Source organism: Anaerobiospirillum sp. NML120448 (assembly GCF_023050945.1).
In the GTDB taxonomy this organism is placed as follows: domain Bacteria; phylum Pseudomonadota; class Gammaproteobacteria; order Enterobacterales; family Succinivibrionaceae; genus Anaerobiospirillum.
On the sequence record NZ_JALKIM010000017.1, the window covers coordinates 1 to 57671 of the forward strand.

General features: G+C 39.5%; 36 protein-coding genes and 1 pseudogene (1 of these 37 running past the window's edge). 24 read left to right on the plus strand and 13 right to left on the minus strand.

Translation table 11 applies throughout. The features are described 5' to 3' along the window. The first annotated feature begins 208 nt into the window (after positions 1–208). Both MXE38_RS04730 and MXE38_RS04735 read left to right on the plus strand, forming a co-directional pair. On the plus strand, positions 209–694 hold the full coding sequence (locus tag MXE38_RS04730; protein ID WP_246912652.1) for a hypothetical protein: 486 nt from the start codon (positions 209–211) through the stop codon (positions 692–694). A 4-nt stretch (positions 695–698) separates the two neighbouring features. After that, positions 699–1103, plus strand: coding sequence for a hypothetical protein (locus MXE38_RS04735; RefSeq protein ID WP_246912666.1), 405 nt, complete (start codon positions 699–701; stop codon positions 1101–1103). A 69-nt stretch (positions 1104–1172) separates the two neighbouring features. Here MXE38_RS04735 and MXE38_RS04740 read toward each other — a convergent pair whose 3' ends face one another. Continuing rightward, positions 1173–1736, minus strand: a complete 564-nt coding sequence (locus MXE38_RS04740) for a hypothetical protein (RefSeq protein ID WP_246912669.1) — start codon at positions 1734–1736, stop codon at positions 1173–1175. A gap of 155 nt (positions 1737–1891) precedes the next feature. Beyond that, positions 1892–2638, minus strand: a complete 747-nt coding sequence (locus MXE38_RS04745; protein WP_246912675.1) for a NirD/YgiW/YdeI family stress tolerance protein — start codon at positions 2636–2638, stop codon at positions 1892–1894. A 421-nt stretch (positions 2639–3059) separates the two neighbouring features. Here MXE38_RS04745 and miaB point away from each other — a divergent pair, with 421 nt between their 5' ends. The 4 genes and pseudogenes from miaB to MXE38_RS04765 all read left to right on the plus strand — a co-directional run bounded on the left by miaB (position 3060) and on the right by MXE38_RS04765 (position 7828). Then, positions 3060–4445 (plus strand): tRNA (N6-isopentenyl adenosine(37)-C2)-methylthiotransferase MiaB, encoded by a 1386-nt coding sequence (gene miaB, locus MXE38_RS04750; protein WP_246912677.1) that lies wholly within the window; start codon positions 3060–3062, stop codon positions 4443–4445. A gap of 197 nt (positions 4446–4642) precedes the next feature. Further along, positions 4643–5800: pseudogene (locus MXE38_RS04755) on the plus strand (PhoH family protein); the annotation flags it as partial. Between the two features lie 496 nt (positions 5801–6296). Continuing rightward, complete coding sequence (gene ybeY, locus MXE38_RS04760; RefSeq protein ID WP_246912686.1) at positions 6297–6836, plus strand: rRNA maturation RNase YbeY; 540 nt, start codon at positions 6297–6299, stop codon at positions 6834–6836. Positions 6837–7021: 185 nt separating this feature from the next. Continuing rightward, positions 7022–7828: a transporter associated domain-containing protein gene (locus tag MXE38_RS04765; RefSeq protein WP_246912689.1), complete on the plus strand. Its 807-nt coding sequence runs from the start codon at positions 7022–7024 to the stop codon at positions 7826–7828. A gap of 101 nt (positions 7829–7929) precedes the next feature. Here the strand turns inward: MXE38_RS04765 and MXE38_RS04770 are convergent, their stop codons facing one another. After that, complete coding sequence (locus MXE38_RS04770; RefSeq protein WP_246912691.1) at positions 7930–8472, minus strand: DUF4156 domain-containing protein; 543 nt, start codon at positions 8470–8472, stop codon at positions 7930–7932. Positions 8473–8487: 15 nt separating this feature from the next. Beyond that, a complete protein-coding gene (locus MXE38_RS04775) occupies positions 8488–10410 on the minus strand; it encodes a hypothetical protein (protein WP_246912699.1) in 1923 nt (640 codons plus the stop codon). Between the two features lie 220 nt (positions 10411–10630). On the opposite strand from MXE38_RS04775, the gene lnt reads away from it, so the two are divergent. Together lnt and MXE38_RS04785 are read left to right on the plus strand one after the other, a co-directional pair. Beyond that, a complete protein-coding gene (gene lnt, locus MXE38_RS04780; protein WP_246912709.1) occupies positions 10631–12400 on the plus strand; it encodes an apolipoprotein N-acyltransferase in 1770 nt (589 codons plus the stop codon). A 181-nt stretch (positions 12401–12581) separates the two neighbouring features. Next, positions 12582–13115 (plus strand): hypothetical protein, encoded by a 534-nt coding sequence (locus MXE38_RS04785; protein ID WP_246912710.1) that lies wholly within the window; start codon positions 12582–12584, stop codon positions 13113–13115. Positions 13116–13545: 430 nt separating this feature from the next. Here MXE38_RS04785 and MXE38_RS04790 read toward each other — a convergent pair whose 3' ends face one another. Next, entirely contained in the window at positions 13546–15159 is a 1614-nt protein-coding gene (locus MXE38_RS04790) for a hypothetical protein (protein ID WP_246912711.1), read from the minus strand. Positions 15160–15584: 425 nt separating this feature from the next. Between MXE38_RS04790 and MXE38_RS04795 the strand changes: the two genes are divergently transcribed. Together MXE38_RS04795 and MXE38_RS04800 are read left to right on the plus strand one after the other, a co-directional pair. Further along, positions 15585–21593 (plus strand): flagellar hook-length control protein FliK, encoded by a 6009-nt coding sequence (locus tag MXE38_RS04795; RefSeq protein WP_246912713.1) that lies wholly within the window; start codon positions 15585–15587, stop codon positions 21591–21593. Between the two features lie 27 nt (positions 21594–21620). Then, positions 21621–21959 (plus strand): EscU/YscU/HrcU family type III secretion system export apparatus switch protein, encoded by a 339-nt coding sequence (locus MXE38_RS04800; RefSeq protein ID WP_246912715.1) that lies wholly within the window; start codon positions 21621–21623, stop codon positions 21957–21959. Between the two features lie 73 nt (positions 21960–22032). On the opposite strand, the gene mrcB is transcribed toward MXE38_RS04800, so the two are convergent. Next, on the minus strand, positions 22033–25488 hold the full coding sequence (mrcB, locus tag MXE38_RS04805; RefSeq protein WP_246912717.1) for a penicillin-binding protein 1B: 3456 nt from the start codon (positions 25486–25488) through the stop codon (positions 22033–22035). A 1480-nt stretch (positions 25489–26968) separates the two neighbouring features. Between mrcB and MXE38_RS04810 the strand changes: the two genes are divergently transcribed. The 11 genes from MXE38_RS04810 (at position 26969) to ychF (ending at position 44696) form a co-directional block, all read left to right on the plus strand. Continuing rightward, entirely contained in the window at positions 26969–31318 is a 4350-nt protein-coding gene (locus MXE38_RS04810) for an AAA domain-containing protein (protein ID WP_246912719.1), read from the plus strand. A 9-nt stretch (positions 31319–31327) separates the two neighbouring features. After that, on the plus strand, positions 31328–33685 hold the full coding sequence (locus MXE38_RS04815; RefSeq protein WP_246912720.1) for a PIN domain-containing protein: 2358 nt from the start codon (positions 31328–31330) through the stop codon (positions 33683–33685). Positions 33686–33782: 97 nt separating this feature from the next. Continuing rightward, complete coding sequence (locus tag MXE38_RS04820; RefSeq protein WP_246912729.1) at positions 33783–34757, plus strand: hypothetical protein; 975 nt, start codon at positions 33783–33785, stop codon at positions 34755–34757. A 60-nt stretch (positions 34758–34817) separates the two neighbouring features. Beyond that, positions 34818–36665: an AAA family ATPase gene (locus tag MXE38_RS04825; RefSeq protein ID WP_246912739.1), complete on the plus strand. Its 1848-nt coding sequence runs from the start codon at positions 34818–34820 to the stop codon at positions 36663–36665. A 9-nt stretch (positions 36666–36674) separates the two neighbouring features. Continuing rightward, positions 36675–37274, plus strand: coding sequence for a 4Fe-4S single cluster domain-containing protein (locus MXE38_RS04830; RefSeq protein WP_246912742.1), 600 nt, complete (start codon positions 36675–36677; stop codon positions 37272–37274). Between the two features lie 689 nt (positions 37275–37963). After that, positions 37964–38419 carry an RNA polymerase-binding protein DksA gene (gene dksA / locus MXE38_RS04835; RefSeq protein ID WP_246912746.1) on the plus strand — a complete coding sequence of 152 codons (456 nt, stop codon included), beginning with the start codon at positions 37964–37966 and terminating at the stop codon, positions 38417–38419. 494 nt (positions 38420–38913) lie between these two features. Then, complete coding sequence (gluQRS, locus tag MXE38_RS04840) at positions 38914–40254, plus strand: tRNA glutamyl-Q(34) synthetase GluQRS (RefSeq protein WP_246912748.1); 1341 nt, start codon at positions 38914–38916, stop codon at positions 40252–40254. A 529-nt stretch (positions 40255–40783) separates the two neighbouring features. Continuing rightward, complete coding sequence (gene pcnB / locus MXE38_RS04845; RefSeq protein ID WP_246912750.1) at positions 40784–42307, plus strand: polynucleotide adenylyltransferase PcnB; 1524 nt, start codon at positions 40784–40786, stop codon at positions 42305–42307. A gap of 104 nt (positions 42308–42411) precedes the next feature. After that, complete coding sequence (gene folK / locus MXE38_RS04850) at positions 42412–42921, plus strand: 2-amino-4-hydroxy-6-hydroxymethyldihydropteridine diphosphokinase (RefSeq protein WP_246912752.1); 510 nt, start codon at positions 42412–42414, stop codon at positions 42919–42921. A 28-nt stretch (positions 42922–42949) separates the two neighbouring features. Continuing rightward, positions 42950–43549, plus strand: coding sequence for an aminoacyl-tRNA hydrolase (gene pth, locus MXE38_RS04855; protein WP_246912753.1), 600 nt, complete (start codon positions 42950–42952; stop codon positions 43547–43549). A 52-nt stretch (positions 43550–43601) separates the two neighbouring features. Continuing rightward, a complete protein-coding gene (gene ychF / locus MXE38_RS04860; RefSeq protein ID WP_246912756.1) occupies positions 43602–44696 on the plus strand; it encodes a redox-regulated ATPase YchF in 1095 nt (364 codons plus the stop codon). A gap of 57 nt (positions 44697–44753) precedes the next feature. Here ychF and MXE38_RS04865 read toward each other — a convergent pair whose 3' ends face one another. From MXE38_RS04865 to MXE38_RS04885, 5 genes are all read right to left on the minus strand, one after another. Continuing rightward, on the minus strand, positions 44754–45422 hold the full coding sequence (locus tag MXE38_RS04865) for a GNAT family N-acetyltransferase (RefSeq protein ID WP_246912758.1): 669 nt from the start codon (positions 45420–45422) through the stop codon (positions 44754–44756). Between the two features lie 106 nt (positions 45423–45528). Beyond that, entirely contained in the window at positions 45529–46437 is a 909-nt protein-coding gene (locus MXE38_RS04870) for a universal stress protein (RefSeq protein ID WP_246912761.1), read from the minus strand. A gap of 439 nt (positions 46438–46876) precedes the next feature. Beyond that, the gene (locus tag MXE38_RS04875) at positions 46877–48130 is read right to left on the minus strand and encodes a glutamate-5-semialdehyde dehydrogenase (RefSeq protein ID WP_246912774.1); all 1254 of its coding nucleotides are present in this window, start codon (positions 48128–48130) and stop codon (positions 46877–46879) included. A gap of 66 nt (positions 48131–48196) precedes the next feature. Further along, a complete protein-coding gene (gene proB / locus MXE38_RS04880) occupies positions 48197–49336 on the minus strand; it encodes a glutamate 5-kinase (RefSeq protein ID WP_246912775.1) in 1140 nt (379 codons plus the stop codon). 583 nt (positions 49337–49919) lie between these two features. Next, entirely contained in the window at positions 49920–51206 is a 1287-nt protein-coding gene (locus tag MXE38_RS04885; protein WP_246912762.1) for an alpha/beta hydrolase, read from the minus strand. Positions 51207–51769: 563 nt separating this feature from the next. Between MXE38_RS04885 and MXE38_RS04890 the strand changes: the two genes are divergently transcribed. Continuing rightward, entirely contained in the window at positions 51770–53026 is a 1257-nt protein-coding gene (locus MXE38_RS04890) for a hypothetical protein (protein WP_246912765.1), read from the plus strand. A 91-nt stretch (positions 53027–53117) separates the two neighbouring features. On the opposite strand, the gene MXE38_RS04895 is transcribed toward MXE38_RS04890, so the two are convergent. Next, positions 53118–54764, minus strand: coding sequence for an FAD-dependent oxidoreductase (locus tag MXE38_RS04895; RefSeq protein ID WP_246912767.1), 1647 nt, complete (start codon positions 54762–54764; stop codon positions 53118–53120). A gap of 344 nt (positions 54765–55108) precedes the next feature. Beyond that, positions 55109–55672 carry an alkyl hydroperoxide reductase subunit C gene (gene ahpC / locus MXE38_RS04900; RefSeq protein ID WP_246912769.1) on the minus strand — a complete coding sequence of 188 codons (564 nt, stop codon included), beginning with the start codon at positions 55670–55672 and terminating at the stop codon, positions 55109–55111. A gap of 632 nt (positions 55673–56304) precedes the next feature. Between ahpC and MXE38_RS04905 the strand changes: the two genes are divergently transcribed. After that, positions 56305–57093, plus strand: a complete 789-nt coding sequence (locus MXE38_RS04905; protein WP_246912770.1) for a ZIP family metal transporter — start codon at positions 56305–56307, stop codon at positions 57091–57093. A 60-nt stretch (positions 57094–57153) separates the two neighbouring features. Further along, positions 57154–57671 carry the 5' end (the start) of a murein biosynthesis integral membrane protein MurJ gene (murJ, locus tag MXE38_RS04910; RefSeq protein ID WP_246912772.1) on the plus strand. Its footprint extends 1051 nt past the window's final position, so only the first 518 of its 1569 coding nucleotides appear in the window; its start codon is at positions 57154–57156; its stop codon lies beyond the right edge, outside the window.

The window sequence follows — 57671 nt, forward strand, 5'->3', positions numbered from 1 at the left end:
TTATCCTTGGGGAATGTGTGTATTTAAGATAATACTAATATAGTATAGTATTATACCCCAAGGTTTTCAAGAAAAATCCCCTCCGTCCAGCCGATATATATCACGTTTTTGATTTATAGAAGTGCCCTTATGATAAAAGGCTCTTAGCAACATAAGGTAATAAGAATTTTGTCTTTGGCTCATTTTTCAATAATGTATGGTGCGTTTTATGGCGATACTACCTAGTGCTCGACCATTTTTACAAAAATTTTCTTTATCCAGCAGTTTAGTAATAGCAGGCTTACTGTTAAGTGCCTGTTCTGTTAGTGAAGACAATAAGGAAGATCAGTCATTGCTTAGCATTTGGTCGCAAGAGCAAAATGCTCAAGCAAAAGAGGCTGCTCGCACCAAGGCCATTAATAAAGTTCGTCAAGAGGCACAAATTGAGGCCAATAATATGGCCACCAATAGTTCTTGGACTTACGAAAACGATGATGCCTACCGTCAAGCCATCAAACAAACTGATATTGTTTATGATGAACAGAGCGCTTCTTTTATTTCCTCTCAACAAGAGCAAAGTGCTCGAGAGCGATACTTATATGAGCAAGCTTTAAAAAACCAAGATGAGACTCAAGATATTTTTTACAAAGAGGCTCTCAATGGTGGCAATGAGACAGAGAACAGCTCAGATATAGAGTCTCCCAGTACCAATTAGTAAGGTGGTATTAGAAGCCCTCAACAGCAATGAAGGCTCAACAGATGCTTTAGAGGCCGAGGCTAGCGCTAGTGCAGGTAATAGCACTAGGACTGGAGATATGAGTGCCAGAGGCAAAACCTATAATGCTAAAAACAGTGTTGAGATTGGCAACAGATATAAGCTAGGCATTAGCGAGCATGAGCCTTATATAGCACCTGTGCCAGTCAAAAAGCCAATACGCTCCAGCTCACTTAATAGCACTAAAAATTACTATCAAAATGGCAAGCAACCTTGCTACAACTGCTCAGACAGCTATGAGCGTGATCCTGCTTACTATGAGCCATGGCACCAAAAGTTTAAAGCTCCTTCTATAGACAACGCACCGCATCGCTCGGGCAACGTCTATACCCCTAAAACTTTTGAGTAATAATCCCCATACAACAAAGGGCAGATTTTCTTCAAATCTGCCCTTTGCTTTTAATAGGCTAAAACTTGCTTAAGGTAAAGATGGAGTTGGTAAACCTTGTGGTGGAGGTAATGGCCTACCATCTGGATCTGTTGCTACATTAGGCGAGGTCGGAGCCCAATGTGGAGGTGGCGGTGGATAATGGACATTGCCATCATGTGGTGGCCTATGACCAGGAGGCCTGTGACCTGGGTATGGTGGTTTATGATCTGGATAAGGCGGACGACCATCAGTGCCTGGCGGGCCATAATTGCCATTATTGCCATACCAATAGCCATCGTAATAGAAACTACCGCCATAGTCTATGCCGTAATTATTGTCTTTACCTGACTGAACGGTCACAGTATTACCATTTTCATCAACATAGCTATAGGTAACCTGAGAGTTATTAAATTGCTCTCTTTGCTCTAGCTCTTGACGGTATTTAGCAATTTCCTCTGGAGTACCGATCATGGTAGGTGTTTTATTACCATAAACCTTAATCTTAGGTTCATTGCTTGGCGTTTTATTACTATCTTCAGCTACAGCCACACCAAAACCTAGGGCCAAGCCAAATAGTAAAGTTAGCGCTGTTGCGACAACGGTCTTTCTCATGACTTCCTCCAAAATATTAGCGCTCTGTAAAAAGATATTTTCAATAAGCTATATGTTTTTTAACGGAATTGGACAGGCAAAAATATATAGCTCACAAACAAAAAAAGCACATTTTGTGCTTTTAGTGCTGAGTATCGGCCTTATTAAGCTCTATCTCATCTTGATGACTCTGAGCTTGGCGCTGGTACTTGAGCCTTATCTTGATGATTAGCTACATCTACGGCTAAATCTTGTTGCTCTAGAGAAGCATTTGATATAGGAGTGGCAGAGCCAGCTTCGCTATGGCTAGCCTCAGCCTCTAAATGGCTGGCAGCGCTATGGTTTGCCTCTATGGCGTTAGTATCTAAGCTGTTAGTCTCTAAAGCGCTAGTATCTAAAGAATTAGCCTCTAAAGGGATTGCTTCTTGCGCTGCTATTTCACTAAGAACAGCATCTTGATTGGAGGTTTGAGCCTCAGTCATTTCTTTAGTGCGTGCGACAGCTGATGTTTCTAAAATGCGATAGTTCTTGGCTTCAATCTTAATTTTGAACATGTTGCGTTCAACTTCACCCATAATTTCAATGAGCTGATCTTTATGGACATATGACCAATCAACATCATCATCGAGCTCAACTTCAATGGTTGCTCCGCTCTCATCGGTAAACTCGTAGCTATCTTTATAAAGATAGCTGGTAAGGCGACCACGCAATACAACTATTTCATCATCCCTACCATGGGTCTGAATCGATGCTATAGTATGGTATTGGTTTTCAAAGCCTTGTGGGCCAAACAGCATTTTATGACCAGCCATAGCCTCTGGAGTAAGCATAGCAATGCCTAGTAAAAACGCAGCAGAGCCTAAGAGCATTTTACTTTTAGCTAGTGGTCCTGGGTGTTTAATGATACTTGCGACATGTAACATAGCTTTTTTCCTAATATTAAGAGGCTCGTTACCCATATTCTAAACAAGAATGTTGGGGGTAATATTTTTACGCCACCTAAAAATACTACCTAATATTTGGGACTTCTATAAAGAAACTAACATGTTCTTATGATTTAAACTAAAACTCAAAACTTTAGAGCATATCCTAAATGCTCTTAAATTGCGGCTAATACGGTAGAAGTATGGTTGTTTAAATTTTGCGCTTAAATCAGCCAATAATTTGTACACTTTGCTATATTACTTATTGCAAATTAGCCTATCCTTAGGTGCTACATAAAATTTAAGAAAAGTGATTTTGTTTGATCACCAAATAGCACTTTAGGGTGCCAATCGCTAGAAAAATAGTATAATAGCCCGCATTTTTTTATTAAGAGTCAATAACAATTGATCGAGGTTAGTCATGGCTGATATTACTGCAATTAAGCTCAATAGCAACGTTAAGCTTCAGATGGGTACTTTCCACGTAGCTGTTTGGGGCTGTCAGATGAACGTCTATGATGCAGATCGAATTCGCGATTTAATGACAGCCTCTGGCTACGTTGAGCAAAATGAACCTAAAGGCGCTGATGTTATCATTTTAGTAACCTGTGCTGTCCGTGCCAAAGCTGAGGACAAAGTATTTAACCAGCTTGGTTCCTGGAGACATCAAGGCATTATTAATGACGATACTGTTATTGCCCTTGGTGGCTGTGTAGGCTCAGAGCTGGCTCACCAAATTATTGAAATTGACCCTAAGATTGCTATTGTCTTTGGTCCAAGAACAGCTCACAAATTGCCAGCCATGGTAGCTCAGTATCGTGCTACGCATGAAAGTGTGGTTGATGTTAATGCTGAGGCCTTAGAAAAGTTTGATGCCCTCCCAGAGCAAGGTCAACGTGGCCCTAGCGCCTTTGTTACCATTATGGAAGGCTGCTCTAACAATTGTACTTATTGTATTGTTCCTCACACCCGTGGTGGCGAGGAGTCCCGTCCAGAGCAAGACATCATTGATGAGGTTATTACTCATGTGGCCAATGGCGTTAAAGAAATTCACCTCTTAGGCCAAAATGTAAACTCTTATCGTGGTCTTGATGCTAATGGAAATGTAAGCCGCCTCTCCTCCTTACTTTATGAGATTGCAGCTATTGATGGCGTAGAGCGCTTGCGCTTTACCACCTCCAATCCAATGGAGTTTACTGACGATATTATTCAGGCTATTGCTGACTTACCTGTTATTGCTGATTCCATTCATATCCCAGTACAATCAGGTTCAGATCGCATCTTAAAGCTTATGCACCGTGATTACACTGCTGACTCTTATCGTGAGTTAATTCGTAAGTTAAGACAGGCTCGTCCTAATATCTTTATTTCTACTGATATTATTGTGGGCTTCCCTGGAGAAACTGACGAGGACTTTGCTCAGACCATGCAATTGGTTGATGACATTAAGTTTGATGCCAGCTTTAGCTTTATTTACTCCAAGCGCCCAGGCACTCCAGCTGCTGAATATGAGGACAATGTACCGCTAGAGCACAAGAGACAAAATCTCTATGCTTTACAAGCTAAATTAGAAGAATACGCCACCATGTATTCCCAAAGCTTAATGGGCACCCGTCAAAGAGTATTAGTTGAGGGTATCTCTCGTAAGAGCGATCAAGAGCTCAAGGCTCGTACCTCTAACAACCGTATTGTAGTTTTTGAAGGTAGCCGTGATTTAGTAGGCCAAATGGTTGATATTGATGTTATCAAGGTTATGAGCCACACCATGAAAGGCCGCTTAGTAGGTCAAGGCATGAACTTAAGCTAGTAGCAGAACAATAATCTAAATTTAACTAAAGGCCAAAGCTGTCTTAACCTTGTTTAGACACTTTGGCCTTATTATTTGGCAAATACTTGATAATAAATGCGGGCATTTTATAATTATTGCTCTGAGCTTAATATGGGTTTTAGGCTTAAGCTCATGTAATTAGCGAAATGTTAAAGAAAACTTTTTTGGGAGTTTCAATGTCCAAAGAGCAGCTTAATAAAGACTCTGATCGTCGTTTTAGCCTTGAGCCAGTGGATCGTAATCGCCTTGCTAATATGGTAGGTCCAGAAAATGAGAACCTAATTCAGATTGAAAGTCGCTTAGGTGTAGAAATCCTCAATTCTGGTGCAAATTTTTGTATTAAGGGCGGTGGTAAAAAGGCTCTTGCTGCTGAGCGCATTATTAAGCAGCTTTACCTTGAAACTGCACCTCTGGGTAAGCAAAAGAAGGCTCAATTTATCACTCCAGATAAAGTGAACTTAGCTATTATTGAAAATACTCATTTAGAATCAGACGCTCAAGATAGCCCAAATCCTTTAGATTTTATTGATCAAGAAAGCCAGCTAGAACAAGCTGAAAACGCCCGAGCTACTCTTAAAAAGAATGCTCACAAGACCTCTAATGAGTCTGAGGATCGTGGTAGCGTAGGCGAGTTATATCATAAGGCTTCTACCTTAAAGACCCAAAGAGGTGTTATTAAGGCACGTACCCCTAACCAGGCAGGCTATATTAGTCAAATCATTTCTCATGATGTAAGTTTTGGTATTGGCCCTGCTGGTACTGGTAAGACTTTCTTAGCAGTAGCTGCTGCTGTTGATGCTCTTACTCGCAATGAAGTACGCCGCATTATTTTGACCCGTCCTGCGGTAGAAGCTGGTGAAAAATTAGGCTTCTTACCAGGTGATCTTACCCAAAAGGTCGATCCTTATTTACGTCCTCTTTATGATGCCCTTTTTGAAATGCTTGGTTTTGAAAAGGTAGAAAAGCTTATTGAGCGTCAGGTCATTGAAATTGCACCTTTAGCCTATATGCGTGGTCGTACTTTAAATGATAGCTTTATCATTTTAGACGAGGCTCAAAACACCACCATTGAGCAAATGAAGATGTTCTTGACCCGTATTGGCTTTAATTCTAAAGCTGTTATTACAGGTGACCCATCTCAGGTTGATTTGCCTAAGAATGTACGCTCTGGTTTGCGTCATGCTATGGATGTGCTTTCTAAAGTAGACGCTATTTCTTTTACTTACTTCCTCTCTGGTGACGTAGTACGCCACCCAGTAGTAGCTGCTATTGTTAATGCCTATGACGAGTGGGATAAGAAAGAAAAAGAGCTCGAAGAAAAAGCTCCAAGAGAGCGCCGCTATGACCGCCCATATCGCTCTGGCCCAAAGGACAGATATTACCAAGATCGTGAGCGTATGAGCTCTCATGAAGATGAGCAAGAATTTGACTATGATGGCGAACAAGAGCCAGCACCTGCAAATGCGCCAGCACCTGGCCATGCTCCTGAGGGCCCAAAAGCTGATTATAGCAGCGAATATAAGCGCTCTTTAGATGAGGATGTGGCTCGATTAAATGCTCAACAAATTAAGGTTGAGCAAGCTTTTAGTACCTCTGACGACTTTGATGCTTTAATGGACGATTTAATTTACGATCAAGACCAGGATAATCAAAGTTCATTGACCCAGTCTCAGGTAACTGGCCATAATTTTAATAATTTAATGGATGATCTCATAGAAGATAATCCTGAGCACAAGGCTCACCAAGAATAATTATTTAACTTAATTTTTAAGAGGCTGACCCCTACTTTATGGTCAGCCTCTTTTTCCATTTAGCTTTAGAAGTAATGCTATGCAAAATATTGTGATTGATTTACAGGTAGAAGTTGCCGATCATGAGCACATCCCAAGTATGGAAGATTTACAAAGCTGGGCTCGTGCTGCTTTTAATGCCGTTAACTATCAAAAAGACTGTTCCTTTAGCGCCTGTTTTGTTTCCAATGATGAAATTCAAGAGCTTAATGCTACTTACAGAAATATAGACAAGCCTACTAATATTTTATCTTTCCCTTATGAAGAGCCAGAAGAGCTCTTAGCTTTAGATCCTGAGCTTAAAGAGGAACTAAACTCTAGTGAGTCCTCTGAGAGTAACGTTAATATGGGCCAATACTTAGGTGACTTAGTCATTGCTATGGATGTACTAAAAAGGGAAGCACAAGAGCAAAATAAAACTTTGCAAGAGCATGCTGCCCACTTAATTGTCCATGGCTGTCTCCACCTTTTAGGCTATGATCATATTCAAGATGATGAGGCTCAAGAAATGGAAGGCATTGAAATTAAAGTACTAGCAACTTTAGGCTATGCTAATCCATATGCTGCTGATGAGCTTTAATATTAAACTTATCAATTAGCACCTATTTTGTTGACCATACTCACGCAAAATAGGGGCAAACACTAAAAAAGCATTTTGCTAAGCTATAATGAGCCTTATGTTTGTTAATAGGAGTTTTTTAATCTTATATGGGATCTGATCTTCCGTCGCAACCGTCTTTTTTAAGTCGCACTCGCGAACGTTTTATGCGCACCTTTTTAAAACGAGGCCTTCCTCAAAATCAAAGCGATCTAGCCAAAGTTATCGAGCAAGCAGGTCAAGATGAAATTATTAATGAAGATACTGAGGACATGATCCGTGGTGTCTTTGATATTTCTCAACGCCGTATTGCTGATATCATGATCCCAAGAGCCAACATTGTGGCAATTGATTCACAAAGCACTATCGCTGACGCTATTGATACCATTAAACAATATGGTCACTCTCGCTATCCTGTTTGTAATGAGGATAAAGACCATATCATAGGTATTTTATTGGCCAAGGACTTATTACCATTGGCTAATATGAGCGATAAGAAAATTTCAGAATTTGATGACTTATTACGTAAGGCTGTCTTTGTGCCTGAGAGTAAGCGCGTCAATATGATGTTACGTGATTTCCAAAAAGACCACTTGCACTTAGCTTTAGCTATTGATGAATATGGTGGCGTTTGTGGTTTAGTAACTATCGAAGATATTATTGAGCTTATCGTAGGTGAGATCACTGACGAATATGATCCTACCGAAACTACTACCTGCATTACTAAAACAGGTGAAAATATCTACACTGTTGAGGGCACAACCCCTCTTGAGGAATTTGAAGAGTACTTTAACACTACCTTACCTCATGTAGACGTTGATACTGTGGCAGGCTTAGTTATTCACTTATTAGGCCATATTCCAAATCAAGATGAATCTACCACCTTAAATGAATTTACCTTTAAGGTCTTAAATTCTAACTTACACCAAGTACATACCCTCTTGGTAACTGTAAGTCCTAAAGAAGAAGAGTAATTAAGCTCTCTTCACTCCACAAAAAAGGCTCAAGACCTTGTGTTCCTTTACTACTGGTCTTGAGCCTTTTTTAATTATTACCCTGGCATGGGTTCTTTCTGCTACTCTTTAAGAGGCTCTTTAGGCAAATTAACCTGTTCATTAATGTGCACCGAGTGATTAGGGGCAGCATTATTATCAAGCTTATCTGCACTTAAGGGCTGATGCTTTTCATCTGTATAGGGCTTATTAGCAAAGCCTTGATGAGAGTAAGATTGTTTGCTATTAGGAGCAACTTTCACTCCCTTACCTACAGGACAATAATAAGCTCTTCCTGTCATAAAAAACTCATCATGGCCAATAAATGGGGTATCCCAATGCGGCGGAGGCAGCATGTAATCGGCTCTTACAGCTAAATTGGTCTCAACTAAATGATTACCGCCTAATTGAGCAGTCTTAAGCTTTAAGATATTACGAGCACCATTAATACTAAAGGAGCCGTAATTGCTATCGATATCACCAAGGAAAGTGCAACCTTCAACCTCAGTAGGCAAAGCACTAACTACTTGGTCAATAGCTGCTAAATCTTGTTCACTATATGAGCTACAAGCCCCTACAGAAAAGGTAGCCATGATGGCACATGCTATCTTAGCTAATTTGCCCATACTATACTCCTAACATTACCAAATCTTGGTCTTCAATAATTGCTTATTAAGCTCCACTGCCGCCATAGCTAAATTTACCTTATCTGCTTGCGGGGTCTTATTAAAGCGAATATTAGATATGGTGTTATTGCCCTTGTAGTAAATCATTAAAATACAGCTTTCACCGCTGTGAGTTTTCACTTCATATTGCCTTTGGTAACTGGCATCTTGTAAAAACTTAACTTCAAAACCTAAAGGCACCAAAATCCTACTTACCCTATCATCAATAGAGCCATCCTGAGCGCCATTTACCTGAGTCTTACTACTCTCTATCTTGCCACCCCATGGCATAGCATCATCACTCTTATGAGCCGTAGGATTCATAATGGCAGGCATAGCGCCAGCAAGAAGATTCCCATCATGCATTGCGCCTACAGCCTGATTGCCTACAGGCATATTGCCCTCTGGCAATAAGCCCTGCATGTAGCCACTATTAGTGGCATAAGTAGGTTTTACCAATAAGTCACCCCTAGTATTATCAGGGCTATATTTTTGAATGACCACTCCATACTGTAAAGCCTTGGATTCTTCTTCCAAGATAGCTTCGCTCCAAGGACTAGGCCCACTCAAAGCAACAGCACCTCTATTTATTTCTTGTCCCTTGCCTTGAGCACTGTCTAAAGACTGTTTAGGGCTTATATTTGCCTTAACCTCTGATTCAATGTTTAAAGTAGGTGTAGAGCCATTATTAATAGTTCTATGAAGTAAGTTTTGCTCCAAAAGCTCAATAATGTGCTGCAATAAGCCATTGTCCTCTACCAATCTCTTATTAAAAGCGATTTTAGAGATATTGTTGTTTTGCTTATGATAAATCAGCAACAAATAATCATTACCACTAGGTAGAGTTACCCTAAAGCGCTTATGGTTAACCAACTCATTATCAAATTGAGCCTCACAATGCAAAGGCGCTAACAAGCTACTAACTATATTAGCAAGTGCAGCATTGCCATCAATCTCCATCCCTTCTGCAAGCTCTTGAGAGCGTGTACCACCATAAGCAGCAGTCGCAGCAACCGTATCAGCTGCATTTACAGCGGCCGCATCAGATGCAACTGCCTCTGGAGGTTGGCTAACCTTAAAAGGACTATCAGGCATTAAAGAAGGCTCACCAAAAGGCAAGTTAAGCTCATTATTACTATCCGTGGTAACAGGTGAAACTATTGGGGTCTCTACCTTTACCTCAGCCCCTGTCTCTAGCTCTGGCTCATAGCCTGATTCTGGCTCTTGCTCAGCCTCAGCTTCATAAACTGGAGAATCTTTACTGTGGTGCTGATTATAGTCATCAATCAATGATACTAAGCTAGTAAGATCAAATTCATCTAAATCACTGCTCTGGCGTGGTTCTGGCTCGTTTAAGCCATTATGGCCCAATGATTGAGGCATTTCTTGCTCGTTAATTGCAGGGCTTGCTTCTTCATCGCTATAGCCAAAATCATAGTCCATAATAGCCTCATCACTAATAGGACTATTAGCTGGCTCTAAGGATAGCTCTTGCTTTTGCTCCTGCACCTGCTTCGTTTGTAGTGCTATGACTTGAGTTTGATCTAGAGCTGGCGCACCTGGAGCAGGCACTGCTGACATCTTAGGAGCTACTGGCGCATCTTGCGCATCAAGCACATCTTGCGCCTCTTGGCTGTGAGCATTTTGAGGTAAAGACTCTTTAGGGGACTTGAGCTTAGCAGCGCTAGTGCTTTTTGGTTGCTGGTGAGGGGTATATGGTTTACCAAATTTAATGCACTGAGTCTCAAAAGCCTCATTTAAGCTTTTAAAAGACTTTTCAATCACCACATCATAGATTTGATAGTCAGGCGCTTTGTGCTCATAAGAGCCATTTTTAAGCTCTTCTATAGTAAAAACACGATAAGAAGGCAGGAGCTGCGATAAATCATTTGGTTCCATAAAGCCAAGTCCTCAACATTACTCTAACCATAATTTTAGCAATTAATAGTTAGCTTTATGACAGCAATTTAATGCGCCCGCACCACTAAAAGATAAGTCACACTTACTCTATCGTTATTATTGCTATTTTTTGGCGAAATTCGGGGGTGGTCACTAGTTAATTTTGTTAGAATGAGGGCTCAATTTTTTGGTAGCATATCTTAGGCTTGTGGTGATCATAATGTCCTCTTTACTTGTAAAGTTACAAATCTTTAGCAATAAAAACTTTTGGCAAAGTGTTTTGCACTCTAAACTCGGCATCTGTGTCACCTCCATAGCTTTAGGCTTAATTGCTACTTTAGGTTTTGCTCCTTTTAATATGTGGGTTATTAGCCTTGCTTCTTTAGCTTTTGAGTTTTGTTTTATCGCTTCTTTAAAAAGCAAAAAGCAGGTCTTCTTTTCCTCTTTACTCTATTTTACTGCCCTTAATACCATTACCTTAGAGTGGCTTAACTTTGTCATGGTAGATTTTGGTGGCTTGCCTTATATTTTATCTTTGCTAGTAGAGACCTTATTTGCTTGCTATCTTGCTATTTTCCATGCTGCCTTAACTACTTTAGCTTATAAGTTTTCTATGCAAAAGTATAAGCCAAACCCAAGCCTTGCAGACAACCAAGAAGCTCAAGACGAAGATGATGAAGAGTCAGTAGAGATGGCTGATAGCTCTACTGTAGGTTCCTTTATCCCTCAAGGTATTAGCCAAAACTACCTCTTCCCTATTTTAAAGTTTGCTCAAGGCAGAGAATACCGCTTCTTTAAAAATGCCTTTTTATTATGCTTCTTACCTGTAGCCTTGATTATTGCTGACTTTATTATTGGCTGGTTATTTACTGGCTTCCCTTGGATGTACTTTGGCTATAGCGTACTTGAAGGGCCTTTTTCTGCTTATGCACCTTTAATTGGAGTTAGAGGCCTTACCTTAATTCTCTTTATTAGTGCAGGTGCTTTAGCCTTAGCAATTGAGCGTCGCTATATTTATTTACCAGTAGCAGGTGTACTATTTTTATTTGGTGTCTTTGTTTTAGGAGTACAGTACACTACCCCACTCAATAGTGTTAATGTCATTGGCATTCAAGGTAATATTCCTCAATCCATTAAATGGGATCCTCGCCAGACCAAGCCAAGCATTGATAAATATATCAATTTAACACTAGAGCACTTTGGCAAAACTGATCTTATCGTGTGGCCAGAATCAGCCATGCCTGTATATTTTGAACAGGTGGTGCCTTTAATCAATGATCTTAATAATCTTGCTTATGAAAAAAATACAGCCATGATCATTGGTATGCAAAGAGTCACTCCTCAAAAGCAAAGCTTTAACTCTATGTTCCTTTTAGGCCAAGGCCCTGATTTAGACAACCTACAAAACTATGATAAGCGTCAATTAGTGCCTTTTGGCGAGGTAGTGCCTTTTGAAAAATACACTAGACAACTAGGCTCAATTTTTAACTTCCCTATGTCTAGTTTTACTCATGGCGCTTATGAGCAAAAGCAAATGTTTTTAGAGCAGCAGGGCTTATCACTCATCCCTGCCCTATGCTATGAGTCCATTTTCCCAGAGCTCATGCTCTCATTACATGACGAAAACACTAATGGCATTATTATGATTTCTAATGACTCTTGGTATGGTGATACTAGAGGCCCTCAAGAGCATTTAGCTATTGCTCAAATGAGATCTTTAGAAATGCAAAAGCCTATGATTAGAGTAACTAACTCAGGCATTACTGCTTATATCAATGAAAAAGGTGAGGTAGTAAAGCGTCTGCCAAGTAATGTAGATGGTGCCTTACAAATGAATTTCGTACCAACTAAAGGTATGACCCCTTATGTAAGATTTGGCAATATCCCTCTTTATATTCTGCTCGTGCTTTTAATTAGCATTGGTATATATTTAAGATCTCAAGATCAAGATGAACGTATTGCTATACTTAAAGAGATGGTGAGACCTTAAGATTATTGCTAAAATCTCGGGATAGCTCACATAATAGAGCCTTGATTAAAACTATCATTGGCCCTAACTAGTATTTTTGATGATCTTTAAGAGCAAAACGTCATATAATCTATATAATTAATTTCTTACTTTCTATTAGAGAGTTAGTTTTATTGCTAAATGCGTATCAGAGGAAGGTAACATGCGCGAGATTTTCTTTAGCAGCTCACAGGTTTTAACTTACATCATTAAAAGATGCTATCTAAAAGACTATAACATTAATCAGGCTACAGCCCAGAGACTGCTTTATTGCAGCTATGGCTCTATTATGGGCTTGTTTGATATGCGTCTTACTGATGAAAGACCAATTACTTGGGAAGCTGGCCCTATTTTCCCGCGTGCCGTCTTTGATCATATGAACCATCAGTTAAACTTTACTGATTATCAAAATCCATTAGAGCAAAAGCTTTCTCAACCAGCAATCATTTATGTTATCAATCAAACAGTTGATAACTTTGCTACTCTCAGCCCACAAGAGTTTACTGAATTTTTAACTGCTCCTGGCACTCCTTGGTATGAGGCCTCTAATGGCGGTGAAAATATGGGCGTAATTATGGAAGACGAATTAATTCGTCAATACTTCATTAAGTCAGTAGTAGATCCAGATGCCTACTTTGGCCCTAATATGGAAATTCCTATTGCTGCTGATCCACGCTCTGAGAACATCTGGGCTTAAGAGCAGCGATTTAATCCTTCCATCATTACAAAGACCTCCCTATGCCTAAACTTGGGTATACGGAGGTTATTTTTTATTGGCCAAACACAGCCCTACCCTCAATCATCCCCCTTCAATCCACCATCTGGCACCAGCACGGCAATAAGCCCCACTTACTATTGCCAAGCCCCCATCAGCTCAGCTATCAGCCTAGCCAGCTAGGCCATGTAATACTACGCCCTACGCTACATTAGGCTATAACTACACTCCACACAGTTACAGCTACGCAACCCACGCTACGCCGCTATGCAACGCAAGCTAAGCCACGACTGGACACAACACGTCCTGCAAGTTAAGTTGCAAGATAGCCAAGGATCGCTCTTAGTTAGTTAAAAGGATTAGAGCTTGCTTGATAAATAAAAAAACCCTAGCTTTGCAGCTAGGGTCTTAGTTAATTTAATCTTAATTCTGAGGTGCCAATAATTAGCCTTCCTATTTCGCTACACTTAGTTTTTTCGTTGCGAAAGAGCACTGAGTGCTTAAAAAAGGTACTACCTCCCTGTTCAAAAATAGGGTTTTTAGTAATATGGCTTAAGGCATTAGCTTTTGAGTGATAAAAATGAGGCTCATAGCCAAGGCCTAAATCTTTAGCTCTAATCTCCTCCATTGATAAATCCTGATGCTTGGGAGCACGATTAACTGAGCTTTGCATTTTCTGACTTACAAAATGCTCAATAGCTAATTTACTATTAGCTTCACTGCGGTAATGATCAGTGTCATAATGCAAATCATCAGTTAATACTAAAGCATAATTATGATTCGGGCCATAAAGCAGCTCTAACTCTTTTTGTATATCCTGCTCACTGATTGGCTTAGGGATACGTTTTTGTTCACGAGCTATTTTTTGAGCTTTAAACTTAGCGCTATGACGAGCTTTTTCATAAGCCAAAAGCTTTAAGTCTTCGGCACTTTGATTTTTGCTCAAATCATGCTCTTTCTTGAGTTCTTGCTCCTTTGCAGCTTTTTCCTTATTAGCCCCTGCATTATTATTTAAATACTCAGGCTTAAACTTCTTAACCTGCTTTTGATACGGGTCAACATAGCCGTAAGGCAGGTCATCCAAAGAGACCATCACATCGATTTTATCTTCAGAATGAGCCTGAAGCACCACACTATGGGAACTACGAGCAGCCTCCTTAATTCTGGCAATTTGCTCAGGAGTAAAAGGCTTCTTTTTAACCTCAACCCCCTCAAAAGACGTGTTAACTATAGGCTGACCCTTTCTCAATTCACGATCTTGCGCTTCTTTAAGACCAACTAAACTACTGTCTAGTAAATCATTATAAATAATGTGTTGTAATAGATGCTTATAGGACATTAAGGCTTTATAGGTGTCATTAACATCATAGCCATTAATCTCAAGTGACTTATGTATCCCATGAATATAGCGATTTAAGGTAAAAACACTCTTAAGAGCTGGAGAAAATGAGGTCATACAAAGGCCGATACGATTGTCTTTACAGAAGTTTTGATAGGTTTTCTTATTATAAAACCCCACATCATCATGATTAATGCGACCAAACTTAGGCAAATTATTAGTATCAACATTAGTTGCCTTAAGCATATCCCAGTAGTTCATTAAAACTTGGGCATAATCAATGTGCATTAAATGAAGATGAACCTCAGAACCTAAATAGTGAGTATGAGGAATCTGTGATTGTTTAAAGGTTTTAGAGCCAGTACCGAGCAGATCATTAATCTCCATTAAGCTCATATTGGACGCTTTATTCATGTTTTTCTGGCGATCTAAAGCTTCCTTTTTTAGCATCTCAAGATCTATATCAGACTGATTAGCAATCTTTTCCATCTCTCGCTCTGTAATATAGCCATAGTCAAACTGAGCAGATGGCTTAATATCAACCATGCTTTGAGAAAAAGAGGCCTTATCATTGCTATCAATGACATTAGATGTAGGTTCAGAGGCGCTAACATTATTAGTGCTTGATACTAAAAATAAGATGATACTTACGAGCGCCAATAATGAGTAAAAACGATCTAAAAACACTCTATTAGCTCTTAAAATATGTTGGTAAAAAAATAAAAGTCACCTAATGGGAATCGCAAATCTTGCTTAAAACTTTAACAACAAAAATCTAACTCATAAAACAATAATCTGTGTCTTTACTAAGGCATATAGACACATATAGGCACTTTAGGAACTTAAAATTAGCGCCCTTTATAAAGAACTTTATTATATTAGAAATTGCTTTATCTATGCTAATAAGCAGCAAAGAAAACGAGAGTCATGCAACATATTATTTTTTAATATTGATTGTATTAAATACCATATTTGGGGCACAGCATATTATTAAATGACATGCTACAATGATTCTTAGGTTTCTTTAGTCAGCTAAATACCAGAAGAAATCAATTATGCCGTTAATGCTATTAATACCGATCTATCTTTTGGTTTAGTCCTAGGTTTTGTTCATGAGTACTAATGTTGATAATCGCCTCTTAAAGAGCAATGATACTTCTACAGGTATGTCACTAAAATCTGCCCTTGGTTTAGAACAAGAGCAAGAACAGTCACGTCCAGCATCCATGAACAAAGCAGCAACTGCAAACTACTTAAGTTCTTTAAGAAGGGAACAAGATGAGGTAGGTGATAACTTATCACGCTCTATGAATAAGCTTAACCAAAGCTTATCTCAAGCAGCTGCTAAAAGTGACACAGCCCCTGTAGATGAACAAGCTCAAAAGATGGCTGTCTACAGCAAATTAGCAGGCAAACTGATTGATCGTGATAGCTCTTTACAAGAAAAAGTTGCTCAGAACCTTTCAAGCAATAGCAATGTTGTTCGCTCTAAAGATGCCTCAGAGTCTTTGCAAAAAGCTATGGATAACCTTCCTCCAGCTTTAAAGGAAGGAACTCAAGCTGGTAAAGATTTAGCAAAATTCATGGTTGAAAACCTAGTAACCTTAAGCGATCGCAAGCAAATGGGTGCAGGTTTAGAGCGTGATTTGGCTGTACGCCAAATTTCTATTCCTAAAAATCAACCAAATAGCCGTATTCAGCAAGCTAGCTCTAAAGTATTGAGTGCGTCTATTGAGTATGTAAAAAACAATCAACCTGAAGTACTAGCTAAAATACCGCCAGAGACCAAAGCAGAGAGTCAAACTAGCTCTACTACCACTATCAAAGCACAAGAGCATAGTGCCCCAGCTCAAACTAAAGATACTACCTATATTTCAGCTCTTAAAGCTCAGCGTCATCAAAGTGCTATTAACAATGATCAAGAGCCTAAGGCGCAAGCACCACAAGATAAAATTAGTGCTGAAATTTCCAAGCGTATTCATAGTTTAATTGCTCAGGCTGCAACTACAGCTAAAAGCGGTAATCTTATTTCTTTGTCTCCAGAAGAGGCAGAGCGCTTTGATCGTACCCAAAGCCCTCAGTCATCGGACAATCTAAAGCGCATTTTTGGCCAGAATAATAACTCTAGTTCTAACACCAGCAGTGTAAATAACGGAGCTGATGGGGAATTACCACCACCTAGCACTACCAATAAACAAGCACCAACTAATGTTAGACAGTTGTCATTAGCTGAGCTTTCAGCTCGTGCTAACCAGCTACAAACCCAATTTCGTGAAGAAAGACAGCGCATTGTTCAAGAAGGTAAGTTACCTGATCCTGCACAAATGCCTGAATATACCTTTGATAAGGCCTCAGTGAAGGCTACTCTCACTCAGGCACATATTCAGCAGCAGCAACAAGAACAACAACGTGCTCAACAAACTTCATCCCTATACGAAAGCTTAGCTCGTGCTCGTAGTGCTATTAGCGCCCATAGTTCCCAGTATGCTAACCAAACTCAACAAGCCGAGCAGCCAGCCCCTCAGCAACAGCAACCTGCCCAGTCTCAAACTACTGAGCAAAAGCCAGTAGCCCAAGACAACAAGGCCCCTGCTGCCCAACAGCAACCTGCCCAGTCTCAAACTACTGAGCAAAAGCCAGTAGTACAAGACAACAAGGCCCCTGCTGCCCAACAACCAGCACAGCCTCAAACCACTGAGCAAAAGCCCGTAGTACAAGATAACAAGGCCCCTGCTACACAGCAACCTACACAGCCTCAAACCACTGAGCAAAAACCAGTAGCTCAAGACAACAAGGCTCCTGCTGCACAGCAACCTGCTCATCCTCAAGCTACCGAGCAAAAGCCTGTAGCCCAAGACAACAAGGCCCCTGCTACACAGCAACCTACACAGCCTCAAACCACTGAGCAAAAACCAGTAGCTCAAGACAACAAGGCTCCTGCTGCACAGCAACCAGCTCAGCCTCAAACCACTGAGCAAAAGCCAGTAGTACAAGACAACAAGGCACCTGCTGCCCAACAGCAACCTGCCCAGTCTCAAACTACCGAGCAAAAGCCAAGTAATATAGAGCTTAACCACTCAAGCTTGAACTTTGGTAAAACTGACGTAAATTTAAGCTTTAATGCTATTCAAAGTAGTACTTATGGCGGTATGGATATCATGCCAGGCATGACTATACCTGTTTCTCATTTTGGTCAGTTTGATAACGATACTATTCAGCCTAATAACAAGGCGCTTGAAGCACTCAAAGTACAAGCTCGCTTATTAGAATCTCAACTAAAATCAGCTGAACAAGAACTTGCCCAGCTAAAGCAAAATGCAACTTTAGAGAGCAAGCCTACACTTAATACCAGTCAGCCTGTAACCGATGGCGATGAACAGCAGTTAAGCTCTGGCTCTAATGTAGCTAATAAGCCAAGTATTGTGCCTAATACTGAGGTTCCTAAGGGCCCTAGCGGCGTGCCTTTAGCCGATGGTGATGAACAGCAACTTAGCTCTGGCTCTAATGTAGCTAATAAGCCAAGTATTGTGTCTAATACTGAGGTTCCTAAGGGCCCTAGCGGTGTGCCTGTGGCCGATGGTGATGAGCAACAGCTAAGCTCTGGCTCTAATGTAGCCAATAAGCCAAGTATTGTTCCTAATACCGAAGTGCCTAAGGGCCCTAGCGGTGTACCTGTGGCCGATGGTGATGAACAGCAACTTAGCTCTGGCTCTAATGTAGCCAATAAGCCAAGTATTGTTCCTAATACCGAAGTGCCTAAGGGCCCTAGCGGTGTACCTGTAGCCGATGGTGATGAGCAACAGCTTAGCTCTGGATCTAATGTAGCTAATAAGCCAAGTATTGTTCCTAATACTGAAGTTCCTAAAGGCCCTAGCGGTGTGCCTGTAGCCGATGGTGATGAACAGCAACTTAGCTCTGGCTCTAATGTAGCTAATAAGCCAAGTATTGTTCCTAATACTGAGGTTCCTAAGGGCCCTAGCGGCGTGCCTGTAGCCGATGGTGATGAACAGCAACTTAGCTCTGGCTCTAATGTAGCCAATAAGCCAAGTATTGTCCCTAATACTGAGGTTCCTAAGGGCCCTAGCGGGGTTCCTGTGGCTGATGGTGATGAGCAACAGCTCAGCTCTGGCTCTAATGTAGCTAATAAGCCAAGTATTGTTCCTAATACTGAGGTTCCTAAGGGCCCTAGCAGCGTGCCTATGGCCGATGGTGATGAGAGTGTAGTAGAGCAGAAGGTTGATACTGTTGTTAAGCCACCAGTAATGACTACTGAACAACCAGTTAATAGCAACAATAATTTAGCTGGTGCGGGCGCACCTACTGTTGAGCACTCTAATCGCACCAATCCTTTTGCAAAGCTTTACGGAGCAATGCAACAAGGACACTACGATGAGGCTAATATTCAACAGCCTAATTTAAATGATAAGGGTAATAGTAGTAATACTTTAGGCTTTAATACTGCTTTAGCTAAGCCTATGGACGGCAATAGCCAGTCATCACAAACCCAATCTAATAGCAATCAGTATGTGCCTTCAGGCTCTGGTAGCATGATGAGCGAAGCTAGTGATGAGGCTCAATTTAGCAATAATACTATTATTGTTAAGGGCCCTGTAGATGCAGAGGCTGCATCTGAGGAGCCATCAATTACTGACAAGCCTAAGCACGCTACTAATGCTTCTGCTACCGATGTTTCTAAGACTAAAGAATTTTTAGCTCAAAACGCTCAAGAGGCTCAAGAAAAAGAGGCTGTTATTCAGGAAAAGCAAGCCACTAAGGAAGCTCTTGAACAAAATATAAAAGAAAATAAACAAGAGCAAAAAATTCAAGAGGAGCAAGTAGTACAAGAGGAATTTGTAGCTACCATGCAAGCTCGTGCCCAAAGCACCCAGCAAGCAATCGAGCAAGCTCAAATTCAAGCTAACTTACAAGCTCAACAAGTACAAAGCAATCAACAACTTGCTAATGGTAAGCTTTATGAAAATGGTCAAATTAACCAATTTAGCCGTTTATATCAACATACTATTAGTGAGCAGAATGCCCAACAAGCTCGTGTTTTAGGTTCTAGTCAGGTTAATACTGTAGGTGATACTAATATCAAGGCTACAGGCGCTACAATTGCCACTACTACCACCACTATTAATGTTGAAACTCAAGAACAAGGACAACAAAATACTGGTGCCACTAATTTAGCTAACCGTAATACTGTAGGTAATACCACAGTAGATCAGTCCAATCGCTTGTTAGGTGGCGATCAAAGCGCAGTTTCTGCCAACCAGTTAAACCAAGGCACTCAAGCCCAAGGCCAAGCTCAAGCTCAGGCTCAAAACCTAGCTAACACCCCTAGTGCGGGCGCTCAAAATACCGCCACTCAAGGCGGTCAAGCTCAGACTCAAGGACAAGCTCAAGTAAGCACCCCAGCACAGGTACAAGGACAGCCTCAAGCTCAGGCTCAAGTGCAAGGACAGGGCCAGGCCCCTGTTCAGGTACAACCTCAGGGACAGACTCAAGTGCAAGTGCCAGGACAGGCTCAGGTGCAAACTAATGTACCTAATAGCAATGTTCAGAGTCAGGCAGTGCAGCCAAATGTAGGCGTAGGAGCGGTGAGCGGTACTGGGGCTGTAAGCCAAATGCAGGCTCAGGTTCAGGTTCAGACGCAAGCTCAAGCTCAAGCTCAGGCTCAGATTCAAGCTCAGATTCAAGCTCAGATTCAGGCTAATGGCAACGCTATTCAAATGCCTAATGGCTTAAGCACACCTGTGGTAAATCTTGATGAGGACAGTCTCCAAGACGAAATCATTAAGAATGTAATGCAAACTGTGCCTTCTGATGACCTAGATGAGTTTGGTATCAAAAATAACAATAATCTAACCTCTGCTCCATTATCAGGTGTAGTGGCCGATACTGACTTAACTGAGGATAATAATACTTTCAGCCAAATTCTTAATAAGGGCGCTAGCGAGCCTAATGCTTTATCAGCTTTAGGTGATAGCTCTAAAGTGGTTCCTACTAATAGTGCGCTTGGTGCTGCTCAAATTACTAGTGGACAAAATGACCCTATTCCTGAGGAAAGTGTAGTTAATAATGTAGCCACTCCTAAGGAAGGCGGTATTTTACGTCGCTTAGCCTCTTTGTTTGGCCGTAAGAACAACGTAGAAGAGGCCGTAAGCAGCTCCAGTAATGAATCAAAAAGCGTAGACCCTAGCAAGGCTGCTTTAGATAACTTATTAAATAAGAGTGAGCAAACAGCTTCAAGCCAAAACAGCGCAGCTACTAATATCCGTATGAACAGCTACGAGAGTTTAGTTAATAAATTACAAATGGCTGCTGCTGATGAAGCACTTCCACCTAAGATGCAAGAGCAGGCTCAAAACTTATTAAAGTCATTACAAAACCCTGTTAATGACTTAAAAACAGTTAGCTCCTGGCTGAACTTTGTAACAGGCCCAATGTCACCATCTTCATCTCAGGCACTGGCCTTACACCAATGGGCTTTTATGCTGTTATGCATTCGTTTTGAGCAAATTGGTAAGAATGTTGAAAAATTCTTGAAAAAGACCCAAGGTGGTACAGACAAGATAGCTAAATTGGACACAGCCATCAAAGATAGCGCCAAGGTTGCTCAAGAGTTAGATGATGTTACTGTATCGAAGAGCCATGATCTCCTAAAAGAGACCTTTAGCCAAGTAGAGCGCATGCAGCAGCAGATGCAATCCATTCCTCAGGATCAATCTGTCTTACGCTATATTCCTTTACCTCCAAACTATCAAGGCGGAAAAGAAGGTAGCTTTAGTGCACAAAAGCGTAAAGACGAGGATGGAGGTACCAGTTGGCATTTAAACTTTAATCTTGATTTACAAGATATGGGAGCCTTACAAGTTAAGGTCAAATTACGTTTCCCTGAAATTCAAATGTCTTTTGTGGCTGAAAAGTTTGAAACCTTACAAAAGGTACAACAACATATGCCTGAGCTTAATGCCAAACTTAAAGAAATTGGCTTAACCTCAACAGGCTCTAATGCCCGCTTAGGACATATTAACTTTAACCAGGATCAAGCACCAAGCCCAAGCAATAATGGCTCTAAGTTTAAATATGAAGGCAATGCTTTTAATGTTGATGCTTAGTAATAATTAACCCAAGGATTAAAACCTATGTTTGCTTCGAGTTATTCTAAAAATAAAGCTCCCATTAAAGAAGCTGTTGGTATTAGCTATGATGAGGAGCAACAAAAGACACCTGTAATTTCCTCTAAAGGAGAGGGTGCTATGGCTGAGGCCATTGTTGATATGGCCAATGAGCTGGGACTTTATGTCCATAGAGACGAGCAATTGCTCAATCAATTAAAGTGCCTTAAAGAGGGCGAGGAAATTCCTCGTGAATTATTTGAAGTTATCGCCCAGATTTTAGCTTTTAGCTACTTGCTACAAGGCAAGACTCCAAGTTCATGGACCAGAGCCGACGGTTCTCGGGCAATTAATATCAATGCTTAAAAAAAAGCCTTAGTCAATTAAGACTAAGGCTTTTTTCATTCAGCCGACCAACTCCCATGGGAGTTGGTAAGAATTAGAATATGCCTAATAGCTCGTCTTCAAAGGCATCAGCCTGACGCTCAACATTGTCAGAGCTCTTTTGAGTTGGTCTTGCTTGGCTATCTGGCTTTACTGGATCAATATCCTGAGCTTTTGAATCCTCAACTTTGCTATCTTGTAAAGCATTGATATTAGGCTTTGGCGCAAAATTATTAGTGCCTTGATAAGGGCCTTGAGCAAAGCCAGCATTAGAATTTGGTGTTGCTGGTTTATTACCAAAGCTTATATTTGGAGTACTATTGTTATTAACAGGCATAGCAGCGCCACCTGGGCCCATTTCTTGACCTTCATTGTATCCCTGAGGCACGCTTGGGACAGGCAATTGTCCTTGAGACTTATCCTCATAAGGATTATAAGGCTTGTACTCTGGAGGAGTATTTACATTTTCTGGCACGGCATAAGGCAATTCTTCATAGCCAGCCTCACCAAAATTATTACATTGTTTAATGTATTGGATTCTATCTTCACGAGCAGGGAAACGCTCCATACCAGGCTCTTCACAGCCGCTGGCTAGAACATTACCTTGCTTATCGAAATTAGCAAACACAATACCTTGAGGTCGCTTTAACTCTAATGAGTTTACGCCACGCTCTTGTAAATATGCTCCATATAAACGCATCGCACCAGTTGAGCCATACAAGCCAGTGGACTTGTTATTATCATAGCCTACCCACACAGTAGAGATTTCATCAGAATCAATACCTACAGCCCATGAGTCTCTAAAGTCGTTAGTGGTGCCAGTCTTGGAGGCTAAGGTTACGCCAGGGAACATTTGACCAATACGTCGACCAGTACCTGATCTAGTAGCCTCAGTCATACCATAAATAGCTAAATAGGTATCCTTTGGATCTAAAGTACGTGGCGAACGGTTGCCACCACGTTGATAGACAATTTCTCCATCCTTTTCAATGGTTCTTAAAGTAGTAAGATCGCGATATATGCCCTCTGTGGCCATACCTACATACATAGAGTTGAGCTCATAAGGGGTAATTTCAGGGGTACCTAACACTATAGAAGGATATAAAGGAATATCTCTCTTATAACCAGCTGCTTTTAAAGTGTTAATAACATTATCTAAACCAGCGCCCATACCAACACGTACTGTTGGCACGTTTAAGGAGCTAGCCATAGCTCTAATTACTCTAATTGGGCCTCTAAACTTCTTATCATCATTCTTTGGAGCCCAGATATCACCATTTGGTAACTTAACCTGTACAGGATTATCATTAACAATGGAGCCTAAATGATAACCCTGATGGAAGGCGGTTAAATAAACAAAAGGCTTAATTAAAGAACCTACCTGACGGCGAGAGTCCAATACTCGGTTATAACCATCATATTTTGGATTAGAAGAACCCACCACCGCAGACACCTCACCTGTACGCCAGGATGAGACAATCATAGCGGCCTCAAGATTCTTTAACTTACGCTCCTTTTCAATAGCCGCAATCTGCTCAGTTACAGCTTTCTCGGCTGACATTTGAGCCTGAGGATCAAGTGAGGTAAAGATACGAATACCATTACCTGATAAGAAGTCCTTACCTGTCTTTTCTTCCTCTTCCTTAAAACGCCAGCCAATTTCTGTCTTAACTAAGCCCATAAATGCTGGGGTTTTGTTGTAATTCATCTGACCACGAGGAATCACATTTAAAGGCTTTTGGGATAAGGTCTCAAAAGTTTCAGGAGAGATGTGGCCACGATTACGTAATACAGCTAATACGGTATTACGACGAGATAAAGCATTATCAGGATAACGCCATGGATCATAATAAGAAGGGCCTTTAATCAAACCTACTAATAGTGCGATTTGATCTAAAGACAGCTCACCAATAGGCACACCAAAGTAAAAATAGGAGGCTAAGCCAAAGCCATAGATGCCTGCATTACCATTTTGACCTAAATAGATCTCATTCATGTAGGCTTCTAAAATCTGCTCTTTGGTATAGCGATGGTTCATAGAAATAGCCATAAAAATTTCTTTCAATTTACGGCTATAGCTACGCTCATTAGTTAAGAAGTAATTTTTAACTAGCTGCTGAGTAATAGTACTACCACCCTCAACTACACGACCTGCCATAGTGTTTTTAACAAAGGCACGAACGATAGCAACAGGATTGATACCAAAGTGCTCAAAATAAGAGCGATCTTCAATTTCAACTAAAGTAGTTACTAATTGCTCTGGCACTTGATCCAAAGAAACAAAAATACGATCTTCTTGTGGATTAATACGATTAATACGATCTAAGAGCACAGGATCCATACGCAAGAAAGCAAGTTCTTGTAGGCTTTCTGCATTTAAAATACGATTAACACGCTTGCCCTCAAACTCTATCATAATAGACAAACGTGGCTCTTCACCATCAGGGAATTTAAATGGACGCTTAATTAAAACTACACGGCCTGTCTTTTTATTAACCGCATATTCACCAGGCTTGCGAGGGCTATCAACCTCACGATACTGTAAGAGCTTAAGCTCGTAGATCATTTGATCTAAAGAAAGTCTTTGGTCTGGATAAAGCTCCAATGGTCGTGAATAAACTACCGCAGGTAAAACCCACTTATCATCTACCTCATAGCCATCAATTACCATGGCATCAAAGTAAATAAAGAGAATAATACAAACGCCAATACCCACTACACCTAACTTAATAAATAAGTAGGTGGCAAAACGAAAGGTATTGATAAATCCCTGTAAAAAGCCAAGCTTAGGCAGTACACCTGCTTTACGGGCTTGTTTTTGGGCTTTGCGATATGCCTTTTCAGCCTGAACTCTTTCACGCCAACGGTATAAGAAATTACCCTCTACCTTGGAGCTATTTTCAAAGCGCTCTTTAGCATCCAAGTATTGTTGATAAATCTCTTTTTGATTAGCATCCCAATCTTGATCGGCAGCCATGGCCTCTGTGCCAGGCTCTACGCCAGGCTCATCTCCTGGCACTTTGCTAGGAGCTGTGCCCTGATTAGCTTGTGGCTCAACTTTGTGGCCAGCAGCTTTAAAGTTATCTGCTACTTGCTCTTGGGCTTGATCCTCTTTGCTTTGAGATGAGGAGGAAAATTTAAACTTACCCAATACCTTATCAAAAGCACTAGCAGAGTCATTGGCATTCACACTTGGCTCTGGCTCCTGCTGATTTAGTTGCTCTGGTGATTGATCTTGAGGTTTAGCATGGGACTGTGGAGCGTACTCAAAGACCTGTGATGGGCTATCCTTAGCACCATTATGGTTATTAAAGGCATGAGATGGCTTATGGCCATTGAAGTTTTGTTGTTGCTCATCATCAAGGGCACTAAAATTTACTGCACTAAAGGGTTGCTCTTGATTATTACCTTGATAAGAAGGTTGATTATGCAAATTAGGAACATCACCAAAGGTAGGCTCTAATCTCTCATTAGTACCAGAACCATTCTGGCCATTATGCTTATCTTGCATGTCCTTTTTCCCTTCTTAATTCCCAAAAGCCCAGATCAACACAAAACCATAATCTTTAGCTCAAAACTTTAGGCCTTAGCCTTTAGGCTGTAGGCCTTAGCCATTAGGCCTTAGGGTTAAGCCTCAAGCTTAGAGATCAAAATTTCGCTAGATTATACCAAAGGCAGACTAAACTCACTGCACAAACAACATTAATTAGTAAGAAAGTCCCTTACTATCTTAGAGTGCCAAAGCTTGTTTTTGTTCCATATTGGAGCTTTAGAGCATAAGTTTTATAGGCACTGTGATTTTTAACTACTGGTAGGTAACTTAGAGCTTAAAATTTTTTGATCTATATCTTATTATGGAAAATAAGCGCAAAAATTCTATAAATTTGCGCTTATTATATAAAGACTATGCATGTCTTTTATAAGATATGTAGGTTTTACCTCTTAGGGTTGGTATTAGATATACTACCTTAATAGAGAGATGCTGCGCATTTCTGACGTGGCATTTCTAGAACTGCTGTTAGCTAACAGTAAGTATTTAGCGTACCTATAGGATAAGCCTTTGGGCATGAACTATATATCCTAAAATTGTTTTACAAGATTACCTCCTCTTGTGTGAACAACGCTAATCAAGGTAAGACCAAAAAACGTAGTGAACACTTAACTACGTTTGGAGGTGATTTTATAAGTTTTTTCTTGCCATAAGCCCAAGGCTTGCTCTTTTATAAGAAAAAAGCCGTCATGGCTTGTAGTTAAGGGTTATTTACCTTTAATTACGTCGTATGAAGCACATGTATTTCTTATGGCCTAGTGGTTTAATGTTTTGATAAACAAAACCTAGGATCTAACTTTAATTTCATCCCAACTCTGGTTTGGCAATCCAATGCCCCAACTGGAGTATAAACACCTGCTTATTTTTATAAGCGATAATTACTGACCTCATACAGTCAGTAATTGTCCCCTACGCATGTTCCCTGTAGTTCGGGCTTGCTTATGCGTGAATATTAAATTTTTTACATTTTCCTATTTCCTCTAAATGGTAAAAGACCATAACTACCTATGTTTTGGCTCTTCTACCAGGTTAGCTAGGTGTTTTGGCATTAGCCTTTAATGCTGAAGCGTTTAGACATTGGGGTTATAAGCCTACATCGATGATACATACTGACCGACTAGTATGCTAGATGTTTTAGGCTAGGATATTCACGCCCATCTAAATGAAATCATTAATTCTTTTTACGGCTTGATCTGTATTAACCCTCGTTAGTTGCTGAATTTGGATTTAAGCAGCAGCTAAAAAGACTTAGTAGTTTGTTGCTTTATAAACTTGTTGATCAGTCTATTAGCAATTACTTTGTTTTTTTATATATAGCAAGTACAGCACCAACACTACTACATTGTTAAATGCTTTTATTGGTACCACCCAATATGCTCTTTAAGGGCGTATTTGTCTCTTGTCTGCAAATATATCTTGGGTGGTGCTGCAGAGAATTACTATGGATAAAGAACAAAATCCAAACGATATTCTATCTGGCTATATGTTTTGGCGCTTACCTAATTTCGAAGCAATGAGAAATCCAGAACAATTTGCCAAATCTATTCGTTTTGCACTTAATAAGTACAAATCTCTGTACCCTGATTTTTTTGCTGATAGTTCCAATAATGTAATCTATCCTTATGAGGATATTACCAAAAAGTTCTTATTCTACTTTTTCTTATATAGTGTCAATGAACCTGTTGATTGCTTTATCAGCAACATTAGCAACAGTGAAAATGATACTTCACGATTTTTTTGTATCAGGATCCCATCTCATCCTGTCTTTCACCTTTTGCCTAATAATACAGCCCTAACTGTAGTTGGGTGCTTTAACCAAAATTCTGATACCCCATTTTTTAGACCATATAGAGCCTCTATTTCTTTTGGTCAAAATAGTGCTGCTCCCTATGAGAAACAGGCTAAAATTACTTTTTGTTTTTTGGAAAACAATGATTTTCCACCAAAATATGGCGATAAATATCTGCACAACTGCCTAAATGACCCAATTTTTACCAAGTTGCCTGCTTATGTCTTAGAAAGCTCTAAACGTTTTTCAGATTGGAGCAACTTTCTTGACTTTAAGGAGAATCTGGTCAAACAAAAGAGCAAAGGCTTAAGATACCTATCTTGGACATACAATCAGGATTCAGGTAATTTAGAGTTTCTCATTGTTAGCCCTGATGTGAGCTATTTAAAGCAAACTATAGCCACTATGAATAGGCAAAATCTTCATGCCTTTAAACTTAGTGTGTCCACTGACAGCTTCATTTTTTCCTTACCTCAACCTAATGGCAGGGACAATGAAAGAATTACTGCCTCCTTTGCTGATTTAGGTCAACTTGCATCTAAAGGTCTTGAGATCTATGAGGCAAATAATCCTAACAACAATCAGCAGCAAATTAAGGATTTAATAAAAGAGCTTGATGTTTCAGGCTCTAAGATTAACTTTAATCAAGCTTCTTTTGCGCTCTTAAAGATTGAACCTTCTGAGAAGCTTGCTTATTTAATTAGTCAGATTGAATTTGACCCTGAGTCTCAAGACTATATTGATGAGTTTAAGGAAATATTTAAGACCCTTCCTTATCAGGGTTTTCTTGCTATTTCCTTAATAGGTGATTTGGCTTTAATCTCTCGACATCGTCGTGCGTTAAACAATCTTTTTTCCAACGAAAATTGCTACTCACCTTATTTGTCATCATATTTGTTTAATATTAAGTCTGCCCAAGTTCCTGAGTCTTTAGAGCAGGTCGATCATTGGTTTAATGAGGATCTTAATGAGAACCAAAAACTAGCTGTTCTCAAGATGCTCTCTGCCCCTAATATTGCTCTGGTTCAAGGCCCTCCAGGCACAGGCAAAACCACAGTCATTGCAGAGGCTTGCTTACAATTTGCAGAGCGTAATCATCGCATTTTACTTGCAAGCCAATCTCATGATGCTTTAGATAATGCTTTATCCCGAATCAAAAACCACCCTCAACTAAGAGCAATACGCCTAGCTAATGATGAAAGCCGTATTACTGATGGAGGCAAGGCTTTTACGGGAGCAGCTGTTCTTGCTAAACAATATACTGCTCTAAAAAGCTTCGTTGGCCAAAAGTATTTAAATCGTAAAACTCAGCTAGAAACTGGTATTGACGAGCTTAATACTTGGATTAATGAAACTGCCTTTTTAATCGATGATTTTTCTATCATCGATAAGCAAATAGCTGCTGCTCAAGAGCAAATGGCTGTTAATTCTCAGCATCTAAAAACCTTAGAGCAAGAGCAAAGACAAGAGCGTTTTTTAGACTTGAAGCTCAACGAGCAAAGTAAGATTGCTCAATTTTTAGACCAAGCAATTAATAATTGTCAGAACATCATTAACTACCAAAATATTGATCTGCAATTGTTGCTCCTTGAGCCCCAGTCTTCCTTTAACTTGGTTAATCTTTCTTTATCCGATCAACCTTGGTTTGACCATTTAGCAACTAATTTATTAGAACTTAAGAGCTTAAAGATAACGATTAATTGTTCATCAGAGCAATTTACTCTTTCTAAAAGCACCCAAGAAGAAGAGTTTCTTAAGCTCTATAGCATAGTGACCAATGTTAATCTTGCCTTTGCAAATATGGTCATTGATTTGAAAAACCTACAGCTTGATAGCGCTGCAACCGACTCAGACAAGAGCGACCTCTTAAGCAAAATTAAAGAGCTTGATGAACAACTAGCAGCTTTGAAAACTGAGTTGCTACAAGGCCAAGAGTTAAGCGAAGTAAAAATTGCTCAACTACAAAAACTAGTATCTGAGCGTAATCAATTAACCCTTAGTAGCAACTCTAAGAGCTCTGATGACAAATTTAGGTTTGATGATTACAGCTTATTTACTGACTATGATGAGCTCTTATCCACTCAAGATAAGCTAAAGGCTCAAGCATGGCTTACTGATCATATGCAAAGCATTATTACTTTTAATGAAAGTTTGCTTATATCCCTAAAGCAAGCTCAGCAAAGCTGTCTTGAAACTATGAGCAACTATCAGTCTCAAGTAAACGAGCTGAAAAATAATAGTACAGCTATTGCTCAGGTTAACGCCTTAATTAAGAGCGCTAAAGATCATATCAATGATTTGCAAAACCAAGTTGCCCTCAGACTTCATGGTCAAGTTGACAGCATCATCAAGCTCAGACAACTGCTAGTAAAACTAGCAGCCAATACTAATAAGCCCTATCAGTCTCTCACTTTTAAAGAGCAAAGAGAGCTTTTAGCTAATTTAGACCTTGAGCCTACCACCAAACAAGTTCTAACCGACCTAACGGTACAAAAAGACAAGCTTACCAATAAGTCTTATTGTGTTCTTATGAGCCAAAATCAGACTTATGAACTTGATTTAGCTATGATTCAAAACTTATTAGTGGAAAATCGTCGCTTCTTAGAACATTTACAACAAGAAGTTAATCAAGTTTGCAATCAAGCTAATGGTCTTGTTCCTTTATATGAGCATTGGGATAAAATCTTGTCCTCACCTATTAAAAGTGCTTTATCAGACTGGGAGCTGTTAAACGATACTTATCTTGCCAGTTGCAATCTCGTAGCTATTTCTTGCAATGAAAATGAGCGCACTTTGAACAAAAATAATTTTGACGGCTTTGATGTGGTAATTATCGATGAGGTTTCTAAAGCTACTCCTTTAGAAATGTTGCTACCTTTGATGAGAGCCCCTAAGGCCATTTTAGTAGGCGATCATAGGCAGCTGCCTCCAATTTTTAATGAGGCTGATGGTATTAGCTTAGCTGATTCTCTTGATGATAATAATGATGAGGATGATGATGATACTGCAGTTAACCAATCAAATTTACTAAAGTATGAACGCATGGTTACAGCAAGCTTGTTTAAAGAATTGTTTGAACAAGCTCCTGATATACTACGTCAACGCTTGGATATTCAATTTCGCATGCATCCAAGTATTATGAGCATGATCAACTTCTTCTATAATGGAGAACTCAAGTGCGGTAATCCTGAGCTTAAGCGTGAGCATAAGCTAAACTTTACCAGTCCTAGCGGCCATGTTTTCTTAAGTCCTAACGATCATGTATTATGGGTTGATACTTACTTAGACACCCAAAATCAACCATACTCCATTCCTACAGATCGCAATATTAATGTAGTTGAAGCCCAACTTATCGCCCGCACTTTAGTGGATATTGATAATCAATGTGAAAGTGCAGGTTATGGCCCCTACAATAAGCTTAAGATAGGTGTTGTATCTTTTTACCAGCCTCAGTGTCGCACTATTCGCCAAGAAATCGCCAAACTTCTTAAGCGACACAACAATTGGTTTCAAAATATTGATGTTGAAATCAATACTGTAATCCGCTACCAAGGCAAAGAAAAGCCTGTAGTTATCTTAAGCCTCGTTAAAAACAACGGTAAGTCCCCTGACCAAGTCCTCAAAAAGAGCAAAGCCAATATTGCTCGTTTTGAGTTTATTAATGTTGCAATGAGCCGAGCCCAAAATCTTCTTATCATTTTTGGTGCTAGCAATATGCTCAAAAACCGTGAAGTCTTCTTACCTCAAATGGATAGCTCTGCCTATCAAATCAAAAAGGTCTACAAAAGCATGTTCGACTATTTAGAGTTAACTGCTAAGGATGGTCATATGACAACTTGCGCTGAGTTTAACCATGCTTTATCCATCCCTATTATTAATATTGCCAAGGCTTCAGGTAAAGCTAAGGCTAAGTCCGATGGCAAGGCCAATGCCAATGCCAAGGCCGATGGCAAGGCTTCTGGCAAAGCTAAGGCCAAGGCCAATGGCAAGGCCAAGAAATAGGAGGTTCATATGAGCGTTCATAAACTATTACAAGCTAAGATTACCTCTGAAGCTCTACAGTACATGATTAGCTATAAGTACTATAAAGTACGTAAGCTTACAGTATACGAAGAACTGATACTGTCTTTGTACAGTGAGCTTTTCTCACAGTTCAAGGATCACTGTCTTTATCAGCTTACTAATGAGCTTAGTATTGATAGTAGCTTTATTAAAAAGTCTCTTAGTGATTTGGTAGAGCATAATTCACTCAACTCCAATACTAGCGACTATTTAAGCAATGATGAGTTGAAAGTCAGTGATCTTAGTATTACTAATGAGGGCAAAAAGTTTTACCTGGAAAAACTTGTACCAGGCAAAATGTTAAGCAAAGACCTTACTATGTTCTATAGCCCTATTTTCTCTGGCTTTATGATCGAGTCTGATATTAAGAAATACCAGGAAGTTCTTGAGAGTAATCAGGTCTTAGGTATTAGTTGGACTAAAGCATTACCCAAAGAGCTTAAGCTTAACAATGAGCAGTTAAACTCAATGGCTCAACAACATCTTGTCAGTTGCAGCTGGTTCACTCAAGACTGCAAGTTAAGTCCTAATGGCATTAATTGCGTAAAACAAAATGGTGAACAATATAAGATTGGCATATGGTTTAGCATTAGTGTTGATGAGCAGTGTCATTTACAATTAAACAGCACTACTCCTAGTGTACAAGGTTTCTTTGAACGAACTGAGCCTACATTAGTGCTTAATCATATCCTTAGACCTTTATTTAATACTCTCAATATTAATGAAGTGTCTAATCAAGAAGGCCAGCCGCAAGTTAATGAGCACAATCTCTTTAATGAGCCTAACCTAAAATTAGAGTCGATTGAGCATGTTAATAATGATTTCATTGAACCTAATCGCAGCATCAGAAAACTTTTCTCCCCCAACAATAGTGTTGTGCTGTTAATAAGTTTTGACACTTATATGGCTCTTACTGGCCATGCTAACGACATTAATGAGGTAAGTCCTAACTTGCTTAAGTTTATTAAGTCTTTGCAAGCTAAGTACTCTTCTTTACCTTATGTAATTGCTGTTTTATGCCCTAATGATACTGAGCAAGCTGAGCAAAACCACAAAGCTTATGAACATATCAAAAGCTTAGAAAAAAACTTTAATAAAGAGTTTTTAGGCTGGATATTTTTAAGCCAAGCAAGCTTTGTTGAAAACAGCGCAGCCCTATCAGGACAATTTGTCTCTATTGTTAAAAGACTTAACAATAGCCTCTTAATACTTAACCAGCAAAAACGAAGGGCGCTAATGCTTAAGATCAGTAGTTTAAACTGCACTTATGACGATGCTTCTTTTCTTATGCCTGTTTATGCTCAATATGAAGCACCTTATTATGATATTAGGCAGATGCTAAAACAGCCTGATAGTAAGCTCAATATTGCTCAGGCTATAGCTTATAGCAACTTATTTGATCTTAATGATTTAGCCAATAAGTTAGCACCAGTGAACACTCAAGACTTAGCTCTACTAGCTAAGGCCACCAAACGTAAGTTGCCTAATGTTGTATTAGATAATGTCGTTCCTATTGCCTCTCCTGAAGAGCTATTGCCGCTAAACTCCATATTGCAGGATCAAGCTTTTAGTTTGTCTAATTGCACCCCTGAGTTTCAGCAACAATTGCTCGATAATATCCTAGTTCCAGACAATAAGTTTGCCTTAATACAGCAATTTAAGATTAAAGAGCTAGGCTTTTTGCAAGATATTAATGAGTTTTTGGCTAAATTTAACCCTAAAAACATTAATCTTGAGTTATTAAACACTAAGATTATTGACCAGCTTAAACACGTAGCCTCAAGCATCATGGAGCTACAAGAACGTTTTAGCCATCTTGATCTTAGTCTGTTCAATGATTTAGTCATGCAGGCACAAACTGTTTATTCAGAGATATTTGCCACTTTTGCGCCTATAACTCCTGAACAAAAATATGCAGTCTTTGATACTAATTATGTAATTAATCATTCTCAGGAGCTTAAAGCCTTGAGTATCGATCGTACTGTCATTATTCCTAATACTGTGATTTTAGAGCTTGATAAGCTTAAGAGTAGTTCTTATGGCACTGATAAGGCTGAATTTTTATTAAAAGTCCGTAGCGCCATTGCTGCTCTTGATAATCTTGCCTCAGATAAAACCATTGAAAACTTTAGACCTAACCTAATCAATCTTGTTGTTACCGACAACCAAATTAACAATGATGACAAGATTATTTGTGTTGCTTTGCGCTATTGCTTTAATGATGTAGTTTTTTACTCAGAAGATCGCAATTGCAATATGAAGGCCGAACAATTAGGGATAACTACTGTTAATAATATCTCTATGTAGAGGTCTATTTTATTTATAGTGACGAGGAAGAGCTTTTGATGCATGGTCGTTAGCTCTTCCTGATTGCTACCTAACAAACAAGCGGACTATAACTATTATGAGCAATTATGTGTCTGTTGATATCTCTTTGAGCAATAGTATTGATTCTGTAATTTCTAATAATGAGCTTAACCTTAAAAAATGCGAAGCTCTGCTGAGCATGGCCCAAAGGAATATTGGAGCTTCCTTAGTACAAGAGCGCATTAACTTAGGGGAGCGGATTATTCAAAATTTCCGTCAGGCTAATAATAAAGAGCAAGCTCGAGATATTTCTTCTCAAATATTGGAGTATTTAGGAGAATGCCGCACTATAGTCAAGGCATCCTTGCAAGAGACCCCTTTGGTAAAGACTAAAGAGTTTGCCCTTGAAGAAATTGAGGCCCAACGATTAGCTATTTCTAACTTTATTAAAGATGTTCTTTCTACATGGAATAATTCTAGAGCTTATAATCTAGCCCTGGTACATATTGCTGAGATTAAAGAACAAGCACTAGAAAAATCTTGGTCTAAAGAGCAAATAAGCCAAGCTTTACAAGAACTCTATAGCAAGCTTGAGCAACATATTGCCGCTCATGACCACCATAGCTTATGCCATAGCTCTACCACACCACAAGATCATAAAGACATCGATCCTTATGAAGACCACGAGCTAATTGAGCCTGATTTAAAAGACGAGGAAAGTCGCAAGCACATTGTCAAAGCTATTTTCCACTCCCTTAATAAGGCTGGCTTTATTGTAGCCAAGCCTATAAAAAAATTGCTTGATGATGGCAGTGATATTGTGCTGATTCAAGCAGCCCGTGCTTGTGGTAACAAAGCTGAATTTGAAGTTAAGCTCAATGGTAAACTTACTTATAAGTTTGATCATTACTCTGGCCAAAGCTGCCAGAAGGACATTGATCAAGTAATACCAAAACTGACTGAAATTTATGGTATTAAACTTAGTAATAAGAAAGTTTTATGGTCAAACCCTGATGATGAGTCAGCAACCTCTCGACCTTTATCACCATTAACTCGCTCGTTAAATAAATAATGTCTATCGAGGCTAACAGCCGTTCTAAGCTTAACAGCATAAGAATTTATTAGGATCACTATGAGTAATTACATTAGTTCTTGGCTAGAAAATTTTGAGCGCCAAGCCATGATTAGGCGAGCTTTGCTGATCAATGGCAATATTATTGATTTGTCTTTTTCCCGATCTGCCCGCATCTTACCTGTTAATAAAATTATCGAAGATAGCTTACGAGCTCTAGGTTTTAGGGAAGTAATCTTTTTTTCGAGCATTAGTGGCATTAAAGGCATATCAGAACAAGACTTTAAACAACTAATGGCTTCACAAATGACCTTTGAACAAGGTCAGGATTATGATTTTGAAGACTATAAGGATAGTGACTACGAGCTAGAAGTAGCTCAAGAAGCCGCCACCTCCATTAGTGTTCAGGACTTTTTTGCGACTATAGAAAAGGTACTTACTGATCCTTTGGACACCAAAAAGATTGCTTTTATTGTTGACTGGTCTAATTATTTATTTGGACAAGTAAATGCTTTAAGCGAAATGGAGCGCTCCTATTTACAACGTATCGCTCAATCGCTAAGAGATACTGTTCCTTCTCAAACCCCTCAACAAATGAGAGAGCCTCAAAGCATAGTGATCTTTTTGTGCCAAGGAAATAGCTCTATTCCGCCTATTCTTTTTGTTGACAACCCTTTGTGTGCCCATATCTCTATTCCTAAGCCATCCATTAAAGAAAGAGAAGCGGCCATCATGGCGCAGGCAAGCAATTTTATTACTAAAGACCTAATTAGCGCTAAAAGTAAATCTTTTGCAGAGTTAGTTACCCTTACTGATGCCCTTACTCTTAGAGATTTAAACAACTTAGCCCGCCTCTCTCGTCAACAAGATGAAATTTTAGATATTTCAAGTTTAGTGTCCTTATATCGTTATGGCACCAAGGAATCCCCTTGGGAACAACTTAACTATCAAAGAATTAAGTCGGCTAAACAAACCTTACAAAAGAGAGTCAAAGGACAAGATCAAGCCATTGAGGCTGTTAATAAGGTGCTGATTAGAGCTTATACTGGACTTTCAGGACTACAGCATTCCTCTAAATCTCGTACCCCTAAAGGCGCTTTATTTTTTGTAGGCCCTACAGGTGTAGGTAAAACAGAATTAGCAAAATCCTTAGCTCAATTCCTATTTGGCGATGAGGATGCTTGTATTCGCTTTGACATGTCTGAGTTTAACCATGAGCATGCTGATCAGCGTCTCATAGGCGCACCTCCAGGCTATGTAGGCTACGAAGAAGGCGGACAACTAACTAATGCCGTTAAAGCCAAGCCTTTTTCCCTCTTATTATTCGATGAGATTGAAAAAGCTCATCCTCGTATTTTGGACAAATTCTTACAAATTCTTGAGGATGGTCGTCTTACTGATGGCAAAGGAGAAACTATTTCCTTTGCTGACACCTTTATTGTATTTACCTCTAATATTGGTGCTTCTTATATTAAGCCTGACAATAATGATTTAGTGGCCAGTCAATTTAAAGAAGCAGTACAAAATCACTTTACTAAAGTGCTCAATAGGCCTGAACTATTAGGCCGTATTGGTGATGCCAATATCATCCCATTTAACTTTATGACCGACGTTTCTATACTAAAAGAAATCGCCCGCTCCAAGCTATTACCGCTCAAAGAGCGCCTTAAAGATAAATGGGGCATTATTGATATGAAGTTTGTCTCTGAGGATCAAGCACTAGAGGCTATTATTAAACAAATGGATGTTCATAATGGTGGTCGTGGTGTACTCAATGCCATGATCAAATTTCTCTTTGACCCTTTAAGTGAGTTTCTCTTTGAAAATACCGAGCATCCTGAACTAATCAAGGGTCATAGCATTAGTATTATTAATATTGAACATCACTTTACCTTTTTACTTGAGTAGGAGCTAGATATGGGATGGCTCAACCTTGCTCATTTTATTGACTGTAGTGAGGCCGAAGGCCCTGGCAAGCGCTTTGTAATTTGGGTGCAAGGCTGTTTAATGAACTGCCCTAAATGCTGCAATCAAGATATGCTGCCTATTAAGCCTGCAAATATTATGAGCACCGATGAAGTCATTGCTCTCATTAATCAGGCTTATAAGCAACATCATATTGAGGGCATTACCTTATTAGGAGGTGAGCCCTTTTTACAAGCCAAAGGCTTAGTTATCGTGGCCAAGGCTTGTAAAGATTTAGGGTTAAGCGTGATGTGTTTTACTGGCTACACTTATGAAAGCTTATTAAGCACCAAGACTATAGATGGTGCTCAAGAGTTGTTAGCTTATATTGATGTTTTAGTCGATGGGCCTTTTAAAGAAAACTTGCCAGAGGATAAACGTAATTGGGTGGGCTCTACTAATCAAAGATTTATTTATCTTAGCAATTGTTATAATTCCTCTATAGAGCACCAACCAACCATGACCCAAGAGTGGCGTATTGATCTTAATGGATCAATTAAGATCAATGGCACTCCTTATCTTATGCACTTTACTAGTGAAAACACACCATAAACGATCACACCGCCTGGCTGCCAGGCAGCCAGGCTGCCAAGCAGACAGGCAGCCATGCTGTATAGCTGCCTGGCTGTTTGGCTCTCTGGAGCCAGTCTATCTGCCCTCCACAAAGCCTAGCAGGCTAGCTGTCTAGCAACTCTCATTTGCTAGGATCTTAGCTGTAAAAAAAGCTAATAAATTTTTCCACTGATCCATTATTGTGAAAATGCATTTATCTTTCTTTTTATGTGTTATCTATTTATTAGCGATTATCCTTATTCATAGGCCAATAGTGACAAGAAAAACCCCTTATTTTTGGGTAAAAACGAGAACTTAAGCATATTGTAATTTTCAATTTGGTTAACTTTCTCACAGCGTAACGATTTTTTACTTGCCACTATATAGCAATTTATGGATAATGCAGGGCTTAAATTATAGTCGTACCTTAAAATAAGGCTGGAACAAGCTTTTTACACGATTTGTTAAGTTACTTTTTTCTAAGGAGTGATTGCTCTTTAGTGCTTATTAATTAGAGCCAGAAAAAACTTAATCAGGGTTTAACCTAAAGTACACTTTTTAACTGGCTAGACATGCTAATATGTCTTGATTTGCTAAACATAATTGGCACAGATTTGTTAATAATCACTTACTAAATATCTAAGAGCTTAAAGCTTTATGATATTTACAAGTTAATAAGGAAATGAGTTATGAGTAACCTTACCCAGGAAGATTTAGACTCCATGTCCCCACTTGCGATTGCAGGTGTTAAGCCATACGTTGAGAAAGATGGCGAAGAGTACATGAATGATGCTCAAAAAGAGCACTTCCGCAAAATTTTAACTGCTTGGCGTGACCAGCTTCGCTCTGAGGTAGATCGTACTGTAGGTCACATGAAGAATGAGGCTGCTAACTTCCCAGATCCTGTAGATCGTGCCTCTCAAGAAGAAGAGTTTGCTTTAGAGTTACGTGCCCGTGATCGTGAGCGTAAGCTTATCAAGAAGATTGAAAAGACCTTACGTAAGCTTGATGACGACGAGTTTGGCTTCTGTGAGCAATGCGGTATTGAAATTGGCATTAAGCGCCTTGAGGCCCGTCCAACTGCCGATCTTTGCGTTGACTGCAAGTCCTTAGCTGAAATCAAAGAAAAGCAATACGGTGATTAGTAACTAATCACTAACTAATAGCCGCAAGACTAATCTTGCCTCATATACTCAGGCGCACTTTAAGAAAGTGCGCTTGGGTATAAGACCTGCCTGCGCTCAGCATCGCACTCTTAATCTCCCTATCCCCTATCTCTTAAACAATAGCTACTCTTAATAGCCCACTATCTCCTCCTATACCTCACTATCCGTAACAGGTCATGCCCCCATACCTAACATTCATGATAAGCACGGCTTTCCTCTATAAGCTTATTAGGCAAGCAAGCTTTGCGCAGCAAAGCAAGTTTTGCACAGCATAGCCCATTGGGTTTGGCAAAGCCTATGGGCACAGCAAAGCCCAACGGGCTTGGCTGTAGCCTATTGGGCAGTGCAGGGCCCGTGTGGCTTGGCTGTGGCCTATTGGGCTGGAGGTAAGGGGAAGGGCGAAGCTTGTTTTAGTCGAAGAGCTAAGCTTTTGTTAAAATTAGAAGGTCTCATTTTGGATTTTGGTGAATATTATGGCTTATTGTGGACGCTTTGCGCCATCACCTAGTGGTCGTTTGCATTGGGGATCATTAGTTTCTGGTTATGCCTCTTATTTTAGAGCTAAAAGTCAACAAGGTAGATTTATTGTCCGTATTGAGGACTTAGATTTTCCTCGTTGCCCCAAAGAAAATACCCCTATTGTCCTAGAGGAACTTGAGTTACTTGGCATTAAAAGTGACTGTAGCCCTATTATTCAATCAGAGCAATTGAGTAACTACCAAGAACTACTCTCTAAGCTTATTGATAGTAAACAAGCCTACTATTGCACATGTAGCCGAGCCCAAATGAAAATGCGTCCTTGCTCTTGTCATGACAAGACTATACAAGAGCAAATTGCCAAGGGGCCACTTGATCATGTGGCTATTAGAATTGATCTTAGCCCTTATCTTACCCATCATAAGAGCTTTATTGATGGCAATTTAGGGCTCATTGAGCAAGCAACCTTAGACCATGAGCTAGCCCATAGTTTGGTCTTAAAACGTGCTGATAACATTATTGCCTACAATTTAGCAGTAGTACTTGATGACCATGATGAGCACATTAGTGAGGTGGTACGTGGCGCTGATATGCTTGATGCTACCTTTTTACAACTTTGTCTTTATGAGATCTTAGGCTATCAAGCACCAAGCTTTTTCCATGTGCCTTTAATAGTAGATCACAGTGGCAATAAACTATCCAAGCAAAATAAAGCCCCTGCTGTATTAGTAACTAATGCTCCTCATCAGGCCTTAGCCCATACCTATCAGCTATTAGGTCAAAGTGACATTAAAAACGACTGCCACTATGTCACGCTCAATAAGCTCTATCAAGAACTAAGTGAACTTATTTCTACTAAGCTATCCCTGCTTAAAGGCAGCACCTCAGCCTTAGATAAAAAAATACTCACTCTTCATCTTTGTGAGCCAGTTAATGCCCTACTAAGTTATGGCTACTCTTGCCTTGACCAAATAGCCGCTGGGGGAAGTCTGAGCGCAGAAGCAGGCACGAGCCTGAGCGCAGGCGAGGGCAAGGGCCATAGCGCTGACAAGAGCCAGAGCGCAGGCGTGAGCGTGCGCCAGGGCGAGGGCGAGGGCGCAAGCCTAAGCACAAGCGATAGCTTGGGCTTAGACTTGGGCTTGGGCGAATACATTTTAGGGGCGCATTATCTTGAGCCTAAGATTTTAGGCTCTGGACTTATTAAGATGTTGGGGATTAATAGCAAGGATTACTTAACTATTATTAGCGAATATCGCTCTACTATGGATAAGCTTTTACAAACTCTTTGTGATAGCTTTAAAGAACAAAACATGCCGCATTGTGCGATTGTGATATAATGCGGCTGAATTTAGTATTGCAGCATTATTTTAAGGCTGTAGTACTTGGCGAATTAAGCTGAGCTTAGTTTAAGTTTAAATTAAGCCATGAGCTCTTATCTTATTGTTTTATTAACTAAGCTCTAAGCGCTCAAATTAGATGAATTACACTTTTTGTCTTAGTTTTACACTACATAAGGTAAATCTAAAAGGTAAATTACGTACCATACTTTAAAGTACGAGCTGATCTCTTTATAGATTGAGCGCCCTTATTTTAGGGAATTGTCAATTTATCTTAAGGACAACTGTTAGTTGATAGCATTAAAGCTGTTAATACCTAATCTAGTTGGTAAAACATATAAGCTCCAAAAAGATTGATAACTATTTAATTTTCAGCTCAATTCTTGTAGGTTCCCCTGATATTTTACTTGGAGAGCTTTTGTTCTCAGCCTATCGTGATAACTTTACTTATTAATGGAAACGATAGCTTTGCCTTAGTGATAAGAGCCTCGAAGTAAAATATTAGGAGAACCAGACTTCTTTATGAGATTTGAGGTACATAAAAATTTCTGCCTTACTCCCAGGTCTTGAAGACCTATTAAAGAAGCACAAAGCTTTGGTAACTAAAGAAGGCCAGCATAAGCTGGTTTTAGATGCCAGCCAACATCAACTACCAACTGAAAAGATCTCTAAATTTGCTATTAAAGTTATTAAAAGACTTAAGCAAGCAGGTTATGAGGCCTATTTAGTAGGCGGTGGTGTTCGTGATTTATTACTTGGCAAAACACCAAAGGACTTTGACGTTTCAACTAATGCTACTCCAGAGCAGGTACGTCGTTTATTTAATAATGCACGTATTATTGGACGCCGCTTTAAGATTGTTCATATCGTTTATTCCAACAACGATATTATTGAAGTAACTACTTTCCGCGGTGGCAATGCTAATAAGGTACAAGTATCTCGCCCTGTAGCAAGCGATAGCAAGCGTTTTGACGTACAAATTACCTCTGAGGGTATGTTAGTACGTGATAACAGCTATGGTAAGCGTATTGAAGAAGACGCTCAGCGTCGTGACTTTACCATTAATGCTATTTACTTAGACATTCAAACTGGAGAGCTTATCGATCTTCATGGTGGTCTTTATGATTTAACCCATGGCGTTATCGATATTATTGGTGATCCTGAAACCCGCTATCGTGAAGATCCTGTTCGTATCTTACGTGCAGCACGTTTTAGCGCCAAATTAGGTTTCCAATTATCTGATCGTACTAGAAACAGTATTGAGCCTTGCGCAAAATTACTGTCTCAAGTAGCTCCTGCTCGTATGTACGATGAGGTTAATAAGCTCTTTTTAACAGGTCATGCTCAAGCTAGTTTCAAGGTTTTAACCTCACTTGGTTTATTTGGTCATCTCTTTACCTTATCTGAGATGCTATTAAACTCTAGCTCTTGCCGTGATCTCTTAAATTACGCTTTTGCTAGCACCGATCAGCGCTTCCATGAGGGTAAGTGCAATAAGCCGCACTTCTTATATGCCATTATTTTATGGAATGAGTTCTTATGGAACTTCTATGAAGTCCGTGACGACTTAATGTTTAGTGCTGAAAATATTAACTATAAGAGCTTAATCTCTTTCTTGGCTTCTCAAGTAGTAATCAACCAATACAGCATTACTGCTATGCCAGAGCAGATCATTCGCTCTATAGCTTTACTATGGCGCTTACAATTCTTGCTCGAATCCAAAGAGCCTAAGAAGTATGTAAAAGAGACTACCTCTTACCATAGTTTCCGTGCTGCATTTGACTTATTTAAGCTTCGTGCTCAATTTGATAAGAGCTTAGCCTCACGAGTTGAGTTCTGGCAGCCTTATTATGATAAGTGCAAGTTAGAAGCTGAAAAGCGCTCTCGTGAGGAGCGAGCTTCTCGAGATGATCGTCGTAACTCTCGTCGTAACGCTTCACGCAATAATCGTAAAGACCGTCACGATGCTGAAAAAGAGTTCCCGATCTATGACTCACCAGCCTCTATCAATAAGGCTCGTAGCTGGCGTAAGTCCATGAACTTAGAGCCATAAATCATTAGGCTTACCCCTACATTATTTAAAGGCCAAAGCTAGTAGCCCCTATCAAGCTACACTTTGGCCTTAATTCTGTTTGCACCTAAGTGCAAGGACTATCTATGCAAGCTATTATTGCCCTTGGTTCTAACATGGGTCAAAGTATAGAGACCTTAACAGAGGCGCTAAAGGCCATCAACAATATTGACGGCGTAACCATAGTTAAAGCCTCTTCTTTATATCGCACTAAACCTGTAGGTTATCTTGACCAAGATGACTTTATTAATGCTGTTATTGAGCTTGAGATTTCTATCTTACCTATGGATCTTTATGATAACTTAGCTAAGATAGAACTTGATTTTGGTCGAGTTCGTTTGATTAAAAATGGTCCACGTACTCTAGATTTAGATGTCATTAGCTGTGATAATTTGCTAAGCGATGATCCTAAATTAATTTTGCCTCATCCACGTGCTCAAGAGCGTGCTTTTGTCATTGTGCCTATGAGTGAAATTGTCCCTAATCATGTCTTTGCAGATAGTAAGTTAAGTGTGCTACAAGTACTAGCAAAACTACCAGTAAAAGACGTTCAAGAAATTATTAAGCTTGAGCAAAATTGGGCTCAGATAGTTTAATTTAAGCTTTTATTTAACAAGATATCTTATGGCAGCTAATAACACTATTAAATTGATTGTTGGTTTAGGCAATGTAGGAGCTAAGTATGACCATACCCGCCATAATATGGGCTATGATCTCTTAGAGCTCATTGCACGCAAGTACAATATTAGCCTCCAACCTAATAGCAAGTTTTCAGGCTTACATGGTAAGGGTATGATTGAGGGCCATGAGGTTCACTTGCTTTTCCCTACTACCTTCATGAATGAATCAGGTAGAGCTGTAGGTGCCTTATGCAATTTCTTTAAAATTGCTCCTCAAGAAATTTTAGTTTTACATGATGAACTGGATTTAGCCCCAGGCCAGATGAAACTAAAATTTGGAGGTGGCCTAGCTGGTCATAACGGCCTAAAATCAATTACAGCTAATTTAAGCGGTAGCCAAGACTACTATCGTTTACGTATTGGTATTGGCAAAGGCCCAGACACTTATTCATGGGTTCTTGGTAAACCAAGCCCTACTGATCGTGCTTTAATTGAAGAGACTTTGGATGCTGCCACCATCAGCATTGGCACTATTTTTACTCAAGGCATTACCAAAGCAACCAGCGCTATTAATGGTTTCAAGCCGCTCCAGTGGCAAAAATAATAGCTAAGCACCAAATTACTTTAACTTTAACTCATATACTTGAGGTATTAACATGGGTTTTAACTGTGGTATCGTTGGTTTACCAAATGTGGGTAAATCTACCTTATTTAACGCTTTAACCAAGGCTGGCATCGCAGCAGAAAACTTCCCATTCTGCACCATTGATCCAAATACAGGTATTGTTCCTGTTCCTGATGTACGCTTAGATCAAATTGCTGCTATTGTTAAGCCACAGAAAGTTGTTCCAACAGCTATGGAATTTGTGGATATTGCAGGTTTAGTTAAGGGCGCTGCTGCTGGTGAAGGCTTAGGTAATAAGTTCCTATCTAACATTCGTGAAACTGATGCTATTGCCCATGTAGTAAGATGCTTTGACGATCCTAATGTAATCCACGTAAATGGCAAGGTTAACCCTGTTGATGACGTTGAAGTTATCAACACTGAGCTTGCTATTGCTGACTTAGAAGTTGCTGATAAGGCTCTCCAGCGCTTAGAGAAGAGAGCTCGCACAGGTGGCGATAAGGAAGCTTTAGCTCAGGTTATTGCTCTTGAAAAGGTAAAGCCAGCACTAGAACAAGGCAAGATGTTACGTGCTGTTGAGTTTACTCAAGAAGACTTAGCTGCTATGAAGGGCTTTAACTTCTTAACCTTAAAGCCAATGATGTATATTGCCAACGTTTCTGAGGATGGCTTTGAAAATAATCCATATTTAGATGGTTTACGTGAGTATGCTCAAAAGGAAGGCTCTATTGTAGTTCCTGTAAGTGCTTCTATTGAGGCTGACTTAGCTACTATGGAAGAGGAAGATCGCAAAGAGTTTATGGAGAGCATGGGTCTTGAAGAGCCTGGCTTAAACCGTGTAATTCGTGCAGGTTATCAGCTCTTAGGTCTACAAACCTTCTTTACTGCTGGCGTTAAGGAAGTTCGTGCTTGGACTGTTAAGGTTGGCGCAACCGCTCCACAAGCTGCAGGTAAGATTCACTCTGACTTTGAGCGTGGCTTCATTCGTGCCCAAACTATTGCCTTTGATGACTTTATTAAGTACAACGGCGAGGCTGGCGCTAAAGAGGCTGGTAAATTACGCTCTGAGGGTAAGGACTATATTGTACAAGACGGCGACCTCTTTGAGTTCCTCTTTAATGTATAAGACTAGTCTTTAGCTTAATGAAAAAAAGCCCTGCTTGAATCCTTGCAGGGCTTTTTTTTAAATATTTCTTACGTAAATTAAACCACGTAAAAAACCTACCAAGTAATGGTCGTAGGCAGGTTCGTGTTTAATATCAAAGCATAAGCTAACATCAAGCACCTTATCCATCTTAAGGCGCTCATAAAAACCTACATCACAGCTTGAGTCTGTAAGCAAATAATACTGATTAAAGCCTTTGCTTTTTAAAATATCCTCACCAGCTTGCACCAAAGCACGTCCCAAGCCCTTACCCTTAATCTTAGGATCAACAATCATGACCAAAAACTCAGGATCTTGAGGGTTAGGCACCATTTTTCTTAATTTTTGATAATTTTCAAAGAAAATACCATTAAACAGGCGAGATACTAAAGCCTGAGGCCAAAAATAAAGAGCAACTTTAGAGGTAAACTCTAGGGCACGAGCTTTACAACAGATAAAACGATTCTGTCTAAATAATGGCTGGTCTTGCTTAGTAGTGAGGCCTAAAATGCCTGTAGCATTATCATGCTCATCTACAGTAACCACAATATGAGTTGCAATATTTAGATAGTGCAACATAAAGTTTAGAGCATTTAAATAACCTATCCTCTTAGTAGGAGCATCAAAGAACCAAACTTCCTGAACTATCTTGATAATGCGTTTAAAGTCTTTCCCCCAATGGAAATTACGTATTTTTATATCACTCATAACTAATAGAAATATCTAATCCTAAACCACAACGTACTATGAGCATACAAACAAAAAAGCCACACTGCAATAGTGTGGCCTTATCCTAAAGATAATTATAAATAGCTTAATCGTGTAGATTTGTCTCATCAAATCTTACATGGCGATTAACAATAAAGATGTCGCCCTTGATTTGCTCTAAAACTAATTCGCTAGCACTTTGATCAAAGGAGCTTAATACACCTTCACGTGATGAAGTGCCCATGCATACCATGCGAGCCTCTAAAGTAGTACATACACGAGGAATCATTTCATCAACACGGCCTTCGGCCACATGGCATCTTTCTCTTGGAATGCCATGTTTATCTGCAAAATCATATAAAGCAGCGGTATGAATTGCAGGACGAGTTGAAGGCTTATTAGAGCCCATCATGATGGAAATATTGGTATCACCACCCATGAGACCGCCATGAACAGGAGGTACGCAATTTAATACGTGTACTTCGCCATTAAAGTTATCAGCAAAGATCTTGGCGGCAGTAATTAATACCTCATCAATGAACTTCTCATGATTGCTTTCTTCAAAATCAATAGCCAATAAAATAGCACGATCAAGACGCTGTGGTGCCTGTGGATCCTTAACAATTAAAAGTGGGATTGGCACTTGACGCATGATTTGAGAATCAATAGGAGAGAAGAAGAGATCCTTTAAGGTATTACGACGGTTAGCTGAAATAATTGCTAAATCGAAATGCTCAGACTTTAGTCCTGCATAGTGGCAGAATGAAGGAGCAACTTCTTCAGAAAATGCTATCTTAATCTCATAGTTCTTAATGCTAGGATAGCGATCCATTAGGGAGCTAACTTCTCTGGTATAGCGCTGTTCTAACTCAGGAAGTTTATCCTCGGTAAAATCCCTGACCACACGATAAAGTACCAATTTAAGATCAGGCATAAAACGCGCAAACTCGGCAGCACGCTCTAAGGCTGGCTGTTCCTCAGTAGGCTTAACGAGCACTAAAACCTTGTAGGACATATCTCCTCCTTACTCTAAAAATGTAGAGATAGCTACTCTTGATTCATTATTACAAAGCTTATGAGATATTAAAAAACATTTAACTCAAATATATGACCTGTAATCAATTTTAATTAAATTATTTTTGTCATCTATAAAGTTCAGCAAAGAAAGGCCGACAACACCCCCAATTTTGCCCTACTTTACTTTGCTATTATCCTTACTCCCAAAGCACCAACAGCAGCCCCATCAACCAAAGCAGCAACCAGCAGCAACCTCATCAGCCATAGCACCAACGGCATTAACAACAGACGAAGCAGCCTCATCAGCCACAGCGCCTAATAGCCCTTAATGGCAGGAGCCCTTAAGAGCTATGGCATCTATTTTGCCCCAAATAAAAAAACTCACTTAGCTAGTAATAGTCTAAGTGAGTTCTTTATGGAGGCTAAACTTACAAAAATTATTGACGGGCTAAGTAATCACCACTACATACATATTGGTAAGTAGTAAGAGCTTGTAAGCCCATTGGGCCACGAGCATGAAGTTTTTGGGTGGAAATAGCCACCTCAGCACCCATGCCAAATTGACCACCATCAGAGAAACGAGTGGAGGCATTAACATAGACACAAGCTGATGGTACAGAACGCTCAAACAGAGCAGCATTGGTCAAATTGTTAGTCAAAATTGCATCAGAGTGAATGGCTTTGTGCTTTCTAATATGAATAATGGCATCAGAGATACTATCCACCATAACCACATTCATCTGCAAGCCTAAAAACTCAGTATCAAAATCCTGTGCTGAACACTTACCTAAGAAAGGATAGTCACGTAAGATATCAGCCATTTCACCATGGGCATGAACTAAAATATGATGTTTTTCAAGCTCTGGAGCTAAATTATGCATTAATGAAGCAGCACGATCACGATGCACAATTAAAGTATCTAAAGCATTACATGCTGAAGGCTTTTGCACCTTTGCATTGATAATAACAGGCACAGAGCGCTCAATATCAGCAGAACTATCTACATAAATATGGCTTACACCAAAACCACCGACAATTACTGGAATAGTAGCGTGCTTAACACACATGCGGTGTAGAGCCTCACCACCACGTGGAATAATTAAATCAACATACTCATCCAAAGTTAATAAACGATTAACCATTTCACGATCTGTTGAAGTAATAAAATTTACACAGCTTGCTGGAATTGGGCTATTAGTCAAAGCCTCTTCCATAATCTCAAATAAAGTAAGATTAGTTTGGAAGCACTCAGAACCACCTCTTAAAATACAAGCATTACCTGATTTGATACATAGAGCAGCAATGTCGACAGTTACATTAGGGCGGGACTCATAAATAACGCCAATTACACCTAAAGGCACGACACGACGCATGATATTTAAACCTGATGGCACGGTATAGCCCTCAAGTATTTTACCTATAGGATCAGGAAGAGCTATCACACGCTCAATGCCCTCAACCATTTCATTGAAGCGAGCATCAGTTAATGTCATGCGATCAATCATAGGAGTTGGTAAAGAACGACTCTGAGCATCTGCCACTTCTTTAGCATTTACATCAAGAATAAAGCTCTTCATTTTTTTAAGCATAGAAGCTATATGTGCAAGTGCTTCATTTTTATCCTCAGTGCTGGCCATTGCTAAAGTGTGACTGGCTATCCTAGCGTTGTAGCCAACCTTATTCATATCAATACCAAAATCCATTTGAGACCAACCCTTTTAAATTTCATTACAAAACAATATGTAGATATTCTAGCCTTAAATTAACACTAAATCGTTTCTATGAATCACAACTCCATGAGAAAAACCTAATTTACTCTCAATTTCGTCGCTCTTACAACCACGAATTTGCTCACACTCTTGAGCAGTATAGCGAACTATACCTTTAGCCAATGATTTGCCATTTAAATCATCAATTTCAATGACGGCACCACGCAAGAACTCACCTGATACTTTGACAATGCCTGATGGCAATAAAGAAGAGCCACGCTCTACTAAAGCCTTAGCAGCACCATCATCAACAATCAATTTTCCAGCAGGTTTAGTAGTAGACGATAACCAAATCTTACGTAACTCAGTTGACTTGGTAGCGGTCTTAAAGAAAGTACCTTCACCTTGCTCGTTGATAAGATCCAACATAATGCTAGGATCTTTACCTGAGGCAATAATGAGCTCCACGCCACCTTGGGTCGCTATTTTGGCAGCTTTTACCTTTGTGGACATACCGCCTGTACCTAAATTAGTACCAGAGCCACCAGCTAACTTAATGATGCTCTCATCAATCTTATCTACTCGACGAATGAGCTTAGCCTCTGGATTGGTTCTTGGATCAGCATCATAAAGGCCCTTTTGGTCGGTTAACAAAATGAGCTTATCAGCCTCAATAGCACAAGCAGTAATGGCACCTAAAGTATCATTGTCGCCCACTTTAATTTCAGCGGTAGATAAAGCATCATTTTCATTAATAACTGGAACAATGCCATTATCAAGTAAAGCAAATAAAGTATCACGAGCATTTAAAAAGCGCTCACGATTTTCCAAATCAGCACGAGTTAAGAGTAATTGACCAATATGGATGCCATAAATAGCAAATAAATTAGACCAAACCTCAATTAAGTAGCCTTGACCTACGGATGCCAATAACTGCTTAGAACTTAATACTGGAGGTAAATTAGCATAATGCTTAACTACTTCACGACCAGCCGCCATAGCACCTGATGATACTAAGGTAACCCTATGGCCCTGCTCACGCATTTTAGCCACTACACGTACTATTTCTAACATATGAGCACGATTAAGCTCATTTTTGCCTTGGGTAAGAGTGCTAGTGCCTAACTTAATAACAATATTTTGACCATCGCTATTTAAAGTATTGTTATCTAATGATGATTGATCCATAGTGGTGTCCAGATTAGTTCTTTTGTTGTACTTTCGTTTACTAGGATAAACTCTTGGGCTGCCATCACGCTTAAATAAACGCTTAAACTCATCTAAAGTATAGAACTTGCCTTGCCATACTTTGCCCAAAGTAACTCGATTTTCAGAGTGAGCTCCTGATGGAGTTTGGAAATACTCACGCTCACAAACATAGAGCCATTTTTTGGTGGGGTATAAAACGGCTTTAGGATTGTCGTGAGGAAAATCAATAATATCCTCTTTGCGAATTTGATCTTTCTTGTCAGTACTCATAGCAACCATTTTCGGAAGTTAACTACCAAACATTATAGCAACCATTTTTAAGAAAACTACCCAATTACCAAAAATAGTTAATATTATCTACAGCCTAAAAACATCAGTAAAACACTATATTTATCGCAAAAAACGTCCTGTAAGGACTTACTGTCAGTAGTAAAGTCATTCCCCATTTTAGAGCTCATGCCCCAAATGTTTCCGTATTCTAAACGCACAAAAATAAAAATGCGGCTCAAGAAAACCTAAGCCGCACTTTGAATACAAAAAACTAGATTTTTAACATAAGCTCTTATGACAAAAGATGCTCTTTAAAGAAGAGGGCAATATCATTAAACACCTTAGGAGCAAATTCACTAACTCTAATGTGTTTATGTTTGATTACCGTGTTATTAGTAAAAGCATTATTAATCACAGCCAAGTCATCATCATTAAACTTAAGATCAACTGGAGTAAAGACGCTTAATACTGGTACTTTATTGCTAGCATGGTAACCAATTAAGCCTTGTTTCTTAAGGGATAGCATCTGCATTTGCGGCACAATAGTTTCCCAATTGCTAGCATCCAGATTCAATCTATTAGCTAAAGAAGAGCGGGCTGCTAGTGGCATATTATTAAGCAGCTTATGATTGATATAAGCGTTGTGAACAGCAGGACTGGCAAGTGCAATAGCCTTAAACACATCAGGACGCAAGAGCGCTAATCTGGCCACAGGATTAGAGCTAAAACGATAGCCCATAGCTCCGATAGCGCTACTATCAATGTAGTTAACATGCTCACGCAAATAATCAACAGCAGCCTCTAAAATGTCTGAGGTATTAGCGTCTAAGGTAATTTTTGAGGCATCACCCATACCTGGCATATCAATAACAAAGATAGCAATGCCCATCTTTCTAAAATAGTCGCTAAAAAGACGATAGTAGTCAGTAGAGGTATCACCATAGGCAGTAACCACGATGACGCATGGCTGGAGCGTTTTATTGTCCACGCTATGCAAGTGGCCTGTAACTTTTTCACCTCTAACTAAGAAGGTCAACTCCTTATAATAGCCAAACTCTTTTTCGTCATTAAAAATCTTTCTATATGCCTGACGACCTAATAAAGAAGCTTGAGCGGCTAAGACATCTCCCTTTAAATTAGGATAGGCAGCAATAGCAAAATAGCGGGATGCCATACGATAGTGGTGGCTGGCCTCAGGTAAGTTGCCCTGCTCGGTAGCAAGACGAGCTCTCATAACACGCTCTTGAGCAATAGAGCTAAACTCATAAATCCAATTGCCCGCACCATATTGGCTAACAGTATCAAAGCAAGTTTCACGAGAACGCTCGTTCTTGCTCATAATGATATTGGATAAGGCCAATTCAATGTCTAAATTATTTCCGCCTAAATATGTCCAAGTATAGAGATTTAAAGGGCGATACCACTTAGATCTAAAAGGAGAGCCCATAAAATGCAAGCCATCACCCACATCTGGCAGTGGACAGCCAGAATTGGAGATTAAAGAGGTCTCAATATAATCATGCTTTGGCTTAAATAAAATTTCGCTTAAATTAGCAGAGGTATTTTGGCTATCGCTCATTTTCTTTCTCCAAAGCCCTGCAAATAGGACACTACTAGTATGTACGGTTCTTGTTGAGCCTAAGGTAAATAATGTTAGATGGCTACTAGGATCGTAAAATATTATTAGACCATGGTACCACGGCTAAACTATTATGGAGATAAAAAAATCAAAGAAGGGACGTATAAAAAAGCAAGATCCTTATTACTCATTAGCATCATCTTGCCAAAATACTAATGAATAATAAGGATCTGTAAGGATATACACAATGGAAAGAACCGCCCAGAATTAAAACTAGAGAGTTCCACAAATGAGGTATTTCTAGTAATTTCCTGTCGTTAGCCTATGCTAACTCCATTTAGCTATCTTGTCAATCTAATGAATCGCACAAAAATTTTCATAATAAGCCTACAAAACAACTATTTACTTTTTATGTGTAAATTAATTATTAAACTAATATTCATATTTTTATTATGATTTTTATTTGTTTTTAATAAAAAATAGTATAATATAAACAATGCACTATGCATGAATAGTGATAGCGCTAATTAGCCATTATTCTGTCAACTAATAAGGAATGCCCCATGGATTTACAATACATTCTTAGTGTTAGGTTTTACGGTGAGCCTAACGAACTTGAAAAGATCGAGCAACTCGTTAACCAATATCAACGTGACTATGAAGATCGCGATCTTGAAGTTGTTAAACAGCTAGCTGTAGCTTGTGGTATTGAAAAAGAAAAGGCTGATTTCTTTATTGATGAACTCCATCCAGCAAGACTAGCTGAAGTGAGCAAATTTCATAATCAACTATTCGTAGACTTTACCACCCATCCATGGACTGCCATTTTACTTAAGTCTATGATGCTCAACATCAAAGGAGCATGTAAGTGTACTTGGCTTTATTTCGGTAATCATGTCGATAGCGCTACTTTCTATGATGAGGAACTGCAAAAGTATACTGATGAACTTTTGACCGCCAAAAATTATTTATGTTTTGATGAAGCCGACGAGGATAGGCAACTTTACAATGAAGAAGAGGATTTATACTTTGAACTTGATAGTTTAGAGGAATCACTTAATTACTGGTGTGAATACAATAAGATTGATCCTGAGGAATATACTCAAGAGCAACTAATCGAATTAATCTCTCAGCCTAATGAAGACTTTGCTCCAGTTGTTAGTTTCTTTAAAAAAGAAACCTACATTCCTCCTTATGCCTACAAAACTATGGCTAAGATCATCTTTAAAGGCGATGAAGACACTATTCTAGAAATCTATAATGCAGCTAAATATGCAATTGACGATTATAGTGGTGATTTTTATACGTTTGTCGAAGATTATAATGAGGATGACGACTATAGCTATAGTTGCAAGCTCTTAGATGCTAAATGCACCCAAAATGATGGTCAGGACTGTGAATTAGAGATTACCGCTGTCTCCTACTTTGACCCTCTAGAAGGTGAAGCTGTAAAGGCAGATATTTCTATCATAGACGATTTTTATAATCTTAAGGACTACATATCTGAGACTCATAATGCAGAAATTCTCGCTAATGTTTACTTAGTATCTAATTGTGATTTAGCAACTGATTGTCAAATTGACGATGAAGATTGCCCTCAAGTAGGATATTTGTCAGTTAATGCTCAGGATGAATTTGGCGAGGCTGCTAATTTCTTAATGTGCGATTATTTAGATAAATTAATCGATCGCTGGTGTGAGCTAGTTCATTACGATGGCGACAGAAAGGAAGCTACTGAAATGCTAGATTTAATCAACAACTATAGCTATCAAAAAGAAAGCACCAAAATTCAAGCTGGCCTGATAAGTGCTAACGATTAAGTCATATATGTGAATTTTAGTTAAATTAAAAAGGCTGTCACCATTACTGGGACAGCCTTTTTATTTGTCAATTAGCTTAGAGATTAATTATTTAGATTACGTCTAAGCCTTTTAAGTATTCTAAGAGCTCTGGCATCTTCTTCTTGCCAAAGGTCTCATGCTTGCCATTCACTACTAAGCAAGGTACTGACATCACATTAAACTCAGTTCTCATATCAGGATAGAGACCAACATCATAAACGTGAGTAGTTACCTTATCGGATAAAGAGGCAATACGCTGAGCTGCTACCACTAAATCAGGGCACATGGTGCAAGATAAAGATACTAAAACCTGCATCTTTACTTCTTTGCTGATGTTTAAGATAGCATTGCGATCGGCATCATCAATTGGCTGACCAGGGCCTGCTGCATTGTACATACCTAAAACAAAAGAGGTAAATTCATGACCGCCAGGCACGCCGTGGAAGGCCATGTTAGCAGGGGTGCCATCTTCTTTGATAAACTCAACAAAAGGTAAGTGCTCGCCCTCATCGGTAGTCTCTAGAGCTAACTTATCACTTAAATCACTAAGCTCAGTCATAGCACGTAAGAGCTCATTACCCTTCTCATCGCCCTTAGTATGAACTCGTAGCGTAATCTTAGAGCCCATTCTTTCAAAGACAGCATTTAACTGAGGAATAAAGTCTGGAGAAATAAAGCTTTCACTTTGAGCCTCAGGAGCAATTGATGCACGAGGCTCTTGAGGAGCCTTACGAGTAGCATTAGGCACTTCAGGAACTAAACCAGTCTTATCATGCATAGTAGCTGCAACCTTTTCCATTGCTGCGGCGGCTAAAGCACCATCTGACACAGCTGTTACAACCTGACGTAATGTCTTAATACATACGTCACCTGCGGCAAATACGCCTTTTACATTAGTTTCTTGGTTGTGGTCAGTAATAATATAGCCCTGCTCATTTAAAGCTACCTTATCTTTTACCAAAGCAGTATTTGGAACATAGCCAGCAAATACGAACACACCAAAGGTATCATTATTTTCTGCTGTATAAGTAAAGGTTTCGTTTGTCTTATTGTTGAAGATCTGAGCGCTAGTAATACCAAATTGATTACCGCTCACAGACTTAACCTCGTGATTAAAGAGTACTTTAATCTTAGGGTGAGCCATAACCTCATCAGCAATAGAGCGAGCACAAGAGAAGCTATCTTTACGAACTAAAATAGTTACCTTGCTGGCATAACGAGTTAAGAACATAGCCTCTTCAGCAGAAGCATAGCCACCACCGATTACTAAAAGCTCTTTACCAGTAAAGAACTCACCATCGCAAGTAGCACAGTAAGCTACACCATGGCCACGGAACTCACTTTCTCCCTCAAAGCCAATATGACGAGGGTTAGCGCCTGTACAAATTAATACAGAAAAAGCACGTAAAGTTCCGCTATTAGTGATCACCTCTTTGATATCACCATCAAGCTTAACATCTAATACCTCAGCTAACTTAACTTCGGCACCAAAGTTAATGGCTTGACGACGCATAGTGTCGGTTAAAGCTTCACCAGAGGTTGACTCTACACCAGGGTAATTAACCACTTCGTGAGTAATAGTAATTTGACCACCAAAGCGATCTTTTTCTAAGACTAAAACACGATAACGGGCACGAGCTAAATATAAAGCAGCAGTAAGACCAGCAGGACCACCACCAACAATGATGGCATCAAATAAATTATCGTTTGCGCTCATGATTGAAACCTAAATTACAGCAAAAAGTCTCAGGATCTAGTAATTAATAAACCTACTTTAGCAAAAAACTATCACAATATGGCGTTTAAGTTGATAGATTTTTAGCTAGTAAGACAAACAACATAGCAAACACAGCAATTACTGTATTTCTAAGTACGCAGAAAAGCTAGAGTTAGCCAAAGCTAACCATAAGGACGTGATAAATGACAATTATCGTAATTACTAAAAAACCCCCAGCAACAATGTTAGGTCACATGGGGGTTTTTTGATAAAAGAAAGCCCCCATAAGGGGACTTCCTTTTGGCTCAACGCCTTAGAACAACTAGTTAAAACTAGTAGTCAAATTAGAGGGTACCGATTAAATCGAGACCTGGCTTTAAGGTAGCCTGACCTGGCTGCCACTTAGCTGGGCAAACCTGATCGCCGTGCTCAGCAACAAACTGTAAAGCCTTAACACGACGTAATAACTCATCAGCGTTACGGCCAACGTTGCCAGCTAATACCTCATAAGAAACGATCTTACCCTCTGGGTTGATAATGAAGGTACCACGCTCTGATAAGCCAGCTTCCTCAATGTATACGTCGAAGTCCTTAGCTAACTTGTGGTTAGGATCGGCGAGCATTGGGTACTCAATAGCCTTGATGGTGTCAGAAGCGTCAGCCCATGCCTTGTGAACAAAGTGAGAGTCGCAAGAAACAGAGTAAATTTCACAGCCGATTGCCTTGAACTCAGCATACTTCTCAGCTAAATCCTTTAACTCAGTTGGGCATACGAAGGTGAAATCAGCTGGGTAAAAGAAGAATACAGACCACTTGCCTAAAAGATCAGCCTTGGTAACTTCCTTGAAGTCCTTGTTAACGTAGGCCTGAACAGCGAAATCTGCAACTTCCTTATTGATAAAAGACATCTAAAACTCCTTGAAACGAATCACTTGCCTTTTTGCTAAAACGCTCCAGCGAAGGTCACGATTTAGCTCTAAGACACTCATATATGAGTATATGAGCTTTCTTTATAAATGTGGTTAAATATTTACAAGAAATGTGCTCTATAACACAACTTTTATCACCAAAGCTTATTTGGCTACTTGAAATATTTTGAAATCTGTCTTGTTCTATGTGCTGTAGCACTGAACTTGGTATGGCACCCATTATATAGATAATCTTTGCAAATTGGGCTCACTTGATAAATTGGCTCAATATAAGTGAATATTTACCAAGAAATTAATGATTTTTTAAAGAAATTTTAAATAGCATTTTCATAAGAAAAGGCTTATTTATGGCAAAAATAGCACCACAATAAATTTTTAAAATATTTTTAAAAATTGTCTAAAATCATGAAATTTTTCCCACTAATTTTTATACATTAGACAAAATAAACCATGTAGCACCCATTTTTTCATATAATTTGCACTTCATAATCGTTAGCATAATTATCTAATTTGAGTGCTGCTCATGGCGGGTGCTTTATTTAAGATAGCTCTCTTGATAATGATTATGTCAGTGCAAAAATGCCCCACTTTTTATTAAGAAGGATGGACTTATGGAAGCTTTAAGCTCCACTTTTTATGCCACTAGCTTTACTTTTTTAATGACTACGCTTGGTGCAGCGGCAGTCTTGATTTCTAAAAAGAAACCCTCGCCACTGTTTACTAAGCTCTCTTTAGGTTTTGCAGCAGGCATTATGATCGCTGCATCTGTATGGTCATTGCTTATGCCAGCTATTGATCAACTAGAGAGTGAGGGAAAAACCGCAGCTTTTCCTGTTGCTACTGGCTTTATTTTAGGTGCAGCTTTCTTAATGATGTTAGATAAGATCATGCCTCACCTACATATTAATAGTCAGGAACCAGAAGGCCCTAAAACTACTTTAGGTAAGCACCAGCTCTTATTTTTAGCTATGACTATTCACAATATCCCAGAGGGCATGGCTGTAGGTATTTCTTTTGTAGCAGCAGCTGCTATTAATACTCCTGAGGCCTACTCAGCAGCCATTGCACTTACTATTGGTATGGGCATACAAAACGTACCAGAGGGCACAGCCGTAACTTTACCGCTGCGTGCTAGTGGTATGTCCTCAGGTAAATCATTTATTTTTGGTGTCATTTCTGGTTTAGTTGAGCCTATTGCTGCCCTAATTGTGGTGATGCTCTCTTCCTTATTTATCCCTATCATGCCTTGGCTATTGTCTTTTGCCGCTGGAGCCATGATTTATGTAGTCATTGAAGAGTTAATACCTACTGCTCGTTTGGGCGAACACTCTGATATTGGCACTATTGCCGTAATCTTAGGCTTTGTTCTTATGATGGTATTAGATACCTCTTTAGGCTAAAGCTACAGGTATAATTTGTCTGTTCTTTACATGTTTTACTATTAACTGGCTTTGCTTGTCATGAATCAAGTTGTTAAAAAACCACGTCTATTGCGTTCAGGTATAGTCACAGCCTCAGCTACTTTCCTGTCTCGAATTTTAGGCATGGTTAGAGATATTGCTATCGCTCAACTATTGGGCGCTGGTCTAATGGCTGACGTTTTCTTCTTTGCCAATCGTATTCCTAATTTCTTTAGAAGATTGTTTGCCGAAGGAGCCTTTGCTCAAGCTTTTGTGCCTGTGCTAACCAAAACATCTAAAGAGCAAAGCTCATCTGAACTTAGAGAACTGATAGCTAAAAGCGCAGGTACCTTAGGCTTAATTGTTTTTGTTATTTCCTTAATTGGTATGCTTGCCTCTCCTGTAGTAACAGCTATTTTTGGTTGGGGCTGGTTTGAGTCTTGGCTTAACGATGGCCCTGATGCTCATAAATTTACCCAAGCTAGCTTTTTATTGGAAATTACCTTCCCTTACTTGTTTTTTATTACCTTAACTGCTTTATGTAGTTCGGTATTAAATGTTCATGGCAGCTTTGCTAT

Excerpts from the sequence above, each read along its gene's own strand:
- MXE38_RS04745 (WP_246912675.1), bottom strand. The coding sequence starts at position 2,638 with ATGTTACATGTCGCAAGTATCATTAAACACCCAGGACCACTAGCTAAA.
- MXE38_RS04775 (WP_246912699.1), bottom strand. The coding sequence starts at position 10,410 with ATGGAACCAAATGATTTATCGCAGCTCCTGCCTTCTTATCGTGTTTTT.
- folK (WP_246912752.1), top strand. The coding sequence starts at position 42,412 with ATGCAAGCTATTATTGCCCTTGGTTCTAACATGGGTCAAAGTATAGAG.
- MXE38_RS04770 (WP_246912691.1), bottom strand. The coding sequence starts at position 8,472 with ATGGGCAAATTAGCTAAGATAGCATGTGCCATCATGGCTACCTTTTCT.
- miaB (WP_246912677.1), top strand. The coding sequence starts at position 3,060 with ATGGCTGATATTACTGCAATTAAGCTCAATAGCAACGTTAAGCTTCAG.
- MXE38_RS04905 (WP_246912770.1), top strand. The coding sequence starts at position 56,305 with ATGGAAGCTTTAAGCTCCACTTTTTATGCCACTAGCTTTACTTTTTTA.
- MXE38_RS04730 (WP_246912652.1), top strand. The coding sequence starts at position 209 with ATGGCGATACTACCTAGTGCTCGACCATTTTTACAAAAATTTTCTTTA.
- MXE38_RS04785 (WP_246912710.1), top strand. The coding sequence starts at position 12,582 with ATGCGCGAGATTTTCTTTAGCAGCTCACAGGTTTTAACTTACATCATT.
- MXE38_RS04895 (WP_246912767.1), bottom strand. The coding sequence starts at position 54,764 with ATGAGCGCAAACGATAATTTATTTGATGCCATCATTGTTGGTGGTGGT.
- MXE38_RS04825 (WP_246912739.1), top strand. The coding sequence starts at position 34,818 with ATGAGTAATTACATTAGTTCTTGGCTAGAAAATTTTGAGCGCCAAGCC.
- mrcB (WP_246912717.1), bottom strand. The coding sequence starts at position 25,488 with ATGCAAGATAAGCATAATGGCCAGAATGGTTCTGGTACTAATGAGAGA.
- MXE38_RS04870 (WP_246912761.1), bottom strand. The coding sequence starts at position 46,437 with ATGTCCTACAAGGTTTTAGTGCTCGTTAAGCCTACTGAGGAACAGCCA.
- MXE38_RS04765 (WP_246912689.1), top strand. The coding sequence starts at position 7,022 with ATGCGCACCTTTTTAAAACGAGGCCTTCCTCAAAATCAAAGCGATCTA.
- lnt (WP_246912709.1), top strand. The coding sequence starts at position 10,631 with ATGTCCTCTTTACTTGTAAAGTTACAAATCTTTAGCAATAAAAACTTT.
- MXE38_RS04820 (WP_246912729.1), top strand. The coding sequence starts at position 33,783 with ATGAGCAATTATGTGTCTGTTGATATCTCTTTGAGCAATAGTATTGAT.
- MXE38_RS04795 (WP_246912713.1), top strand. The coding sequence starts at position 15,585 with ATGAGTACTAATGTTGATAATCGCCTCTTAAAGAGCAATGATACTTCT.
- MXE38_RS04810 (WP_246912719.1), top strand. The coding sequence starts at position 26,969 with ATGGATAAAGAACAAAATCCAAACGATATTCTATCTGGCTATATGTTT.
- MXE38_RS04865 (WP_246912758.1), bottom strand. The coding sequence starts at position 45,422 with ATGAGTGATATAAAAATACGTAATTTCCATTGGGGGAAAGACTTTAAA.
- MXE38_RS04815 (WP_246912720.1), top strand. The coding sequence starts at position 31,328 with ATGAGCGTTCATAAACTATTACAAGCTAAGATTACCTCTGAAGCTCTA.
- MXE38_RS04740 (WP_246912669.1), bottom strand. The coding sequence starts at position 1,736 with ATGAGAAAGACCGTTGTCGCAACAGCGCTAACTTTACTATTTGGCTTG.
- ahpC (WP_246912769.1), bottom strand. The coding sequence starts at position 55,672 with ATGTCTTTTATCAATAAGGAAGTTGCAGATTTCGCTGTTCAGGCCTAC.
- gluQRS (WP_246912748.1), top strand. The coding sequence starts at position 38,914 with ATGGCTTATTGTGGACGCTTTGCGCCATCACCTAGTGGTCGTTTGCAT.
- dksA (WP_246912746.1), top strand. The coding sequence starts at position 37,964 with ATGAGTAACCTTACCCAGGAAGATTTAGACTCCATGTCCCCACTTGCG.
- MXE38_RS04890 (WP_246912765.1), top strand. The coding sequence starts at position 51,770 with ATGGATTTACAATACATTCTTAGTGTTAGGTTTTACGGTGAGCCTAAC.
- pth (WP_246912753.1), top strand. The coding sequence starts at position 42,950 with ATGGCAGCTAATAACACTATTAAATTGATTGTTGGTTTAGGCAATGTA.
- MXE38_RS04830 (WP_246912742.1), top strand. The coding sequence starts at position 36,675 with ATGGGATGGCTCAACCTTGCTCATTTTATTGACTGTAGTGAGGCCGAA.
- ybeY (WP_246912686.1), top strand. The coding sequence starts at position 6,297 with ATGCAAAATATTGTGATTGATTTACAGGTAGAAGTTGCCGATCATGAG.
- MXE38_RS04800 (WP_246912715.1), top strand. The coding sequence starts at position 21,621 with ATGTTTGCTTCGAGTTATTCTAAAAATAAAGCTCCCATTAAAGAAGCT.
- MXE38_RS04885 (WP_246912762.1), bottom strand. The coding sequence starts at position 51,206 with ATGAGCGATAGCCAAAATACCTCTGCTAATTTAAGCGAAATTTTATTT.
- proB (WP_246912775.1), bottom strand. The coding sequence starts at position 49,336 with ATGGATCAATCATCATTAGATAACAATACTTTAAATAGCGATGGTCAA.
- ychF (WP_246912756.1), top strand. The coding sequence starts at position 43,602 with ATGGGTTTTAACTGTGGTATCGTTGGTTTACCAAATGTGGGTAAATCT.